The organism is Phytohabitans kaempferiae (genome assembly GCF_042433955.1).
In the GTDB taxonomy this organism is placed as follows: Bacteria; Actinomycetota; Actinomycetes; order Mycobacteriales; family Micromonosporaceae; genus Phytohabitans; species Phytohabitans kaempferiae.
This window is the reverse complement of sequence record NZ_JBHLUH010000079.1, coordinates 1-56,663: the sequence shown is the minus strand read 5'-3', so window position 1 is coordinate 56,663 and position 56,663 is coordinate 1. Positions and strand designations below refer to the sequence as shown.

Genomic DNA, 56,663 nt, shown 5'->3' with positions numbered 1-56,663 from the left:
CCGCGGGTCGCCGGTCGCCTCAGCGGTGGCTGCGGCCGCCTCGTGCAACGCGATCGCGAGGTCCCAGGGGCCGGCCATCCGAAGGTACGGCGCCAGCGCGGCGGCCAGCGCGGGCAGTACCCCGTCTTCCGGGCGGGAGGGGGAGGCGCTGGCGCAGGCGAAGAGGTTTGCCTGCTCGTCCTTCATCCAGCCCATCGCCTGCTGCCGGTTGTGGATCGGCGGAAGGTCGCCGCTCGCCTCGACCAGCGGGCACGGCGGCCGCCCGGTGGGGCGGGACAGGTGGCTGCCGGCCGCCTCGGCGGCGCGCCGGTAGTAGTCCAGTAGCCGGATCACCGCGCCCTCGCGCTTCCGGACGGCGTCGCTCTCCGCGCGCATGACTGCGTACTCGCGGATCAGGTCGTGCATCCGGTAGCGGCCCAGCGCCGGCTGGTCGAGCAGGTGCTGGTGATACAGCGCCTCCAGGCACCTGCCGGCCTGCTCGGGGCTGGAGCCGGCGAGCGCGGCCGCGGCGTACCGGTCGACGTCCGGGCCGGGGTGCAGCCCGAGCCGCCGGAAGAACCGCCGCTGCGCCGGGGTGAGTTGGCGGTATGACAGGCCGAACGCCGCCTCCACCGTCACGTCCTCGGCCTTCATCCGGGACAGGCGGTGCTTGGCCTGCCTGAGCTCACGCAGGAGCCCACTCAGCGGCCAGCGGGGCTCCAACCGCAGCCGGGTCGCCAGCAGGCAGATCGCCAGCGGCAGGTGGCCGCAGGCCCGCATCAGCTCCTCGATGGCGCCGATCTCGGCGGGGGCCAGCCGGCGGTCGGCCATGGTGGCGAACAGCGCGGTCGCCTCCTCAGACGGCAGCGTCTCCAGCGTCAGGTTGACCGGTGCCTGCTGTGCGACCAGCCCGGCCAGGCGGGACCGGCTGGTGATGACGACGAGGCTCCGGCCGGCGGGCAGCAAGGGCTCCACCTGTTTGCGGCTCGCCGCGTTGTCCAGGATCACCAGCGCCCGGCTGTGCGCCATCCGCTTGCGCCACAATGTCGCGCGGTCCTCCAGCGCGCCCGGGATCTCCGTGGGGCGGACGCCGTCGGCCGACAGCAATTGGAAAAGGGCGTCGGCGGGATCGACCGGACTCTGGCCCAGGCTGTGCGCATGCAAATTGACAAAAAACTGGCCATGCGGGAATTGGTCTTGCAACTTGTGTCCGGCGTGCACCGCGAATGCGGTCTTGCCGACGCCCGGCATTCCGTCGATCGCGTACACCGGAATGATCGTGCGGTTCTCCACGGAGCGGGCGACATTGTCGAGCAGAGCCCGTAGCTCGCGGGTCCGTCCGGTGAAGCCAGCGGTGTCCCGGGGCAGGATGTTGCAGGGTGTGGCAGGTGCCGGAGCCGGCTGGTGGTTGCAGAAGATCTGGTTGCCCGCTGATTGGTAGACGTGCTGGCTCTCGTGCGCGTGCAGTTGCCTGTCGCCATGCGGTGCCCCGCCGGTGGCACCGTCATCGGCCGTTGGTGTCCACCCCACAACAACCACCGGTCCTCACTAATCGTGTTGTATTGACTACGGTACGAGGTGACTGTCGGGTAAGTTCATATCTGCCGAAGATCTGACCGGACTGAGGTGGTGGGCTTCATTCATTCACTTCGCCGCATTGGCACATGGCGATGCCGACGCCCGGTTGGTGCTGATGTTCAAATTGGCTGGGCGAATATCACCAACGGCTACGCCTGTCTTACTCTGGGTTGTTGGGAGGGTGGAATGATCGATCCTGTCATGATCACGGTGGCGACCACACTGACCACAAAAGCGGCCGAAAGTCTGTCCGATGTCGGCCGGTCCGCGTTCGGCAAGCTGCTGGGCCGCGTGCGCGGGCAGCTCGACACCGATCCGGAGGGAGCTGCGGCGCTGGCGGCGGCGCAGCGCCATCCCGACGACCAGCGCGAGATCGAGCGGCTGGCCCGGGCGCTGGCCGCGGCGGCCCGCGACGACCCGGCCTTCGCGGCCGACCTGGCCCGGCTGTGGCCTGCGGTGCGCGCCGCCACAATCGCGGCCTCCGGCGGCGGTGTGGTCAATCAGGTGTCCGGGACGGTGAGCGGGGCCGTCGTACAGGCACGCGACGTGAGCGGCGGGATCACGTTCGGCGCACCTCTGACCAGCGACGCCCGCGACGGCCGGTGACCGCCGCCGGGCCGGCCGGCGAGAGCGCACCGACTGGCGGAGAGCCGGAGCCCGGCACCGCTAACGTGATCGGAGGATACGTCGCGGGACACGTCGTGCAGGCGGGCGCGATCCACGGCGGCGTGCACGTGCACCAGGCCGCCCAGCCCGGTGTCCCGGTGCCGCGCCAGCTACCGCCGCCCCCGGCGCGGGTCGTCGGTCGCGACAGGGAGCTCGCCGAGATAGACCGCCTCGTGCGGCGACCCCGCGATGGTCCGGCGATCGTCGTCGTCACGGGCACCGGAGGCGTGGGAAAGTCGACGCTCGCGCTGGCCTGGGCGCACCGCGCGGCCGAGCGCTACCCGGACGGGCAGTTGCACGCCAACCTCGGTGCCTTCGACCTCGGCGGGCCGGCAGCGCCCGGCTCGCTGCTCGCCCAGATGCTGCGCGCACTCGGCGTGGCGGCCGAGCGCGTACCGGCGGACATCGGGGAGCAGAGCGCGCTGTTCCGTTCGCTTGCCTTCGGTCGAGACCTGCTGATGGTGCTGGACAACGCAGTCTCCGCGGCCCAGGTGCGCCCGCTGCTGCCACCTTCTCCGTCCTGTGTGGTGCTGGTGACGGCACGGTGGCGGCTGGGCGGCCTGCACGGCGACGGCGCCGACTTCCTCGCCGTGGAGCCACTGCCCGAAGAACCTGCCACCGAGCTGCTGGTGGGCGTCATCGGGCGGGAGCGCGCGGCCCGCGATCCGGCCTCGATCGTCACACTCGTACGGCTCTGCGCGGGCCTCCCGATCGCCCTCGCCCTGGCCGCCGCCCGCCTCGCTACCCGCCCACGGTTGCCGGTGGGGCGGATGGCCAAGGATCTGGCGCGGGAACACCAGAGACTCAGCGGCCTCGGGCAGGAGGGCGATTCGGTGCGGGGGACGTTCGACCTGACCTACAGGGCGCTGGAGCCCGGCGCCGCGCGTTGCTACCGCGCGATCGGGCTCCATCCGGGGGCGGACTTCGGGGTACCGGTGGTCGCGGCAGCGCTCGACGTCGATGAGTACGACGCCGCGGAGCTGCTCGACGTGCTCGTGGAGGCGAGCGTCCTGGGCGAGGAAAGGGACGGGAGGTTCCGCCCGCATGACCTGATCCGCCTGCACGCCCGGGAAATCGCCGGCGCCGACCCGGAGACGCCCGACACCACACTCCGCATGCTCGAGTGGTACCTGGCCGGAGTGCTCGCGGCCGACCGCATCCTGACGCCGTACCGGCACCGCGATCCGGCCGACCCGTTCACCCTGCTGGGCGGTGACGCGGTCACGCACGACGGGCGGCCGGACGCCCTGCGGTGGTTGGAGGACGAGCGCGGCAACCTGGTCGCGGCGGTGCAGTACGCGGCAGGCGACCGGCCCCTGCTCGCCTGGCGGATCGCCGATTCGATGTGGCCACTGTTCCACCTGTGCCTGCACCGGAGCGACCGCATGCTGGTCGACCGGATCGCGGTGGAGTGTGCGGTACACCTGGGCGACCGGGACCGGGAGGCGCGGATGGTGCGGAGGTGGGCGTTCGCGCACTTCGACGTCGGCCGGCTGGACGAGGCACACGAGCTGTTCGAGCGGAGCCGAAGGCTGTGCGACGAACTCGGCGACCGGTACGGCGTGGCCTCCGCGGTCGAAGGGCTCGGCATGGTGGCGGCGGCAAACCACCGGTACGACGAGGCGGTCGTCCACTTCGGACACCAGGAGCGGCTCTGCCGTGAGCTGGGCGAGCGTCGCCGCACCGGGCTGGCCCTGCTCAACCTCGGTGCGGCGCACAACGCGCTGTCCCGGCCGGAGCATGCCGAGGCTCACCTGCGCCGGGCGGACGCGGTCTTCGCCGACGTCGGCGACATCGACCCGTACAACCAGGCGCGGGTGGGCATCGAGTTGGCCCGGGCGCTGGGCCGGCTGGGCGAGCGGGAGCAGGCCGAGGACCGGCTGCGCGCGGCGCTGCGGCAGATGCGCGAGGTGGGTTCGCCCCGCGGCGCTGCCACCGCGCTGCACCGGCTCGGAGAGTTGGATCTGGAGGCAGGCGACTTCCCGGCCGCGCGCGACCACCTCACCTCCGCACTGCGGACCTTCGAGGAGCTGGCGGATCTGGAGGCGGGCGAGGTGCGCCGGCTACTCGACCTTGTCCCACCAGCCGAGGCTGACCCGCACCGGATGCCGTAGCCGCAGCCGGGCGAGGTCGTCCGCGTCCAGCAGCACCGATGTCGGTTGGCGGTGCCCGATGCGCCAGCCCGCGTAGAGCACCGCGTCGCCCAGCGCCTCCACCGGATTGCCGGAGGCGAGCCAGCCGTGCAGGAACGCGGCGAAGAGCGAGTCGCCGGCGCTGGAGGTGTTCCGTACGCCCAGCGGTGCCTGGGCGGCCACCGTCACCAGCCGCCCGTCGCGCAGCCCCAGCACGCTGCCGCGCGGTCCGCAACCGACTGCGGCCATCGCGGCGCCCGGATGGCGGGTGAGGACCTGTGCGATCCACTGTGGAGCCAGGCAGGGGAGGCGTTCGTGGCTACAGAAGATGATGTCCGCGACGTCGAGCCAGGGCTGGTGGTACGCCTCGTTGATGTCGGCGATCACGTTGAGGTCCACGGCGATCGGGACGCCGCGCAGCACTGCGGCGGGCAGCAGCGCGCGGACGAAGTCGGTGTTCGTCAGCACCGCCAGGTCGGCCCCGGCCAGCGCCTCGGCGAACCGTTCCTCCGGATACCGGACCGCGTTGACCGCGCTCAGGTACGGGTACACCATCCGCTGGCCGTCCGCCGCCACCAGCACCACCGCCTGAGACGACTCCGGCCCGTCCACGACGCCAGGACCGTACAGGCCGGCGGAGCGCAGTTGACCGCGCACCACCTCGCCGGCGGAGTCGGTGCCGACGACCGTGCACAGCCGTACGTCGTCGCCGAGCGTGCGAAGGATCGACGCGATCTGCGCGCCGGCGCCACCGGGGCCGGTTCGCATCCAGGGCGGGGCCACGACGGGGGCGTACCTGATCGGAAACTCGTCCACCGCCAAGTGCACGGCGAGGCTGGCTACGCCCGCCACCACGATCCGGCTCATCGCCGTCCCCCTTCCTCTCCGACCAGAACGGCCGGTCCCACCGGTGCCACCGCGCATCCGGCCGCCGGTCCGGGCAGCCGCAAAAGGCGGTACATCTGCTCGCGCAGCAGTCGGCCCGCCTGGCCCGGCTGCGAGGTGACCCCGGCGGCCACCGTCGCGTACCGGCTCGGGTCGAAGCCACCGACCGCCTCGCGCAACTGCGCCGCGAGCGGCCGGTCCGGCCGTACCGCCGGCGCGATCGTGGCGAGCGCCTGCGCGGGCGAGCCCGGCGCGGTGTCCGGCGGGAGCGGCCCAGCGCGGAGCACCGGCACGCCCGCCGCGGCGGCGTAGATGGTCGCCGAGCCGTGATCGCCGATCACCACGTCCGCGGCGGCGACCAACCCGCGCCAACTCGCCGGGTCGACGAGCCGTAGCCCGGCCCGCCGCTGGCTGGCGAGCCAGGCGAGCATCTGCCGGCGGCCGTGGCCATGCCAAGCCGCCGGATGTATCGCCATTGCCACCGCGAAGCCATCCGCCGGCAGATCGGCGATCAGGTCGAAGAGGGCCGTCGGCGAACGGCCCAACAGCGACCGTGGACCCCAGGTCGAGCTGATCGCGACGAGCCGGCGTCCGTCGTCGACGCCCAGGGCTCGCCGGTACGCCGCCTGGTGTGGGCGGCTCTGCGACAGCCGGTCCAGGCACAGGTCACCGACGACCGCCGCGACCGGGAGCGCCTGGGGGCACTGGTGCGCCAGTACCGGCAGCACCTCCCGATGCGACACCGCGAGTACGGCCGGCAGCAGGCGGCCGTACCAGGTCAGCCAGGGCGAGCCGAGGCCGGTGACCAGCTCGGTGGCGGGACCGCCGAGCGCGGGCGGGGCGAGCTTGTTGTTCATCACCCCGTGGGCGATTGCCAGCCACGGCCCCCGCAGGCGGTGCACGCCAGCGCTGTCCGCGGCGACCACCAGGTCGAAGGCCGTGTGTACGGCCTGCTCCCAGGGGATCTCGACGGCACCGGCCGCCCGCAGGTGCTCGCGTACGCCGCCGCTGAACAGGTCCGGCGCGTGCGTGAAGACCACCTGGATGCGGCTGTCCTGTTCGAGTAGCTCCACCGCGTCGAGTACGTGCCCGGCGCTCGCCATCGTGTGGACCGCCGCCAGCACCGTCCGTTCGGTCGCGACCGTACGCCATGGCGCGGCGTCCCGGCCCACAGGAAATTCCAACCATCGCATGGCGGAGACGGTGCGCCCGGCCGCCGGACGGAAACCGTGCACCGGCCCGGACGCGTATCCGGACGTGATCACGAAATGCGCAGGTGGAAGCCGTGAAAAATTCTCGTGCCACACTTCGACAATGGACATCCGGCTCCTGGGCGACGTGGAGATCGAATCCGGCGGCGTGATCTTCCCGCTCGAACGCGCGGCCGAGCGGGCCGTCCTCGCGATATTGGCGTTCAACGCCGGGCGCGTGATGCCGGTAACCATGCTTGTGGATCACCTTTGGGGCGATGATCCGCCAGCGAAGGCGGAGGAGACGGTCGGCAGCTATGTGCGCGCGGTGCGCCGGGTGATCGAGCGCGCCGGAGGCGGCCGGGAATGGGTCGGCAACCGGCGGCTCGACGGCTACCGGCTCGACGTCAACCCGGGCATCGTCGACCACCGGCGGTTTGTCGATCTTTCGTCGAGCGCCCGCATGCTCTCCCGGCAATCCGATCATTCCCCGGCGATCGAGGCTTTCGAGCGCGCCCTTCGACTGTGGCGTGGCGAGGCGCTGGCCAATGTCACCGGTCAATGGGCGGAGAGTCGCCGGTACCGGCTGCGGCGCGAGCGGCTGGACGTCACGTACGAGCTGCTCGCCCTGTTGCTGCGGGCGGGTGCGTACGCCGAGGTGGCGAGCCGAGCTGCTGATCTCGTCGAGGAGGAGCCGACCGACCGGGGGATCGCACTCGCGGTGCGCGGGCTCGCCGGTAGTGGTCAACAGGCGCTCATCCCGTCATTCATGTCGCGGACGGTGGCGCTTATGTGGGAAACGAACCAGGTGCGCCCGAGTGCCGAACTCGTCGCCCTCGCGCGCAATTTGGCAAAGCCTTCGAGTGATGAGCGGAAGGTCGTCGAATCGCCGCAGAAAACGGATTCCAAGGGAACGACAATTATGACGGTGACGCATTCTCAGAATGTCCATCAGTCGGCTGGCGACCAGTACTTCATCGGCTAGATCATCTATTGGTCCAGGGTCGCCACCCGCGTGGTTGGCAAGGGCAGCGCGTCGGTGGATCGTCTGCTACGGTGAGCGCCGCCACGAGGTATGGTGGCGCGGCCAAGCCATCAGGTGGCCGCACTCGGCGTTGAATTGATTAGACAAGGTGAGTGCTCACAGTGGCCAAGGTGGTCGAGGTCGTAGCTACGTATCTGCACCCAGATGTCATTGTGGCTCTGATTCGCCACGCGATGGGAATTTGACGGCGCCGGCCCTTTCAGTGGAAAGGTTCCACGCCTTACAGTCCTCGTCCGGCGGTTTCGCTGGAGTGCGATACCTCCACCTCTCTGGCCTTGGATAGATACTCAGGCGTAAGTCAAGCCTTGCCCCATCGCGCCTCCGCGTGGTCCTGTAGTCACAGGTCGTTACCGCGCGGCTCTGGGGAGGCGATGGTGGACCTGGCTCAGCTCTTCGTCCCCGCTGCGGAGGAGCGGATCGGGATCGAGGTCGAGTGTGGCCTCGTCGACGAGACCACCGGGCTGAGCGCGCCCTACGAGGGGCCGCGCGGGTCGCGGCTCCTGTTCGAGCGCGCCGTGCGGGAGTTGGGCGCCGAGCCGGTCACCGAGGGCGGCGCGCTGGTCGGCGCCGGGCTGGCGCACGGGGCGCAGCTGTCGCTCGAGCTGGGCGGCGCGATCGAGTACTCCTCGCCGCCGTACCAGTCGCTGAGTGCACTGGTCGCGACCGCTCGTCGCGATCTGCGGGCGATCGCCGGTCTGGCCGCGCGCGGGGGTCTTGCCCTGCTGCCCGGCGGGCTGGTGCCGTTCACGCCGCCGGAGCGGATCCCGTGGGCGCCCAAGCCGCGGATCGACATCATGCGGCGATACTTCCGCGACCTCGGCCCGGCGGCCGCGCACGCCGAGAGCGTGATGGGGCTGACCCTCTCCACACAGACCACAGTGGACTATCTGTCGCCGGAGGACTTCCGGGAGAAGCTGGCGCTGCTGGTGAAGGTGGCCCCGATCGCGGCCGCGCTGTTCGTCAATTCGCCGATCGAGGAGGGGCGGCCGACCGGCGTGCTGTCCCGACGGATGCAGATGTGGGGATACGTCGATCCGAGCCGCTGCGGCGTGCTGGGCTTCGCGGCGGGGCCGGACGTGTCGGTCGCCGACGTGGTCGAGTGGGCCGGCGCGCTGCCGATGATCTACCGGAGCTCCAGCGCCGGCTACGTGCCGGCGCCGCGGCGGCCGTTCCGGGAGCTGGTGGCGCACGGCTTCGGCGACGGCACCGCGCCGGGGCCGGACGACTGGCGCGCGCACCTCTCCCAGGTGTGGCCGCAGGTGCGGGCGCGGCACACGCTCGAGATGCGGGCGTTCGACGGGCTGCCGTGGGAGGCGCTGGCGGCGGCGCCGGCGTTCTGCGTGGGGCTGGCCTACGACGGGCCGGCGCGGCGGGCGGCGCTGGCGCTGCTCGACGGCGTCTCGGCCGCCGATCTCGTGCAGGCGTCCGAGGACGTGGCGGTCAAGGGGCTCGACGCGATGGTGGGCGACCGGTCGGTCGGCGCGACCGCGGAGGCGCTGCTCGGGCTGGCTCGCCAAGGGCTGCGGGCGCGGGTCGGTGCCGGCCGGGAGCGGCCGGACGCGGTGCACCTGCTCGACCCGCTCGACGAGGTGGTGCGCACCGGCGTCACCTTCGCCGAGCGCACGCTCGCGCAGTGGACCGGGCCGATCCGGGAGCGGCCCGCCGCGCTGGTGGCCGCGAGCCGCGTACCCGTCGAGTAAGGGCTTTTACCAGCGCCGGGCCTTGAGCACCAGGAGGCCGGCGACGGCGAGCACCACCGCGGAGACCATCCCGGCGACCCAGCCGCCGATGAACGCGAGAGCCGGCACCGTGGCCCAGAGCAGGGCACTCGCCGCGAACAGCGCACGACCCCAGCGGGGCCGCACACGGTCGCCCATGCGGACGACGAAATCCGGATCCGTGGTACGCAGGTGCTGCGCCATCTCGTCGAGTCGGCGCCGTTCGTCGCTGCTGAGCATGACGGCGCACTTACCCTCGGAAGGCAAAGTTCACGCGCGTCCACCGTGACACTCTTAGCGGGTCCTTAATTCTGGTTGAGCCGGTCATCCGCGGCGGATCCATGAACGTGTCGTCCTCCGGATCGGTTTGCGCTGCTCCGCCCCGGGAATCCCGGAGCTGGGCCATCCCGAGCCGGTGCAGCGCGGGCTTAAGCGAGCCCTCTCTCGGGCCTGCTTCCCTTGAGCCGGCCCAGAACGTTAACTACCGTCCCGTATCACTGGACTTTTCTCAACCTGGACAGCACGGCGCCCCAATGCCCTCGCGCCGCGCACCACTACCGGAGGTCGAGAGAAGCCCGCCGGAGTTTGGGGAGAAACGGGACTGCCGCATGGTCGATCGGAGTGTGCCTCGCCACGCGCAGCACGCCGAGCCGGCGGTGCAGCAGAAGCCGCACTCGCACCACTACCGGCCGTACGTGCCGCCGCCACCGCGCCACCGCGCCTCGGAGCATCCGAAGCGGCAGCCGCCGGAGCCGGAGAAGAAGCCGGCACCGGTGGCGAAGGCGGCCAAGCCACCGCGGCGGCGTGCGCCGGGGGTGGCTCGGCGCAAGGCGATTCTCGGCATCAGCGGGCTGGCCGCGCTCACCGGCGGCACCGCGTTCGCCGCCACGCCGAGCGGTCAGGAGGTGGTCGACTGGGCGCTGGGCCGCTCCGACTACGACCCGGCCGCCGACGCCGCCACCGACGGCAATCCCAACCGCCCCGGCGGGCAGCAGCCGAGCACGGTGCGCACGTACACCGAGCAGAACGAGTCGTACATGGCCTCGGCGGCCGGCGACGCGCTGCGCGGCAACATCCCGGCCGGCGGCCGGCGCTTCTCCAGCCCCGCGATCGCGGCCCAGGCGACGAAGGTCAACCTGTCGACCGTGCTGGCCAAGGAGCCGGTGCGGCACCTCGTCAGCCGGCTCACGTTCGGCCCCACGCAGAAGGTGATGGCGGAGGTCACGCGGATCGGGGTCGACGACTGGATCGCGCAGCAGCTCGACCCGGAGCGGATCCCGCTCACGCCGGCCGAGGCGAAGCTCGGCGAGCTGACCACGCTGGGCATGAGCATCGCCGACCTGCGTGCCGCCCGGGAAGACCTGGAGGCCAAGGGGATCCGGGCCGACGAGGAGATGGTGCAGGCCACCATCGCCCGGCAGATCTGGTCCGACCGCCAGGTCTTCGAGGTGATGGTCGACTTCTGGAACGACTTCCTGCACGTACCCGCCTTCCACGAGGGCTCGACGGTGCTGCGGGCCTCGTTCGACCGCGACGTGATCCGGCGGTACGCGCTGGACAACTACCCCGACATGCTGGTGGCCGCCAACCGCCACCCCGCGCTGCTGACCTTCCTCGACCAGTCGGCGTCCACAAGGGACGACGTGACCGACAACCTCGCGCGGGAAAACCTGGAGCTGTACTCGGTCGGCGTCGACGGCGGCTACACCGAGCGCGATGTACGCCAGGCGGCGCTGCTCCAGACCGGCCGCGCGGTCAAGGACGACCAGTACGTGTACCGGGCCGACAAGCACTACGTGGGGCCGGTGAAAGTCATGGGGTTCAGCCACCCCAACACCACGGCGGCGGGGGGCGAGCAGGCCAGCGAGGAGTACTTCCGGTACCTCGCCAACCATCCCGCCACGGCCCGGCACATCGCCACGCGCCTGGCCGTCCGCTTCGTCTCGGACACGCCGCCGCCGGCCCTGGTCGAGCGGCTCGCCCGCAGCTACACGGTCAACCGGGGCGCGGTGCGGCCGCTGCTGCTGGAGCTGCTCAGCTCGTCGGAGTTCTGGGCGGCGGTGGGGCAGAAGGTGCGCCGGCCGTTGGAGTACGTGGTCGCCACCTACCGCACGCTCGGCGTCTCCCCGGAGACACCGGCGAGCTACCGGGCCGTCAGCGGCGGCCGCACACCGTTCGCCGAAGGGCTGCGCCAGCTCCAGGCGCGCCTTCAGGAGCTGGGCCACTTCCCGGCCGGGGCGCCCGGCCCGACCGGCTACCCGGACGTCTTCGTGGCGTGGGCGTCGGCCGGCGGGATGGTCGGCGGCTGGAACGAGGCGGCCGACGCGATCGGCGGCAGCCGCCCCATGTTCACGTACCAGCGGCCCGAGCAACTCGTCGGCGCCAACCCGCCGCGCACGGCCTTCGACTACGTCGCCGCCCTCGCGCAGCGCCTGGTGCACCAGCCGCTGTCCCGCCGCGAGCTTGACGCCATCACGGGCGTGACCGGGCTCGCGTCCGGCGCGGCGGTCGACGCGACGCTCAACGGCGCGGTGCTGGCCGTCGCCCGCACGATCCTCGCCTCCCCCCAACACCTGCTGAGGTAGGGCGCATGGCTCCCTGGCATCCCGAGATCAGCCGGCGCTCGTTCCTGGCCGGCACTGCCGCGACCGTCACCGCCATCGCCACCAGCCAGGCGCTGGGCGGCCGGTCGGCGTACGCGGCGTCGGCGAAGGGCACGCTCGTACACGTCTTCCTGCACGGCGGGCTCGACGGGCTGAGCGTGGTCGCGCCCACCGACGAGCCGCTGCTCGACGAGGTCCGCCCCAACCTGCTGATGACCGAGCGCACGGCGCTGGCGGTCGACCGCTCGTTCCGGCTCAACAGCGCGTTCGCGCCGCTCGCGCGATACCTCAAGGACGGCCAGCTCGGCTTCGTCCCCGGCGTCTCCGACCCGCGCCTGTCCCGCAGCCACTTCCAGGCGGTGGACATGTGTGACCTCGGCGGCCTGCCGCGCGAGGCGGGCGGGCGGGGCTGGCTGGACCGCCTGGTCGACGAACTCGGCCCCGGTACGGCCTTTCGCGGGATCGGTGTCGGCGCCACGCTCCCGCGTTCGCTGGTCGGCACCAACGGGGCGCTCGCACTGCACAGCGTGGACGGTCTGGCGCTCAACGGCGAGGCCCGCTTCAAGGACCCCACGCTCGCCGCGATCGGCGCGCTCTACAAGGACATCAACCATCCCGTGCAGGACTCGGTCGGCACCGCGCTCACCGCGCTCCGCACGGTGCAGGGCATGAGCGCACAGGGGTACCGGCCGGCGGGCGGCGCCGAGAACGACGGGATCGGGCTGGCCTTCCGCCAGGTCGCCCAGCTGGTCAAGGGCGGCACCGACGTGCGCGTCGCCGCGATCGCGATGGGCGGCTGGGACACGCACGAAGACCAGGGCACCGCCGACGGCGGCTACCTGCACGCGCGGCTGGGCGAGCTGGCCCGGGGGATGGCCGCGTTCTTCACCGACCTGGGCCCGGCCGCCGCCGACGTCACCGTGCTGGTGTCGAGCGAGTTCGGCCGCCGGGTCGCCGAGAGCGGCACCGGCAGCGAGCACGGCCACGGCGGCGTGGTGATGCTGCTCTCCGGCCGCCGCCTCAACGGCTCGCTGATCGGCCGGTGGGAAGGGCTGCGCACGCTCGACAGCGGCGACGTGCCGGAGTTCAACAACCTCTTCGACGTGTACGGCTCGGTGGCGCAGGCCCAGTTCGGGCTCACCGACGCGCAGGTGGGGAAGATCTTCCCGCAGCGCCGGTACGCCCCGATGAAGCTCTTCGGCGAGTGACGTCCCGGCCGCGGAGCAGACTCCGGCCGGGCGGCGGCCGCCGGTGGCGCGGCAGGCAGCGGCCCCGGGCCTAAGCCAAGTGGCGGATCTCTGCCGGCCGCCGTGCGTACGGAGGTGGCAAAAGATCCGCCATCGCGTCACCCGCCGGGGTCTCGACCCGCTCGGTGGGCGCGGTTACCTTGGCTGCTATGCCGCGCGGCGCAAGGTGGACGTTTGCCGGGGCAGCTGCGCCCCACGGGTCGCGGCCCCCACGGCGTCCACGAGCATGCCCTGCACGGCATACGAGTCGGGCAGGCGCCAGCGGGTCTCCTCCGGCGACACCGACCAGCGCACCACCCCCTCGGGCAGGCGGGTCGGCGGCGCCGGGATCCACGAGCCGCCACCGTGCCGCACCACGTCGAGGCTTTCGTCCAGCTCGGGGCGGAGCGGATCGCCCGGGCGCACCAGAAACATCCAGCGTCCGGTCGGGGTCACCGCCACCGGCCCGCGCACCTGGCCACGGCCAGGGCCGAGCACGCTGGCGTGCAGCCGCGCCGCGCCGAGCACGCGCAGGCCGAGGTGGGCGGGCACCTCCAGCACGTCGAAGGCGCGTCCGGTCGGCAGCAGCACCGCGTGTGGCGTACGACGCCACCACTTCGCGACCTGTGCGGTGTCGCAGGTGGCGGCCTGCTCCCAGTGCTCAAGCGCGGGGTGGCAGCCGACGGTGGGGCAGCCGGGGCGGGCGCAGTCGAACCTGCTCCCCGCGAGGCACGCACCGGGTGTAAGGTCCCAGCCGTGCTCCGCGTAGCGCAGTGCCGCGTGGCGTAGCCGGGAGCGTTCGAACACCCCAGATCGTATGAATGGTGGTCGAGGACTCCACCGCATGGTCAGAAAACCTCCCACGTCAGCGGCTGGCGTCATATCAGTCGCCAAGCGCCGTCACCAGCACGACACGCGGTCGTTGCGATTGACAGAGCCGCTTGCAACTTGCATCTGAAACTACGAGCGAGGGTCGACGCGCCAGCGCACAGCGTGTGCGATCAGGCCCGGATGAGTGACGAAACGACCGCACCGCCCAACCGGCCCGGTCGCCGGCGAGGCAAGGGGAGGTACGACGTGGATGAGCTGCCCATCGGGCGCCGCGTCGCGTACTGGCGCGGGCGCCGCAAGATGTCGCAGCAGGTCTTCGCCGACCGGCTGGGCAAGTCGAAGAGCTGGGTCGACAAGGTCGAGCGGGGCGTGCGCCGGCTCGACAAGTTCTCGGTGGTCTACGAGATCGCCGACGTACTACAGGTCGACGTCCAACTGCTCCTCGGCAAGGAGCCCGAGCGTCGCATCGACAGCGTTAACTGCATCGACCAGGTCGAGGTGGAGGAGATCCGTGCCGCCCTGGAGCGCTACGACCAGATCAGCGCGTTCTTCTTCGCCCCCACACAGGCACTGCCGCTGACGGAGATGCGCAAGGCGGTGAGCCATGCGTGGCTCACCTACCAGCACGCCAAGTACGGTGTGCTGGCCCGTGCGCTGCCCAAGCTGCTGCGCGACGGGCAGGCGGCGGACACCGCGTACTCCGAGGGTGACCAGGCCACCGAGGCCGCCCACCTGCTCGGGCAGATCTACCAGATCGCCTCGTCCACGCTGCGCAAGCTGGGCGAGCACGAGCTGTGCTGGCTCGCCGCCGACCGCTCGATCGCGGTCTCCCAGCGGGCCGGCGACCAGCTGCTCGCCGGCATCGCCAGCTACCGCGTCGGCAGCGCCCTGCTCGCCCTCGGCCGGGCCCGCCCCGCGCTCGAGGTCAACGTCAACATCGCCAACCGGCTCGCGCCCGGCGAGGGCAACGAGGCCACGCCCGAGCGGCTCTCGGTCTACGGCATGTTGCTGCTCAACGGTGCGATGGCGGCGGCGCGGATCGGCGACAGCGCGACCGTCCGCGACCTGTTCACCGCCGCCGAGGAAGCGGCCCACGAGCTGGGCGGCGACCAAAACCACTTCTGGACCTCGTTCGGCCCCACCAACGTGCTGCTGCACCGCGCCGCCGCCGCGGTCGAGTTGGGCGAGGGGCGGGTCGCGGTCGACACGCACGAGCAGATCGACGGTGACGCGTTCGCCGCGCTGCTGCCCGAGCGGCGGGCACACCACTTCATCGACATAGCCCGCGGATACACGCAGATCGGTGATGTCGAGCGGGCCAGTGAGATGCTTCTGGAGGGCGACCGCCTCGCCCCATCGGAGATCCGCTGCCGGCCGATCGCACACGAGGTGCTCTCCGACGTGCTCCGCCGCACCAAGGGGGCACCGCCGACCCCGGTCGCGGAGCTCGCCGAGCACATGGGGGTTGGAGTATGACGCGTGGGCGAGCGTAACGAGCGGCGGCCCCGAGCCCGCGAGGCGACCGCGTGAACCGCGGCGTCCTCTACATCATCGCGTGCGGCTCGCCGGTCGCGCGCGACGTGGGGCGACTGGTGACGCTGGCCCAGCGCGAGGGATGGGACGTGTGCGTGGTGGTCACGCCCGACGGGCGCAAGTTCGTCGACGTGCCCGCGCTCTCCGTGCAGACCGGCCATCCGGTGCGCACCCTCTACAAGAACCCCGGTGACCCGGACGTGCTGCCCGCCCCGGACGCGATCATCGTCGCGCCCGCCACGGTCAACACGGTCAACAAGTGGGCCTGCGGCATCGCCGACACGCTCGCCCTCGGCCTGGTGGTGGAGGCGCACGGCAAGGGCCTGCCGATCGTCGTGATGCCGTACACCAACTGGGCGATGGGCCTGCATCCCGCGTTCCGGGAAAGCCTGGACCGGCTGCGGGGGTGGGGGGTCACGGTGGTTTTCGGCGACGACGTCTTCCCGCTGCATCCGCCGGGCACGGGCGAGCGCCACCGCGACTCGTTCCCGTGGGGGATGGCGCTGGAGGCGCTGCACACGCGGGTCGAGGCCAAGCGGGGCTGACCCGCGCCAGGGACACGGCGCGCGGCGGTGTGAGAGGACCATGAGATGGCGGTCTCCGCGCTGGTAGCCTCGCCGCCGTGAGTGCACCCCACGAAACCGCCACGCCGCGCTCCGCGCAAGCCACGCGGAGTTCCGCGTGACGACCACGCCCACCGTCGCCGACGTGGTGGCGACCCTCGACCAGCGCTATCCGCCGTCGTGGGCCGAGTCGTGGGATCGGGTGGGGTTGGTGCTCGGCGAGCCGGAGGCGCCCGTGCGCCGGGTCCTGTGTGTCGTCGACTGCGTGCCGGAGACGGTCGCCGAGGCGCGCCAGGTGGGCGCCGACCTGATCGTGGCGCACCATCCGCTGCTGCTGCGTGGGGTGTCGTCGGTGGCGCCGACGACGTACAAAGGACGGATCGTCCACCAGCTCATCAAGGGCGACATCGCCCTCTTCGTCGCGCACACCAACGCCGACGTCGCCAACCCGGGTGTCTCCGACGCGCTCGCCGCCCGGCTTGGCCTGCGCGACCTGCGCCCGCTCCGGCCGTCCGGCGCGGGCGATCACACCGACGGCGACGGCCGCGGCACCGGCCGTATCGGGCGCCTTCCGGCGCCCATGACGCTCGCCGAGTTCACCCACCACGCGGCCCTCACCCTTCCGCTCACCGCTTGGGGGGTACGCGCGGCGGGGCGGCCCGATCGCGTGATCTCCACCGTGGCCGTCTGCGGCGGCGCGGGCGACTCGTTCCTCGCCGACGCCACCGCCGCGGGCGTCGACGCGTACCTGACCGCCGACCTTCGCCACCATCCGGTCAGCGAGCACATCGCCGGCGGCGGTCCGGCGCTGCTCGACGCCGCGCACTGGGCGACCGAGCGGCCGTGGCTCGACGACCTCGCGGCCCACCTGCGCGACGCCTCCGGTGTCGAGGTGGTCGTCTCCGACCTCGACACCGACCCCTGGACCGTGCACGACTCGTTGAAGGAGCCCCGCTCGTGAAGGCAGACCCGGAAGCCCAGCGTCGCCTGCTCGACCTACAGGCGATCGACACCGCGCTGGCCCAGCTTGCCCACCGGCGCCGGACGCTGCCGGAGCTGGCCGAGCTGGAGACCTTCGCCCGGCAGCTGTCCGCGCTGGAGGACGAGCGCGTACGGGCCCAGGTCGCCGTCGACGACCTCGACCGCGACATCGCGCGGATCGAGCGCGACGTGGAGCAGGTACGCGCCCGCAAGGACAAGGACCAGACGCGGCTCGACAGCGGGCGCGGCCCGGCGCGGGAGTTGGAGGCGCTCCAGCACGAGCTGGTGTCGCTGTCCCGCCGGCAGACCGAGCTGGAAGACAGCGAGCTGGAGCTGATGGAGCAGCGGGAGACCGCGCAGGCCACGCTCGACGAGCTGCTCGCCCGGCAGGCGAGTGGCCGGGAGGCGCGCGAGGCGACCGAGGCGCGGCGCGACCAGGCGCTCGCCGAGATCGCCAAGGAGGAGGAGTTCCGCACCTCCGCGCGGCAGCCGCTCGTCAGCGACCTGCCGCCCGACCTGATCGCGCTCTACGACAAGATCCGGGAGGCGTCCGGCGGCCTCGGCGCCGCACTGCTCAAGGGCGGCCGCTGTGGCGGCTGCCGGCTCGACCTGGCCGGCAGCGAGCGCGCCCGCATCAAGGCCGCGCCCTCCGACGAGGTGGTGCGCTGCGAGGAGTGCCGCCGCATCATGGTCCGCACCGCGGAGTCCGGCCTGTGAGGGAAGACGTCGCCTTTGGCGCCGCACGAGCGAGCGAACCTGGAGGCGCTGTGAGCGAGCGAGTTGGCGCGGCGGCGTCTGGACTGAGTGGTCCCGCCGACGAAGTCGGGGTTTCGGGACTGCGAGGGAAGACGTCGCCTTCGGCGCCGCACGAGCGAGCGAACCAGGAGACACAGTGAGCGAGCGAGTTGGCGCGGCGGCGTCTGGACTGAGTGGTCCCGCCGACGGAGTCGGGGTCCGGGGTCCCTGCGGAAACGTGGAGCGCAGCGGAGCGTTTTCGTGGGGTGGTCTTTCGGGGCTGCGAGGGAAGACGTCGTCTTTGGCGCCGCACGAGCGAGCGAACCTGGAGGCACTGTGACACCGCTGCGCGTGATCGTCGAAGCCGACGGCGGCGCCCGTGGTAACCCCGGCCCGGCCGGCTACGGCGCGGTGGTGCGCGAGGCCAACTCCGGCGAGGTGCTGGCCGAGCGTGCCGACGCGCTCGGCATCGCCACCAACAACGTCGCCGAGTACTCGGGACTGCTCGCCGGCCTGCGCGCCGCGGTGGAGTTGGGCGCGTCCGAGGCCGAGGTGCGGATGGACTCCAAGCTCGTGGTGGAGCAGATGTCCGGCCGGTGGCAGATCAAGAATCCGGGGCTGCGCCCGCTCGCCGCGCAGGCGGCCGCACTCGTGCGCCGCTTCGACCGGGTCACCTTCGTGTGGATACCGCGCGAGCGCAACAAGCACGCCGACGCGCTCGCCAACAAGGCGATGGACGAGGCGGCCGGCATCACCCGCGCCGTCGGTGCGCGCGCGGCCGCCGCGCGGGGCGGGGGAGTGGTCGCGGGAAAAGGCGAGCCCGCGGAGCCGGCCGCGGGTAGCGCCCGCCCTTCGTGGGAGCCGCCGGTCACGACGCCCACGCGCCTGCTGCTCGTACGCCACGGCGCCACCGCGCTCACCGCGCAGCGCCGCTACTCCGGCCGAGGCGACGTGCCGCTCTCCGAGGAGGGGCTGGCGCAGGCACGGGCGACCGCCGCCCGGGTCAAGTCGCTCGCGCCCGCCATCTCCGCCGTGGTCACCTCGCCCCTGGTCCGGTGTACGCGCACCGCGGAGGTCATCGCCACCGCGCTCGGCGGCACGCCGGTCGAGGTGGAGCCCGACCTCGTCGAGTGCGACTTCGGCGAGTGGGAGGGGAGGACCTTCACCGAGGTCCGCGCGCAGTGGCCGGAGGAGATGGACGCCTGGCTCGGGTCCACTGAGGAGGCACCGCCGGGCGGGGAGTCGTTCCGCGCCGTGGCGACCCGGGTCCGGCGCGTGGTGGCGACCATCCACAAGGGGTACCCGGAGAGCACCGTCGTCGTGGTCTCGCACGTGTCGCCGCTGAAGATCCTGCTGCGCGACGCGCTCGCCGCCGGTGACGCGTTCCTGCACCGGCTCTACCTCGACCCGGCCGGCCTGTCCATCGTGGACATGTGGACCGACGGCGGTGTGGCGGTCCGGATGGTGAACGAGACCGCGCACCTGGCTAGCTGAACGCACGTACGAGCAGCGACAGCCCCACCGCCGTGCCCGCCGTCACGATGGTCGCCTTGAGCACGGCACTGGGGAGGTGGCGGGCGAGGTGGGCGCCCGCGTACCCACCGAGCAGGGTGGCCGGCGCGATCACCGCGACGCCGGCCCAGTCGACCGGGCCGAGGGCGGCGTACGCGACGACGGTGACCACGCCCACGACGCCGGAGAGTACGTTCTTGAGCGCGTTGACCCGGGCCAGCCGCTCGTCGAGGAGGAGCGCCAGCCCGGCGACGAGCATCACACCGAGCGCCGCGCCGAAGTAGCCGCCGTACACGCCGCCGGCGGCCACGAGCGCGTACAGCCCGATCCTGTTACGCGCGGGGGACATGGTGCGCGGGTGGCCGACGAGGCGTCGCAGCCGGTCCTGGAAGGCGAGTACCGCCGCCGCGGCCAGGACGAGGAACGGCACCACGAGTTCGAACGCGCGCGCCGGCGTGGCGAGCAGCAGCAGGCATCCCGCGAAGCCGCCCAGCGCGGCGATCGGCACGAGCGCGCGTACGCGTTCCCGCGGAATGTCGGCGCGGCTGCCCACCACGCTGCCGATGTACCCGGGGCTGACCGCGACGGAGTTCGTCACGTTCGCCGGTATGGGCGCGAGCCCTGCCGCGATGAGGGCGGGGAAGGTGATGAGCGAGCCGCCGCCCGCGATCGCGTTGACCGCCCCCGCGGCTAACCCCGCCACGGCGAGCAGCACCGTTCCTGGGAGATCCATCCCCGCTGAGGCTAGTACGATTGAGGGCGCGACGGACGAGTCGGCCGGGCGGTCGCGTCAGCTTCTTTCGAGGAGCTGCCGAGGAACGTCCGGACTCCACAGGGCAGGGTGGTTGCTAACGGCAACCCGGGGTGACCCGCGGGACAGTGCCACAGAAAACAAACCGCCGCGCTTCGGCGCGGTAAGGGTGAAACGGTGGGGTAAGAGCCCACCAGCGTTCCGGGTGACCGGAGCGGCTTGGTAAACCCCACCCGGAGCAAGGCCAAGAAGAGCCGCCACCGCGAGGCGGCGGCTCGCGCAGGCGTTTGAGGGCGGCCCGTCCGATGCCTGCGGGTAGGCCGCTGGAGCCTGCCGGCAACGGTAGGCCGAGATGGATGGCCGCCACCGGCGACGCGTGTCGCCGGGACAGAATCCGGCGTACAGGCCGACTCGTCCGTCGCTTCCCTGTCCGCCCTCGTCGGCGGGCCGCTGACCTGGCGTTTCTCTTGGCATCAATGGTTGTCGTTGGTCAATGTTGGTCAGCATCAGACGGCCCGATGACGGCCCAGACGGCCCGGAGACGGCCCTGCATCGGGGCATGTGCCATCACGGCGTACTGCATGACGTCGGAAATGTGACACGGTGGCGTGCCCCATGATACTTGATCTGGGAGGCATGACGGTTATTCTCCACAATGTCTCGACACACGCTGGTCAGCTTCGATTGGTGATAAATTGTGGATCGCTGGATTCCATTACTTCAGGTTATCGCAGTGCCGCTGTTGGGCTTACTTGGACGAGCTGCAACAGTGCCGCGAACTGGACGCTTACGTCATAAGCTTGAAGCTTATCAGAACATAGGCTCCTCCCTTTCGGAAGAAGATAGGGCTCATCTACAACCACTTATAAGAGAGATACTAGATAGACTCGTTGAGGCTGAGCGGCGGCGACTTAACCGAAAGGTTGACGGATCTGCGGTGGCGACTATGGTGGTGGTGGCGCTTGTCGGTAGTGGCGCATTTGCAGGCGGATGGGCGCTGGGACGCTGGTGGACTATTGCGATAGGCGCTCTCATCGCTCTGTTTTCGGTTCTCTTGATGGCTGCCGGTGTTGGCTCGCTTTATAAATATCCGGAGTCTGAGGCGACGGAAACAGGCAAGTAGTATCCGCTTTCCGGTCAAAGGAATTGGTTAGCGATCCCGTCTGCCGTCGACCCGCACGTTTGGTGGAGCGGGCCGCCGCCCGGGGCGCCATGTCAAGCGATCCTTGACAGTCGGACGGCGGCTGGCGCCCCGGGCGGTGGTCTGCTCGGCTTGCCCGGGTCGACGGCAGACGGGATGGCTGAGCGCCCACCCACGGACCGCGACCCGCCCCCACGGTCCTCCGGCATCCCGGAGCCGGAGCGCCCCCGCCGGAGGCGCAGTAAGCCTGAGCGCCACGGCGCGCGACCCCCGCCGACGGTGCACGCGCGGCGCCTACGCCGCGCGCCAGCTCGCCGGCCGGCTGTCGGCCCACCACCAACTCACAATCCCCCGGCTCTGTCGTTCTTCGGCGGCCCCGAGGGTCTTTGCATTTCGCGCCAGCCGACGGGCGTTAGGCGTGTCCGCCGCAGAGCGCCAGCGGCAGCGGCGGGCGCGCGCCCAGGCGGCGGCGCGAGCGGCCCGTTTCGGGCCGCCTTGAAGACGTACAGAAAGTTCTCACAGCATCGCCGGCAGCCGGCCGCCTCTGAGGCCACTGGCGAGGGACCCCAGCAACCCGGGGTCCGTCTGATCTCCGGTGCGATCGCTACGCCTGAGACAATGGACCCGTGACTCAGACGACGTCAGACCCAACGACCGAGCGGTACGAGTTCCTCCTCGTCGCAACCGCGACTGAGACCCGGGAGGAGGCGGAATCATTGGCGAAGCTGGCCGTCGAAGGACGGTTCGCGGCAGGTGCTCAGATCGTTGGGCCTATCGTCTCCGCGTTTTGGCACCTGGACGAGTTCGGTACCGGTGAGGAGTGGCGGCTCACTCTTCAGACGCACGCGTCGCGGTTCTCCGAGCTGGAGCAGCTGCTCAGGGAGAATCACTCGTGGGACAAACCCGAGATTTCAGCGGTGCCGATCGTCGCTGGATCGGTCGACTATCTCGGCTGGATACGGAAGTCAGTCATGCCGGAAGCGGGCAACGGAGCGTCGTAGGCCCGTGCTTTCTCCAGCGCCTCCGTCGCTGCCGACACTCCCTTGTGTCCTTCGAGCTGTGCGATCACACTCGCGATCTGCTGGCGGGGACGTACAGAGGCAACTCCAGTCGCCAGGTCGAGCACGCGGATAGCCGTTGCGGCCGCCTCTTCGACTTCGCCCGCGGTTAGGTAGGCATCGGCGAGCCAGCACGAGTAGAGCGCCTTGTCCCGGGCGTGGGTATCGCTGAACTGCGCGAGTGCTGCGCTGAGGACAGGAACGGCCCGCAGCGGACGCTTCAGCTCGGTCCAACAACGCCCCGTCATGATCTGCAACTCGATCCGATCGACCCAAGCGGACCAGTCAGGAGTCGGCTGCTGGTCGCTGGTGGCCAATGCCGCTTCGGCCATCTCCAGTGCTCGTTCAGTCTCGCGGACGTTGCCAGCGGTGGCGTGTGCCCAGGCCCGACGCTCGTGGAGTAGCGCGCCTACCGTCCCAGCCGGTGCGCTGTGCGAGTTGCACGACGCCGTAGCCAGCTCGACAGCGGCCGAGGGATCTTTGCCGATGGACTCGTAGGCAAGGAACGCAAGAGCGTTTCCGGCGAGGTCGGCGTCACCAGCATCGACCGCAGCGGAGTGGCTCGCCTGGTAGAGCTGCCTCGCGCGCTCGTGCTGCCCAGCATCGAAAGCAGCCCACCCGGCTTGCTGCGCCTGCTCCGAGAGGACCGACAGCAGATCACGCCCAATCGATTCGCTATAGGTCGCTTGGCGAATTACGGCCTTCGTGCTTTCGTATTCGGCTTGGTAAAGGCTGAAGGTATCACCGCCACCGAGAACGTTGTCCAGCTCACGTAGACGAGCGGCACGTCGGCGAAGAATTGTGGGGAAATCGTCGCCCAGACGTCTCCCTTGCCTCGGTAGGTCCAGAGCAGGAAGGCCGAAAGCGGCTCCTAAGCCCAGTGCGGACGACTTGATGAATTGCCTACGAAGCACTTTACTGTCTCCGTTCCTGGACCTCTCCGCTGGTGGGGTAATACCAACATCCTCCCATGTGCGGGGTGCGAGGCCGAGCATGTAGCCCGGGATCCGCATCACGTCGGCGATACGGGCAATCTTCTCGAATGAGGTTATGCGGCCTTGTCCCCGGGCTAGCGTGCCGACCCGTTCCGGCTTGATATCGCATTCCTCGGCGATCTTCGAGAAGCTAATTCCTGCCCACTTTCTAGCGAGGGCGAAGAGCTGGCCGAAGTCGTGTCGGGTGATTGCCTCGCGCACGTCCGCCCGTTCCAAGACATCGGGCGGTAGCGCCACAGCCGACCGCTTTGAGATCATCGGTTTCCTCTGCTCGTCGTACGCCTCCCCTTGATTGTGCACGATCTATCCCCATCATGGGTAGTCCCTTTGTGGGCAGGTTAAGCCGCGCGCTGTCGTGTTTCCTGGAATCGGCGAGCAACTCGCACGCCGATAGCGAGCAGTCGTCCCACTGAGGACGCGCTCAACCCAAGGAGGGGTACATCGTGAAGTTGTACGTGGACGGCAAGGGCAAGCAGGTGACGGTGTCGATGGACCCGGCGCCGAAGAACGACCAGAACGGTAACCAGCGGTCGGAGAAGGGTACGGGCCGGCTCATGTGGTCGACTCAGGTCTTCGTGCTGGACGAGACCGGTGGCGAGGTCATCACCATCACTACGGCGGGTGAGAAGCCGAACGTGACGGTGGGACAGCTCGTCAACCCGATCCAGTGGGAGGCGATCCCGTGGGCGACCAACGGGCGTTCCGGCATCGCGTACCGCGCGACCGAGCTGAAGGCCGTGACTGGGGCTTCGGCCAAGTAAGTCCGTCGCACATCGTGCTGTGTTCGCCATCGCTGTCCGTGGCTACACCGCACCGTCCAGCGGCCTGAAGGTCTGCTGATCTCAGATCTGGAACCGGTTTGACTCCAACGGTTCTGGTCTGGCGATCACATCAGTGGTGATCGCGATCCGTGAAGTGGCGCGGGGTCGGTCCTGGCTCCTACACCGGCCGACCCCCGCCGTTCATCCATCCCGTACAGAGGGAGGACGTTTCGTGTCCAAGTCTAACCTTGGTCGCCTGTTCGGCGGCAGGGGCAAAGGCGCAACGGTCACGGTTATCGACAGCCGTGTTCACCGTTCGTCCGTCCGGAACGCCAAGCTGGCGTTCATCCTCACCCTCGCGATCGTGGCCGTTCTGGCTACGACGGTCGCTTCCTCCTACATGCACCCGATCCTGGGGCTGCTGCTGGGCCTGTTCCTGGGCGCTGTTATCGGCGCGCTTGTCGGAGCGGTCGTGCTGGTCTGGCCGGTGCTGCGGGTGCTGTGGTGGTGGGCCACTGAGGTCAGCCTCGTCACCGGGCTCGTCTACGGCTGGGTCGCTCTGGCCACGCACACCAACGTCTTCGTCCGCCTGGCCGTCGTCCTCATTCTCGTAGGCGTCCCGGCCGCTGTGAGTCCGATCCGCCGCCGCATCGTCGCGGTCGCCTGGTGCCTCATCGTGCGGCATCGGCTGCGGGTGTGCTTCAACCAGTTCATTGTCGCGAACCGTTCCGGTTCCCTCCCGCTGATCCTCTGGGCGCGTCCGACGCCCGTCGGGGAAAGGGTGTGGATCTACCTGCGTCCCGGGCTGTCCGCCAAGGACCTCGATGCCCGGCTCGACAAGATGGCCGTCACCTGCTGGGCGGCATCCGTCCTGGTCGAGCGTGCCTCGACCACCAACGCCGCCTACCTGCGGGTCGACATCAAACGCCGCGAGGTGCTGACCGACCTGGTCACCAATCCGTTGGTCGACGAGATCCCCGGCCTGGATGACCTCGGCATCCCCCGCACCAAGAAGCCGGCGGCTACCGCCACCGTTGGCGGTCTGGACCTGACCGACGTGCCAGCCGACGACACCGTCACCGTCCCGGCGCCTCGGCCGTCACCCCGGCCATCCCCGGCGCCTACGCCGGCCCCGGCCACTGCTACGGCCAACAGCGCCGACGGTGAGGACATCTCCGACTGGATCTAAAGGACAGGTCCATCTTCCTCATCTGTCCACCTTCGACCGGGCGCGGGAAACCTTTGTTCCGCTTGGGTTTCCCGTACCCCCGGCTCGCCTCCTACGAGGGAGCAACCACACCATGACCCTGACCGCGTCGGATGACGCACCGGTACCGGTAGGGCCATCGCTGTCCATGTTCGACCCCGTGTTCGTGGGCATCGACGAATTCGGCGAACCGGTCTACCTCGACATCGTCTACCACAACCTGCTCGCTGGCGGAGAGTCCGGCGGCGGCAAGTCCGGCCTACTCAACAACGTCGCCTGCACCGCGACCTTGGCCACCAACACGCGCATGGTGCTGTTCGACGGCAAGCTCGTCGAGCTCGGCGCCTACCGCGACCTCGCCGACGCGTTCGTCGGCTACGACATCGACCACGCCCTGTCCGTGGTCCGACGCCTGCTCACCGTCGCTACGAACCGCTACCGCTGGTTGCTCGGGCAACGACGCCGCAAGGTTCTACCCACCGATGACCTGACCGTCATCGTCACCATCATCGACGAACTCGCCGTCTACTGCACCCTGCTGGGTACCAAAGCCCAACAGGAGGAGTTCGCCACCCTGATCCGGGGTCTGGTCTTCCTCGGCCGCGCCTGCGCGATGCCCGTGGTCGCCGCGACACAGCGGCCCTCTTGGGACATGATCCCGGCCAGCCTGCGCGACCAGTTCGGCTACCGTGCCGCGTTCCGCTGCACCAGCCGCAACAGCTCCGACATCGTCCTCGGCCAGGACTGGGCCGACCGCGGCTACAACGCCGTCGACATCGCACCCACCAACCCCGGCGCCGTCCTGCTACTCGCCGAGGGCGGCATTCCCCGCCTGGTCAAGACGGCCTACCTGACTGACGAGCAGATCTACCACATCGTCGACTACGCCGAATGGATCCGCCGCCCCAACAACCCGGCCGGCCGCGATGGCCACCGCCGCGACTGGGACATGGCCGCCTAACGGCATTCCCACACGCATACGGCCGACAGCACCGGACTCAGCCCTGGAAAGCGACCCGGCGCTGTCGACCTCCTGACCACTTCCCGAAAGGACGTGGCTGTCTTGAAGCCTACCCACAAACCGTCCATCGCCGACGTCACCGATGTGACGCCGGCCGTCATCCTGCGTGGTGCTGCCCTCTACATCCAGTTGCACGGCTGGCACCAGGGCTGCCTGTACTCCGACGACAACCCGACCAACCCGACCCCGGCCGCCTGTGCTCAGGGCGGTATGGGTATGGCCGCGTTCGGCCAGCGCATCCCCGCCGACGCCCCGACCGGCCACCGCTCTGGGTGGCGGGACTTCAAACGCGCCAGCGATTTCTTCAACGACTTCCTCAACCTGACCGGCGCCAAGCCGGCCCCCACCGACGAGCAGGAGCAGTGGGAAGGCCCCTCGGTCGGCGACTGGAACGACGACCCTGACCGCACCGCCCACCAGGTCCACGCGGCGTTGCTGGCCGCCGCTGAGGAGTGGGACCGGCTCCACGTACCGCTGCCGGTTCTGGATGTGCCGGGTGGTGAGAACGCATGAACACCGTCAAGCCGGCCTTGACGGCCAAGGCGTCCCGGCCACGGCGCCGCATGGTGGTGGAGAACGACGAGTTCGCCGCGTTCGCCCGCCGTATCATCCGCGCCCACGGCAAGCGAGTCGCCTCCGGCGATGTGGAAGCGCTCACTGATCTGGTGGCCTTGTCCACCCTGATCGACACCGTCATCGCCGAGGCCGTGAAGGGCCTCCGCAAGCAGGGCTACTCCTGGCAGGAGATCGCCGCCCGCCTCGGTATCAGCCGGCAGGCCGCGCAACAGCGGTGGGGCGGTGACCGGCCATGACCGACCTCTACAAGTCCTACTACGAGCAGTGGTTCGAGCGGTCCTGCCGCTACGCCGAACTGCTCGGCGGCATCAAGGGATGGCTCGAAGCAACCGAACCCAACGGCCGCTACGGCCTTCCACCCGTGACCGCCGATAGGGCGCTGACCGAGATCCGCCGCCTGGTCGACCAGTTCGACAGCCAGCAAAAGACCGTGACCGGTGGTGATCGCCAATGACCAGCATGCCCACCACCACCGATGTGATGCTGCGGAACCAGGACCTGGACTTCCTGGTCGACCACCGTGGCTTCTTCCTGGAGTTCTACGACCCGGACGGCCAACGGTTCGGGTTCCCCACCTTCCCTTACCACTGCGCCCCGGACGGCCTGGTCACCCGCCGACAGTTGCGGGCCGCTGGTCTACGCCCGGCTGGTCAGCCGGTCATCGCGCAAATCCTGTGGCGGCACCGCAAGCACACCAGGACCGCTTACCTCTACCGCCGTGACCTGGCCAAGCCGAAGCGTCAGGCGACCGACGCGCAACTGATCGCGGTGTCCAAGGCGCTGCTGGCCCGGCGTACCTGTCCCACTTGCGGGCAGGTCAAGGACTACTACATCCCTCGCCGTAGCGGCGAATGCCTGGACTGCAACCCGGAGGTCAACCGATGACCCCCGACCAGTTGTGCGTGTTCTGCGCCATCATCGCCGGCACTGAACCGGCCACCATCATCAATCGCTGGCCCGACGCCATCGCGATCGTCCCACGCCACCCGGTCACTACGGGACACCTGCTGGTCATCCCGACCGTTCACGTGCGGGACGCGCTACAGGACCCGACGGTCACCGGCACCTGCATGAGCCGCGCCGCGCAACTGGCCCGGCACGCCTGCAACCTCATCACCTCGGTCGGTAGCCCGGCCACCCAAACCGTCTTCCACCTCCACATCCACATCGTGCCCCGCCACAGCGGCGACGGGCTCGCCCTGCCCTGGCATCGGCCACTGCTCAGCCCGCTCGGAGGTGCCTAATGCCCAACCCGGACGCACCCAACGACGTTCCTAACTGCCACTGGTGTTTTGAGGGCAACACCCCCAACGGCATCCACCCCATGTTGGGGCCGGTGTTCATCCCCTGCCCGAACTGCTTCGCCCGCTGTGACGGCTGCCGAGGCTACGGCCTGTTCCCGGCCGACTTCCAGTGCCTGGGCTGCCTGGTCGAAGACCTCATCCGTCAGGGCCTGGCCCCGGTCTTCTGCCCCACCTGCTGCGGCGTGGTCGACCTCATCCGCATGCATACCCCACCGGAGGTGAACTTCCATGTCCTCCACCACCACTAACCGCCCGACCCGCGCACAGCGGTTCGAGGGCATCGTCCTGGTCCTCATCGTCCTGGTCGTCGGCATCGCCGCTGGCGCGGCATCGTTCACCCACGTCCACGACTGGACCATGGACAACTCACCAGCCGGCACCCCCGGCTGGTTCGGCTGGGCCAACGCCGTCATCTCCGAACTGGTCCCGATCGCCGCCCTGCTGACCATCCGCCGCCGCAAAAGGACTGGCGGGTCGATCTTCTACCCGATGGCGCTGCTCGTCGCCGCCGCACTGCTGTCCCTGGCCGCGCAGCTCGGCGTCGCGGTCGGCCACGTCGGCCCGTCCGGCTGGCTCCTGTCGGCCGTCCCGGCCCTGGCCTTCATGGCCCTGGTCAAACTCGTCCTGGCCCCGGTCAAGACCTCCACCCCGGACACTCCAACGGTCGAACCGGCCGCGCCAGCCCTGGACACCCCGGCAGCCATGCCGTCCGTCGACCCGGAACCGGCATCCACGCCGGCCGCCTCCCCAACGCCGATGCAGGTATCGGTGTCGGAGGTTCCTACCCACCTGCTGCCCACCGCGCGTTACGCGGTCGTCAACCACCGCCAAACCCACAACCGCCCCATCAGCGCTAATGAACTCGCGGCCCGGCTCAGCATCGGCCCGGACACCGCCGCGCAACTGCTGGCCGAACTCGGCGAACCCACCACCCCGGCATTGCCGGCGCGGGTCAACGGCACCCCGATCAACGGGGGACGGCCGTGACCATCCACCTCGTCGACATCCACCACACCACCCACACCTGCCCGGCCAACCCCGACCCACACCCGGTCGACACCCGCCGCACCGTACTCGCGGTCATCGACGGCGGACCCTGCCAGACACCGATCACCATCCACTGCGGCAACACCACCGCTCAGGTCCCTTGCGGGCGTCACGAACCGCGCGAGCGGCAATGCGGCGCCTGCCGGACCATCGTCACCGAACACACCATCACCAGCACCCACCACCATGAGGTAGCTGCGTGACCGTATCGACGCTGGACGCCGTACCCCGACCCCACACGGGCCGGGGTACGGTCTCGAACGCCGAACCAGCACCCATCCACACCTACACCGCCACCGGCACCGCCCTCCAACGCGCCGCCAGCGGCGACTACCTCGCCTGGCTCGCCCACGTCCGCGCCGCTGCCGGCTGCACCCGTCCCATCCGCCTGGTCGGCACGATCGACACCCTCGACCCGGCCACTGGCCAACGCCTGGCCCGCCGCCACACCACCGACATGCCGGACGCGGCGATCTACAAGGCGTGCGGGAACCGGCGCGGCAGCGTCTGCCCAGCCTGCTCCGGCATCTACCAAGCCGACGCCTACCAACTCCTACGCGCTGGCTTGGTCGGCGGCAAGGGCGTACCCGAGACGGTCTCCAAACATCCGGCGGTGTTCCCGACGCTCACCGCACCGTCTTTCGGCACCGTGCACCGACGCGCGGTCAAGCGGCACACCTGTACGAACCGTCGACGCTGCGACTGTCGACCGGAGCCCTGCCACGCCCGCCGTGAGCAAGGCGTGTGCGAGCACGGCCGACCGGCTGTCTGCTGGGCACGGCACGAACCCGGCGACGCCATACTCGGTCAGCCACTGTGCCTGGACTGCTACGACCACGCGCACCAGGTCGTCTGGAACCTGTTCTCCGGCGAACTGTGGCGCCGCACCAAGCAGGCCGCCGAACGTTACCTCGCCCAGCTCGCCCGAATGCGCGGCATCCCCCGCGTCACAGTCGTGACCGAGTCGGGCAAGGTTCGCCGCGTCCCACCGGTCCGGCTCGCGCACGGCAAAGCCGCCGAGTTCCAAGCCCGGGGAGCGGTGCACTTCCACGTCCTGCTGCGCCTGGACGGCGTCAACGGTCTCGACCCGGCCGCCGTGGTCCCGCCCTCGCCGGGGTTCACCACGGTCGACCTGGAGGACGCCATCCGGCACGCCGCCGCACAGGTCGCCTTCCACACTCCCGACCACGCCGATATGCCGGGCGGCTGGTTGATCGCTTGGGGTGACCCGGACAAGGGCCTTGAGGTCCGGCACATCACTCTCACCGGGCGCGGTGAGGTCACCGACGGCATGGTCGCCGGCTACCTCGCCAAGTACGCCACCAAGAGCACCGAGGTCACTGGCCACAGCTCCACCCGCCTCGACGCGGACACGATCGACGAGCACGCCGACGCGGATGGCGACCACACCGCCCGCCTCATCGACGCCTGCTGGCAGCTCGGTCGACCGCAGACCACCCCGCGACCTCTCGCCGACCGGCCACGAGCCGACCGACCGGCACCCGGGTTCAGGCAGCGCCGGGAGTGCCCGGACTGCGGCACCCACACCAGGTACGCCGCCTGCCCGTCCTGCGTCGCCGAGCGTCAAGGCGTCCTTGACACTGAAACGCCGAACAGCGTGGGCCGTAGCATCTGGGTAGGCCTACGCCGATGGGCGCACATGCTCGGCTTCGGCGGCCACTTCCTCACCAAAGCGCGCCGCTACTCGGTCACCTTCCAACTCCTGCGCGACAGCCGCATCAGCTATCGGCGAGAGCACGACCGCGAGGACCAGGCCGACGGCGTCATCCGCACCGCCGACCACATGGACGAGGAGACGACCCTCGTCGTCGGCACCCTCACCTACGCCGGCTCAGGTTGGCACACCACCGGAGACGCGCTGCTCGCCAATACCTCCGCCGCGCTCGCCCGCGCTCGACACCAGGCCGGCCGCGAAGAACTCGCACACGAACTCGGCTCGACCATCGCCGGCGCCACGCCGGCCGCCGCCTGACAGCACGGAAAGGGACACCGGAGGACAGACCTCGGTTGAAGGCACACGGAGATAAGAAGGAAGGAGCCGCGGACCGACTGTGGTCTGTGGACGATGTCTCACGCTTCCTGTTGGTACCGGTCGAGACGCTGTACCGCTGGCGCAAGGTGGGGTACGGACCACCCGCCGCGCGAGTTGGGCGTCACCTTCGCTACGACCCGGGCGCCGTGCGCGCCTGGGTACAAGGTCAGGTGGCGTAGCGGTGGGGCATGTCGAAGACCGGTGGTACCGGACCATCAAGCACCCTAACGGCCGTAAGGAAAAAGTGAAGTCCGCTCGCTACGGCACAGGGCTGCGCTACCGGGTCCGCTATATCGCGCCCGACGGCCGCGAGCGAAGCGAGTCCTTCCCCGACCGATCCAAGCGCGAGGCTGAGGCATTCCTCGTCTCCGTCGAGTCGGACAAGCTGCGGGCATCCTACGTCGACCCCGCCGCCGGTCGCATGACCTTCCGCGAGTACGCGGAGACCTGGCTCCGTACCCGTGACTTCGACGAGTCCACGCGGGAGAGCACCGAGCTACGGGTACGCAAACACCTGTACCCATTCTTCGGCAGTCGCCAGCTGGCGGCCATCAAGCCCGGCCACATCCGGGAGTGGGACAGCGGCATGGTGGGCAAGCTCGCCCCGGCCACCCGCTCCGTGGTCTTCGCCCACCTACGGACCATCCTCGGCGCGGCCGTCGACGACGAACGCATCGCCAAGAACCCCTGCTCGGTCCGCTCGGTAAAACAGCCCCGCCCGCCGGAGCGGCGCGTCGTGCCGTGGACGCTCGACGTGGTGACCGGCATCCGGGAACTGCTGCCCGATCGGTACCGCGCGATGGTCGACCTCGGTGCCGGCTGCGGCATGCGCCAGGGTGAGATCTTCGGCCTCGCCGAGGAAGACCTCGACTTCGTCGACGGCTGGGTCAACGTGACGCGACAGGTGAAACGGGTCCGCTCCCGGCTCGTGTTCGGGTTACCCAAGAACGACCGGGACCGCCGGGTGCCGCTGCCGGGTTCAGTCGCCGACGTTCTGCGCCTGCATATGAAGCAGTACCCGCCGCTGTCGGTCACCCTGCCGTGGGAGAACCCGGCCGGCGTCGAGCGTCACACGTACCGCGTGATCTTTAGCACTACGCGGCGGGGAGCGCTGAACCGCAGTTGGTTCGACGAGAAGCTCTGGCAGCCCGCCGTCGCGGCGGCCGGCCTTGTGCCGAGCAGAGCGACCGGCATGCACGCGCTGCGGCACTTCTACGCCTCCGCGCTGCTCGACGCTGGCGAGAGCATCAAGGCGCTCGCCGCGTACCTCGGGCACGCAGACCCCGGCTTCACGCTCCGGGTCTACACGCACCTCATGCCAGCCAGCGAGGAGCGCACGCGCCGCGCGATAGACAGCCTCTTCCGGGAGCACGGCCCACAGACGGCCCAGGGGCACTCAGAGGCGGGGGAGTGAGCGTGCGGCCCAGTTCACGGCATGTCCCGGCGGCAGTATCCGGCGTACAGGCCGACTCGTCCGTCGCGCACCGCACGCACTGCCCGCACGCGGTGCCGCGCGCGCGTCCGCGGTCGCTCGGGCGCCGGTCGGCGGAGGGCCACAGTGGAGGGCGGCACCCCTTCGGGTACGCCACGCGGGTGTCTCGACGCCAGAAATTTTTCTGACACCTTCCACGGGTGAGTCGGTGTGTACCTCCTTGCGCTTACGCGGATAAATCCCTTATCGAATAAGGCTTTCTCACCGATTCGAGTCGCGTGGCGAGCCGCGTACCGTTGTCTGTCGGGCTGGTCTATTGTGGAGGCGCCGCCGATTTTTCTGCGGAAAAGGTGGCGCTTGTTCGTTTTGCGGTGCACAGTGATCTCATGACTAACAGCGGAAGTGGCGCACAGTACTACTGGTGCGTGCGTCATCACCGCGTCGAGGACAACTCCGACTCGTGCCCGGCCGAGTACAAGCTCGGACCGTACGCATCCGTCCAAGAGGCGGAGCGCGCGCTCGAGCAGGTGCGAGAGCGCAATGAAAAGTGGGACGAGGAAGACGCCCGGTGGTCCGGGAAGGACAAGTAATCGGCGCGATCCGCTGCGCGCGGCCGTCGGCTGAGCGCGGAAACACATTCGCAAGGAGGAGACAGAGATGGCCGTAGCGAAGAAGGCCACCAGCACCCCGGCCGCGAAACGCGCGGCTGCCAAGAAGAGCACGGCGACGCCCGCGGCGCAGCCGGCGGCGGAAGAGGTCAAGGCAGCGGTGCCGGCGGCCACGACCGCGCGCAAGACCGTCACGAGCAAGGCGACGGCGAAGAAGGCACCCGCCAAGAAGACGACCGCCGCGGCCAAGAAGGCATCGGCGACGAAGGCGACGACCACGCGCAAGACGGCTGCCGCCAAGAAGACCACCACTGCCAAGAAAACCGCCGCCAAGAAGACCGCACCGGCGACGAGAACCGCGGCTAAGAAGGCCCCCGCCAAGAAGGCCACCGCGACGAAGAGCACCACCGCGCGCAAGACGGCCGCCGCGAAGAAGACGACGGCCGCGAAGAAGACCACCCCCGCCAAGAAGACGGCGGCGGCGAAGTCGACGACCGCGCGCAAGACGGCCGCCGCGAAGACCACCGCGAAGGCCACCACCGCCCGCAAGACCGCCGCGAAGAAGACGACGACGGCGAAGGCGGCTCCGGCCAAGAAGGCGGCCGCCAAGAAGACCGCGGCGAAGAGCACCACGGCCAAGCGCACCACCACGGCGGCCAAGAAGGCGCCGGCGCGCAAGGCCACCGCCCGTAAGACCACGACCCGCACCACCCGCTAGTACGGCGGGGTGTGGAGCGTCGGTAAGAATGACCGCGTGGTTATCCGACGCGTAGTCGCACCCCGCATCGACTTCGGCGAGCTGCGCCGCGAGCTGGAACTGCCTGAGGCATTCCCGCCCGCGGCGCAGCGCGAAGCGGACGAGGCGGCGTCCCGCACATCCCTTCCCGCCATCGATCGCACCGACATCCCGTTCGTCACGATCGACCCGCCCACCTCGCGCGACCTCGATCAGGCCATGTGGATCGGCCGGCGGGACGGCGGCTACCGGGTGCACTACGCGATCGCCGATGTGGCGGCGTACGTACGCCCCGGCGGCGAACTCGAGGCGGAGACCTGGCGCCGCGGCCAGACCGTCTACCTCCCGGACAGCAAGGTGCCGCTGCACCCCGTCTCGCTGAGCGAAGACGCGGTGAGCCTCCTGCCCGACGTGGACCGGGCCGCGGTCGTGTGGACCATCGACCTCGACTCGGCCGGCGAGACCCGGAGCATCCATCTCGAACGCGCGCGCGTACGCAGCCGGGCCAAGCTCGACTACGCCGGCGTGCAGGCCGACGCCGACGCGGGGCGGCTGCCCGCACCGATCGCCGCGCTGCCCGAGCTCGGCGCGCTTCTCACCGAGCGCGGCTTCGCCCGCGGCGCGATCAACCTCCCTCTGCCCGAGCAGGACGTCGAGCCGGACGGCTCCGGCTGGCGATTGGTGCTCCGCGCGCCGTACCCGGTCGAGGAGTTCAACGCGCAGATCTCGCTGCTGACCGGCATGGCGGCCGCGCGTGTGATGCTCGACGGCGGCATCGGGCTGCTGCGCACCATGCCCGCACCGCGCGAGCAGGCGATCGGCAAGCTCCGCGCGGCGGCTGACGCACTCGGCGTCGAGTGGCCCGAGGGTGCGCCGGTGGGGCGCGTGGTGGCCGGCGTCGACCCGGCGCAGCCGCACGCCGCCGCGTTCCTCGACCACGCGGCCGAGCTGATGCGCGGTGCGGGTTACACCGCGTTCGACGGGAAGGTGCCGGACGATCCGGGGCACGGCGCGGTGGCGGCACCGTACGCCCATGTGACGGCGCCGCTGCGGCGTCTGGCCGACCGGTACGCCACCGAGGTGTGCCTGGCGCTCTTCGCCGATCAGCCGGTGCCTGAGTGGGCCGGTGCGGCGTTGCCGAAGCTCCCCGAGGTGATGACCGACACCGACCGCGTGGCGGGCACCGCCGAGCGCGCGGCGGTCGACCTCACCGAGGCGGTACTTCTGGCGGGTCGCGTGGGCGAGGAGTTCGACGCGGCGGTGCTCGACCTCGACGACCGCCCCAAGCGCGTGCCGGGCGGCCTCATCGCGCTGGACGAGCCGCCGGTGCGCGCCCGCTGCGAAGGCGACCTCCCGCTCGGCGAGCGCATCCGCGTCCGCCTCGTGACCGCCGACCCCGCCCAGCGCCGCATCCTCTTCACCCGCGCGGGGTGAACGACGACCTCGGCGCCGAGGTGCGTCTGACCCGCCCGCCCCGCCGCGTGGTGTCGCTCGTGCCGTCGCTGACCGAGGCGATCGCGGTGAGCGCACCGGGCCTGCTCGCCGGCGCGACCGACTACTGCACGCATCCGCCGGCACTCGACGTGCCGAGGGTGGGCGGCTCGAAGTACCCGTCGGTGGAGCGCGTGCTGTCGCTCGTACCCGATCTGGTCGTGGCGAACGCGGAGGAGAACCGCCGCGAGGACGTCGAGGCGTTGCGGGCCGCGGGCGTGGCGGTGTGGGTGACGTATCCGCGGACGCTGGACGAGGCGCTCACGTCGCTCGGCCGCCTGCTCACCGCCCTGGACGCGGCCGCACCGGCGTGGCTCGGCGAGGCCCGGGCCGCCTGGGCACTCCCAGCTCCGGCCACGCCACCGAGGCGGGCGGTGGTGCCCGTCTGGCGCCGCCCGTGGGTCGTGCTGGGCTCGGCCACCTTCGCCGGTGACATCCTGCGCCGGCTGGGCGTGCACAACCTCTACGACGACGCGGCCGAGCGCTATCCCCGCCCGCCACTCGCGGAGATCCTGGCCCGCGATCCCGAGCTTGTCGTCCTCCCCGACGAGCCGTACGCGTTCACGCCCGACGACGGACCCGAGGCGTTTCCCGGCGTGCCGTACGCCCTGGTATCCGGGCGTCACCTGACCTGGTACGGCCCGTCACTCGCCGAGGCGCGCGGCCTGCTGGCGGCCCAACTCGCCCTCGAACAGCGCGGCCGCCGCGGGTAAGGCGGCGGCCGCGAGGCGGATGTGGCGGTGCGGGTCAGTGGAAGGCGTGCTCCGGACCGGGGAACTCGCCGCCGCGGACCTCGTCGGCGAAGCGCCTGGTCGCGTCGGTCAGCGCGCCGGCCAGGTCGGCGTACCGCTTGACGAAGCGCGGGGCGTGGCCGGTGCGGAGGCCGGCCATGTCCTGCCAGACCAGCACCTGGGCGTCGGTGTCGGGGCCGGCGCCGATGCCGATGGTGGGGATGGTGAGGTCGTGCGTGATGCGCTTGGCGACCTCGCTGGTCACCATCTCGAGCACGACCGCGAACGCGCCCGCCTCGGCCACCGCGTGGGCGTCGGCCACCACCTCCTCCGCGGCGTCGCCGCGGCCCTGGACGCGGTAGCCGCCGATCGCGTGCTCACTCTGCGGGGTGAAGCCGATGTGCGCCATCACCGGGATGCCGGCGGCCGTGATCGCGGCGATCTGGTCGGCCACGCGGCGGCCACCTTCGAGCTTGATCGCGTGAGCGCCGCCCTCCTTCATGAAGCGGACAGCGGTGCGCAGCGCCTGCTTGGGGCCCTCTTCGTACGAGCCGAACGGCAGGTCGCCGACGACAAGCGCGCGCTTGGTGCCGCGTACGACGGCGCGCACGAGTGGGAGCAGGTCGTCGACGGTGACCGGGACGGTCGTCTCGTAACCGAACACGTTGTTGGCCGCCGAGTCGCCGACGAGGAGCACCGGGATGCCGGCTTCGTCGAAGATGCCGGCGGTGTACTGGTCGTACGAGGTGAGCATCGGCCACCGCTCGCCACGCTGCTTCGCCGCGAGCAGGTCGCGCGTGCGTACGCGCCGAGTGGCGGGGCCGCCGTACAGAGTGGGTTCGGACATCGTCGTCTCTGACATTCGTCGTCTCCTCTCGCCTCGAGGCCGCGCACGCGGTCCCCGGGTCCCTGGAGCAAGCGTCCCACCGCACCTACCGGGCACGTCAGGTGTTAGTGGAAGATTTCACACGGGTTACGCGAGGACGACCCGTGCCCGCCGGAGTGATCTGGATCTCACTGGTCGGCGGGCTCGCGCCAGCGGTTTGTGATCGGCAGGCGGCGGTCGCGGCCGAACGCCTTCATCGAGATCTTGGTGCCTGGCGCGGACTGGCGGCGCTTGTACTCGGCGGTGTCGACCATGCGCAGCACCTTGTCGATGACCGCGGGGTCGTGCCCCTCGGCGATCAGGTCGTCGCGCCCCCGGTCGCCGTCGACGTATCCGATCAGGATCGCGTCCAGCTCGCGGTAGTCGGGCAGCGAGTCGGTGTCGAGCTGGCCCGGCCGCAGCTCGGCGCTCGGCGGCTTGCTGATCGCGCTGTCGGGGATCGGCGGCTCGGTGCCGCGCCGCTCGGCCTCGGCGTTGCGCCACCTGGCGAGCGCCCACACCATCGTCTTGGGCACGTCCTTGAGGGGGTTGAAGCCACCGACCGAGTCACCGTACAAAGTGGAGTATCCGACGGCCAGCTCGCTCTTGTTGCCCGTCGTCAGCACCAGGTGGCCCTCCTGGTTGGACAGTGCCATGAGGATCACGCCGCGGACGCGCGCCTGGAGGTTTTCCACGGCCATGCCGGAGAGCGACATGTTGGCCAGGAAGGCGTCGACCATCGGCTGGATCGGCTCGATCCGGTAGTCGAGCCCGGTGCGCTTGGCGAGGTCGGCCGCGTCGTCGCGGGAGTGGCCGGACGAGTACTGGCTCGGCATCGAGACGCCCACCACGCGCTCGGGCCCCAGCGCGTCGACCGCGATCGCGGCCACCACCGACGAGTCGATGCCGCCGGAGAGGCCGAGCGCCACCGAGCGGAAGCCGTTTTTGCGTACGTAGTCGCGCAGCCCCAGCACGAGCGCCTGCCACACCTCGGCCTCGTCGGTGACCCGCTCGGCCACGCCGCCCTCGACGAGCGTGGTGGGCGCGGGCGGCAGCGGGTCGAGCGCGAGCCGGCGGACCCTCATCTCGCCCAGGTCGCCCTCGGGCGCGTCCGGCGCCGCCTCGGGCAGGTCGACGTCGTGGACGAGCAGGTGCTCGGCGAACTGCGGGGCGCGGCTGAGCAGCGTGCCGTCGGCGGCCACCACCATCGAGTCGCCGTCGAAGACCAGCTCGTCCTGGCCGCCGACCATGTTGACGTACGCCACCACGGCATCCGCCTCCCGCGCCCGGCGGGCGACCAGCGGCAGGCGCACGTCGTCCTTGTCGAGCTCGTACGGCGAGCCGTTGATGTTGACGACCAGCCCGACCCGGGCCGCCCGGGCGATCGCGAACGGCCCGCCCGCCTGCCAGATGTCTTCGCAGACGGTCAGCGCCACGTCGACCCCGGCGAGCCGCACGACGGTCAGGACATCACCGGGCACGAAGTAGCGATCCTCGTCGAAGACGCCGTAGTTGGGCAGGTGGTGCTTGTAGTAGCGGGCGGCGACCCGGCCGCCGTGCAGCAGCGCCAGCGCGTCGCGCGGGCCCCGGTCGGCCTCGGCCTCGGAGCTGATCCGGGCCGGCCCGTCGGCGTCCAGGTAGCCGACCACGACCGCCACCTCGCCCAGCCCGTCGGCGGCCAGGTCGGTGGCGAGCCGATCGAGCGCGGCCCGGGAGGCCGCCACGAACGACTCCCGGAAAACCAGATCCTCCACCGGGTATCCGGTCAGCATCATCTCCGGGAACGCGACCAGTTGGGCGCCCGAGCCCGCGGCGGCGCGACTCCACTCGCGCACGACCGCCGCGTTGCCGGACAGGTCGCCGACGGTCGGGTTTACCTGGGCGAGGGCGAGGCGCAGTGTCGGCATGGCTCCATCTTCCCAAGTCCGGGCCGATCATGCTCTGTGAGACCGCGCTCGTCCGCCCGTCGCTCCTTTCTCGGCCCGAGCCCACGACCAGGGGGTACGAGGGGAGCCGCCCGCCACAGCGCCCGGCTCAGCATCGCGGCCACCTCGGCTGGGTCGACCGTGCCGGCCGGGCACAGGTGGCGCAGCACCGAGAGCACCGAGCCGACCCGGCCGACCGCCAGGTACCCGTGCCGCGTACCCCGCTCGTCGCGACCGCCCAGCGGGCGGGCGGTGACCTGTACCGCGTAGGCCTCGTCGCCGACCCGGCGCAGTGCCATCTCGCGGAGCTGGACCCGGACGGCGGTCCCGTCCTCGAGGCGGGCGTCGAACTGCGGGCACGAGCCGGACGCCCGGCGGAGTTCGCCGAGGGCGCGAGCCGCGCCGCCGGGCTCGAAGAGCGCGAGGGCCTGGCGGAGCAGTGCGGCGCGCTGCTGCCCGGTGTAGTCGCCGACCGCCTGCTCCCGCGCGCCGGCCACGTCCCAGGGACGCTCGAAGAGCGCCTGACAGTTTTCCGTGCGGTCGCCGACGGTGGCCGGTGCCCGGTGCGAAGCCGGCGCGGACCGGTACCCCTCGGGCAGGTCCTGCTCCTCCAGCAGCGCCTCGGCCAGCTCGGGCTGCGTGGCGGTGAGCGGCATGGCCACCGCGGGCGGGCTCGGCGTCGCGGCGCGATCGGTCTCCTGTACGCGTACATGGATCACGCCGGCCAGTGCGAGCACGGCGGCCAGCGCACCGCCGAGCGCCACCCCGCCGGCGATCATGCGGAATCGTGGCATGGCGGTTGTCCCCTCCCGTACGTTTGGTATCAACGGCCACGAACCGGACAAGTTGCGCCAGGACCCGGTACGGCGGCCGGCGCCCTCTTCACGTAACGTCGGTGTAACGGCGCGGCGGGACACTGATCCGCCAGCTTTTGCGCAGCTTGAGCCACACCACAGAGCGTCACAAGGGGTAGAAGTGGACCGTCAGCAGGAGTTCGTGCTCCGCACTCTGGAGGAGCGCGACATCAGGTTCGTCCGGTTGTGGTTCACCGACGTGCTGGGCACGCTCAAGAGCGTCTCGGTCGCGCCCGCGGAGTTGGAGGCGGCCTTCGACGAGGGCATCGGCTTCGATGGCTCGGCGATCGAGGGATTTGCCCGCGTCTTCGAGTCCGACATGATCGCCATGCCCGACCCGACGACGTTCCAGGTCTTCCCGTTCGAGGGCGGCGTGAGCGGCGAGAGCGCCCGGATGTTCTGCGACATCCTGCTCCCCGACGGCAGCGGCTCCTGGGCCGACCCGCGCCACGTGTTGCGCCGCGCGCTCTCCAAGGCGGCCGAGAAGGGCTTCACCTTCTACACGCACCCCGAGATCGAGTTCTTCCTGCTGGAAAACGGCCCCTCCGACGGCTCGCTGCCCACGCCGGTCGACGCCGGCGGCTACTTCGACCACACGACCCACGCCATCGCCCGCGACTTCCGCCGCCAGGCGGTGCTCGCGCTGGAGCGGATCGGCATCTCGGTGGAGTTCAGCCACCACGAGGTCGCGCCCGGCCAGCAGGAGATCGACCTGCGTTACGCCGACGCGCTCACCACGGCCGACAACATCATGACGTTCCGCCACGTGGTAAAGGAGGTCGCCCTCTCCCACGGCGTGCGGGCCACCTTCATGCCCAAGCCCTTCACCGACCAGCCGGGCAGCGGCATGCACACGCACCTGTCGCTCTTCGAGGGCGAGCGCAACGCGTTCCACGACGCGAGCGACCCGATGAAGCTCTCCAAGGTGGCCAAGGCGTTCATCGCCGGGCTGCTGGTGCACGCCCGGGAGTACACGGCGGTCACCAACCAGTGGGTCAACTCCTACAAGCGGCTCTTCCCGCAGGCGCTGCCCGACCGCATCACCGAGTCCCCGGCGTATGTGTGCTGGGGCCACCTCAACCGCTCCGCGCTGGTGCGCGTCCCGGCGTACGGCAAGCCCAACTCGGCCCGCGTCGAGGTCCGCTCGCTCGACTCGGCGGCCAACCCCTACCTGGCGTTCGCGGTGCTGCTCGGCGCCGGCCTCAAGGGCATCGAGGAGGGCTACGAGCTTCCGCCCGGCGCGGAGGACGACGTGTGGTCGCTCTCCAACGCCGAGCGGAAGGCGATGGGCTACGAGGCGCTGCCGGAAAACCTCTCCGAGGCGATCGACGTGATGGCCGGCTCCGAGCTCGTCGCGGAGGTGCTCGGCGAGCACGTCTTCGACTTCTTCCTGCGCAACAAGCGCGCGGAGTGGGAGCAGTACCGGCGCGAGGTCACCCCGTACGAGCGCCAGCGCTACCTCGGCGCCCTGTAACTACTTCGTGGGCGTGGGCGCCGGGCTACCGCCCCGGGGCCCGTGCTCCCGGCCGCCGCCGTCCGGTCCGCCCTCGGGGCGCAGTTGCTCGCGCACCTTGCCGAGCGCCTCCGCCACCTTGTCCTCCGGGAGGCCCAGCTCCTTGGCGAGCGCGGCGGCAAACTCCGCCTCCCGCGCCGCCCGGTCCTTCCCGTCGCCGGACCGGCCCTCGCCGGGGCCGTGGCCGTACGAGCCGGCCGGCGGGCGGCCGTCCCGGTCGGCGGCGTACGCGGCGACCGGCGCGGCGACGCCCACCGACAGCACGCCGGCCACGGCCAGCCCGGTGACCGCCACTCGTTTCGAGATCCGCCTGCTCATGAAACCTCCAAATTCGGTCGGAAGGGGTTACCCGACCGAGGTTGGAGGCGTGAGCTGGGCTTTCCCCCAGCGTGACCTGTCCCGTGGCTGGCAATCCTCACCCGGTGCAGGTGGAATACGTGGTTTGTGCCTCGGTGCGGTCAGCGCACGCACAGGTCACGCCACCGCAGGTGCCACGGTCAGCACCCCGGCGTCCGCGTCGAGCGTGGCCGGTGTGCCCAGCGGCACGGTGAGCTGCCCCGTGCCGTGCCCGATCGGCAGGCCGCCGAGCACCGGCACGCCGAGGTCGCCCAGGCGCTCGGCGAGCACCTGGGCCACCGTCACGTCCCAGCCGTCGGCACAGTCGGTGAACTGCCCCACCGCGACGCCCGCCAGCCCGGCCAGCACGCCCGCGCGGCGCAGGTGGGTCAACATGCGGTCCACTTTGTACGGTGCTTCGCCCACATCCTCGACGAGCAGGATCGCGCCGCGCAGGTCGGGGAAGTCCGGAGTGCCCACGGACGACACGAGCAGGCTGAGATTGCCGCCGAGCAGCGGGCCGGTCGCGGTGCCGGCCACGACCACCGGCGCGGTCTCCTCGGTCGCCACGCGCTTCACCACGACCGGGCCGGTCTCCATCAGCGCGGCACGCAGCGACTCGGCGGAGACCGGCGGCGTCCGCACGTCGAGCCACGCCGCCCCCGGACCGTGCACTGTGGCCAGTCGCGCGCCCCGCCACAGCGCCAGTTGCAGCGCGGTGATGTCGGAGAAGCCGGCCACCACCTTCGGGTCGCGCCGCAGCGCCGCCAGGTCGAGCGCGTCGACGATCCGCTGCGTGCCGTAGCCGCCACGCGTGCACAGGACGCCCCGCACCGCCGGGTCGGCGAAGGCGGCGTCGAGGTCGGCGGCGCGCAGCGCGTCGGCACCGGCGAAGTAGCCCTGCTTGGCGTACGCGTGCGGGGCGAGCACCGGGCGCAGGCCCCAGCCGGTCAGCAGCTCGATGCCGCGGGCCACGCGCTCGGGCCTGGTGGGCCCGGACGGCGAGACGAGCATCACGGTGTCACCGGGGCGCAGGGCGGCGGGAAGGATGGCGCGCACGACACCGAGCCTACGGGCGGATAGCCTCGGTACGTGAGTACGGCGCTGGTGATCGAAAACGACCCGACCGACGACGCGCGGCGGCTGGGGGAGTGGCTGACCGAGGCGGGGCTGACGCTGTCGGTGCTCCGGCCGTACGCGGGCGACCCCCTCCCGGCCGACCTGGAGGGCTACGTCGCGCTGGTGGTGCTCGGCGGCGAGCAGGCGGCCTACCCGCCCCGCCCCGACTGGTTCGACGGGGTCGAGGCGCTGCTGCGCAAGGCGACCCGCCACGGCACGCCCACGCTCGCGATCTGCCTCGGCGCGCAGCTCATGGCGACCGCGCACGGCGGCACGGTCGAGCGCAGCCCGGCCGGGCCGGAGATCGGGCCGGCGCTGGTGGGGCGGCGTGACGCGGCCGAGGCCGACCCCCTCTTCCGGTACGTGCCGCTCGCGCCGGACGTGCTCCAGTGGCACCTCGACGAGATCACCGAGCTGCCGGCCGGCGCGGTGCTGCTGGCCGCCTCGACCCGCTACCCGCACCAGGCGTTCCGGATGGGGGAGCGGGCCTGGGCGCTGCAGTTCCACATCGAGTGCGACACAAACATGATCGCCGAGTGGGCGCGGAGCGCGCCGGAGGGCTGGGATCCCGAGGAGATCGTCGCCGCCTGCGACGCCGTGATGGTCGACATCGAGGAGGTGTGGCAGCCGTTCGCGGCCCGCTTCGCCGCCCTCGCGCTCGGCGAGCTGCGCGACTTCCGCCGCCCCCTGCCGCTGCTCGGACAGTAGATGTCCAGGCCGACGAGCGCGCAGGCGCGGCTGGCACGATACGGCTTCGGGTTCGCCGCCGACGTCGGGCGCGCGGCCGAGCTGCTCGGACCCGGCGGTCTGGAGCTGTGGGACCCGGCCCTCCAGGAGCCCACCGGCGAGGCCGCGGCGGAGCTGCTCAACGCGCTCTCCCGGGCCGCCGACCCCGACCTCGCGCTGCGGCAGCTGCACCGGCTCGTGGAGGCGGACCGCCGCCACGACGGCGCGCTGCTGGACACGATGGCGGCGGACGCCGGGCTGCGCCGCCGGCTGGTCGCGGTGCTCGGCGCCTCGTCCGCGCTCGGCGACCACCTCGTCGCCAACCCCGACCACTGGCACGCGCTGATCACCGGCAAGGACGGGATCGCGCCCAACGGCGACGGCGGGCTGCACCTCGAATCGCCGACCGTGCCGGCGCTCCGCACGGCGTACCGGCTGGCCCTGCTCCGGATCGCGGCGGCCGACCTGACCGGCGGGCGCGGCCTGGAGCAGACCATGGCGGCGCTCTCCGCCCTGGCCGACGCGACCCTCAACGCGGCGTACGGCATCGCGGTGGCCGAGCTGCCCGTCGGCACCGCGCCGCCCCGCCTGGCCGTGGTGGCGATGGGCAAGTGCGGCGGCAACGAGCTCAACTACGTGTCCGATGTAGACGTCATCTTCGTCGCGGCGACCGACGCCGACCTCTCCGCCGGCACCTCCGTCGCCGCCCGGCTGATCGCGATCTGTGGGCAGGTCGCCTGGCAGGTCGACGCGGCGCTGCGCCCCGAGGGGAGCCGCGGCCCGCTGGTGCGCACGCTCGCCAGCCACCTGTCGTACTACCGGCGGTGGGCCCGCACCTGGGAGTTCCAGGCGCTGCTCAAGGCCCGCCCGGCGGCCGGCGACGCGGAGCTGGCCCGGGAGTGGATCGACCAGCTCGCGCCGCTGGTCTGGCACGCCGCCGAGCGACCCGAGGCGGTCGAAGACGTGCGCGCGATGCGGCGGAAGATCATCGACAACGTGCCGGCCCGCGAGCTCGACCGGGAGATCAAGCGCGGGCCGGGCGGGCTGCGCGACATCGAGTTCGCGGTGCAGTTGCTCCAGCTCGTGCACGGGCGCGTGGACGAGTCGCTGCGCGTACCGGGCACGCTCACCGCGCTGCGCGCGCTCGTGGCCGGCGGCTACGTCGGGCGCGCCGACGGCGAGGCGCTGCTGCGCGGCTACCGGTTCCTGCGCGCGGTCGAGCACCGGCTCCAGCTCCAGGCGCTGCGCCGCACGCACACCGTTCCCGCCGACCCGGCCGCCGTCCGCCCGCTCGCGCACGCGCTGGGATACAGCGCCGCCGGGCGGGCCGCCTCCGATCCGGGGAGCGCGGTGACGAGGGTCGACGGCCCCGCCGCCGCCGAGAGCGCGCGTCCGGAGCGGGTACCGATGAGCGGCGCCGTGCCGGGGCGCGAGGCGGTCGAGGCGTTCCGCGCCGACTGGGTCGCGCACGCCGCCGAGGTACGCCGGCTGCACGCCAAGCTGCTCTACCGCCCGCTGCTGGAGGCGGTCGCCCGCGTGCCGGCCGAGTCGCTGCGGATGGTGCCCGAGTCGGCCGCCAAACGGCTGCGCGTACTCGGCTTCGACCCCGCCACCGCGCTGCGCCACATCGAGGCACTGACCGGGGGCGTGTCCCGTACGGCGGCGATCCAGCGCACGCTGCTGCCGGTGCTGCTCCAGGAGTTCGCCGACGCGCCCGAGCCCGACCGCGGGCTGCTCAGCTACCGCCAGGTCTCCGACAAGCTGGGCAGCACGCCGTGGTATCTGCGGCTGCTGCGCGACGAGGGCCCGGTGGCGCTGCGGCTGGCGCGCGTGCTGGGCCTGTCCCGGTACGCCGCCGACCTGCTCGCCCGCGACCCGGAGGCGCTGCGCCTGCTCGCCGACGACGCCGAGCTCGTACCGCGCCCGTCCGAGGTGCTGCGCGAGGGCTTCACCGCCGCCGCGGAGCGCCACGCCGCCGCCTCGCTCACCGGCGGGCGGCCGGACGACCGCGGCCCGGAGGTCACGGCGGCGATCGGCGCCGTACGCGCGCTGCGCCGCCGCGAGCTGTTCCGCATCGCCTGCGCCGACGTGCTCACCAGTGCCGGCACGCTCGCGCCGGCGCAGCCGCTCGACGTCACGTCCGTCGGGAGTGCACTGTCCCATGTGGCCGACGCGACCCTCTCCGCCGCGCTGACCGCCGCGCGGGCCGCGGCGCCGCCGATGCCGGGGCTGCGCTTCGCGGTCATCGGCATGGGGCGGCTCGGCGGATACGAGATGAGCTATCCCTCCGACGCCGACGTGCTCTTCGTGTACGACCCACCGCCCGGCGTGCCCGAAGACGCGGCGAGCGGTGCGGCGCACGCCATCGCCGAGGAGCTGCGCCGCCAGCTCGGCCGCCCCGCGCCCGACCCGCCCCTCGGCGTCGACGCCGACCTGCGCCCCGAGGGCCGGCAGGGACCGCTGGTGCGCAGCCTCGCCGCCTACGAGCAGTACTACGCCCGGTGGTCGAAGGTGTGGGAGGCACAGGCGCTGCTGCGGGCCCGGTGGGTCTGTGGCGACGAGGCGCTGGGGCGCGAGTTCGAGGCGCTGGCCGACAGGGTGCGCTATCCGCGGCAGGGCCTGACCCGCGAGCAGGTCACCGAGATCCGCCGGATCAAGGCCCGCGTGGAGACCGAGCGGCTGCCCCGCGGCGCCGACCCGGCCACGCACGCCAAGCTGGGGCGGGGCGGACTGGCCGATGTGGAGTGGTCGGTGCAGCTCGTGCAGTTGCGGCATTCGCACGCGGTGCCCGAGCTGCGCTGCACTCGTACCCTCGACGCGCTGCGCGCCGCCCGCGACGCCGGCCTGATCACCGTCGCCGACGCCGCGGCGATGGCCGCCGGCTGGACGCTCGCCGCCCAGGTGCGCAACGCGCTCACGCTGGTGCGCGGCCGTCCCACCGACCAGCTGCCCCGGCACGGCGTCGAGTTGGGCGGTGTGGTGCGCCTGCTCGACGGCGGCGATCCGGGCGAGTTCCTCGACCACTACCTGCGCACGACCCGGCGGTCCCGTGCCGCCTGCGAACGCGTCCTCGCCAGCTGACCGCCACGCGGGGCATCCGGGTCGGGACGCTGAGTGGTGGGTCGGGGGGAGCGGTGGCGAGGTCACCGAGGCGATGGCATGCTGACCGGGAGAGCCTCCGGAGGTGCGCGTGACCGGATCGCCACACCAGGACCGCCCCGGCGACGGCCCCACCGCCGTGCGGATCCTCGTGGGCGCGCAGCTGCGCAGGCTGCGTGAGGAGCGGGGCATCACGAGGGCGGAGGCGGGCGAGCCGATCCGCGCCTCGGAGTCGAAGATCAGCCGCATGGAGCTGGGCCGGGTCGGCTTCAAGGAGCGCGACATCTCCGACCTGCTGACGCTCTACGGCGTGCACGACCCGGAGGAGCGGGCGGCGCTGCTGGCCCGCGTCCGCGAGGCCAACGCGCCGGGCTGGTGGCATCCCTACAGCGACGTCACGCCCAACTGGTTCCAGCGATACCTGGGGCTGGAGGCGACCGCGAGCCTGATCCGCACCTACGAGGTCGCGTTCGTGCCGGGCCTGTTGCAGACCGAGGAGTACGCGCGGGCGGTGATGCGGCTCAGCCCTGGCAGCCCGCGCCCCGAGGAGGTCGAGCGGCGGGTGCGGCTGCGGCTGGAGCGGCAGCAGGTGCTCAGCTCGCCCGAGCCGCCGCGGCTCTGGGCGGTGGTCGACGAGGCCGCGCTACGCCGCCCGATCGGCGGCCGGCGCGTGATGCGCGACCAGATCGAGGCGCTGATCGCCGTCGTCACCAAGGCGCCGCGCGTGACACTCCAGATCGTGCCGCTCGCCTCCGGCGGATACGCCGCGGCCGGCAGTCCGTTCTCGATCCTGCGCTTCCCGCACGCCGGCCTGCCCGAGGTCGTCTACATAGAACAGTTGGCGGGCGCGCTCTACCTCGACAAGCGCGAAGACGTCGAGTACTACGTCGACGCGGTCAACCGCATCTGTGTGGAGGCCGCGCCGGCGCCCGATACCGTGCGGATTCTGGAGCGGATCATCGACGACCTCGGCGGCCCCGCTCACAGCGCCTCCTGATTCGCTCGCTCGTGCGGCGCTGAAGGCGACGTCTTCCCTCGCGTCCCCGAAACCCCGACTTCGTCGGCGGGGCCGCTCAGTCCAGACGCCGCCGCGCCAACTCGCTCGCTCACGACGTGATGGTGTAGCGGCCCGGGCCGGGGAGGCGGGCGACCGTCCAGGCGCCGTCCCGGGCGAGGGAGGCGCCGCCGTCGACCGTGAGCCACCGGCTGTGCCGTACGCGCACGCGCACCTCGCCGCCGGTCGGCGCGTCGAAGGTCAGCGTCGCGGCGTCGCTCGTCACCAGGGTCGCCGGGGCGGCGACGATCGGCGTGGGGTCGGGCACCGCGTACAGCCGCCAGTGCCCGCCCGACCAGACCTCGGGCAGCAGCCGAGGCACCAGCTCGGCCTCGGCCCGGCCGATCCAGGAGAGCTTCGCGTCCGGCACGGCAACGTACGTGACCGCGTTCTCCGCGAGCCACTGCCGGTACCGCTCCGGCGTGAGCGCCACTCCGGTGCCCGACGCGCCCGGAACGGTCTCGAAGAAGAGCGGGTTGCGGGCGATGTCGACCTGCCGCAGCCAGCCCCGGGCCAGGGGTACGCCGTCCACGTACGCGGCCTCCCAGTAGTCCCGGGTCGGCGGGATCTCGACCCGGCCGGCGGGACGGCGCTCGCGCAGCTCGGCGAGGAGCGGGGCGAAGTACGCCGGGTCGCTTGTCGGGCTGCCCCGGTCGCCCAGGTCGGCCCAGGAGACCGGCGGCTGCCACCAGAAGACCGCGCCGAGCGTGGCGACCAGCCCGGCGGCGGCCAGCCGCTGGCGGATGCGGCGGGGCAGGCGGACCCGGGCGTGGATCCGGGGGAAACCGATGATCCGGTGGGAACGGATGATCCGGGGGGAACGGACACCGCGGGGCATCCGGGGCACGCGGGCGCAGGCGGCCAGCACCGGGAGCGCGAACATCGTGGCCAGCCGGGTCGCGTTGAGCCCCACCGGCGTGTGTACGAGCGCGGCGGCCAGGACTCCACCGGCGGAGAGCAGCGCGCCGGCCCGGACCGCTCCGCCGACCAGCACCGCCACGACCAGGCTGGTCACGATGGCGTGCACGGCGTCGGTGCGGCTGATGTTCATCCAGCCGCCCTCGCCGAAGAGCGCGGCGGTGACGGCGAGCGGGACGGCGGCGGCCACCGCCAGCACCGCGCCGTCGGGCCGGCGGCGGCCGAGCAACAGCGCCACGCCGGCGAGCCCCACGAAGAGCCCGGCGACCGGGCTCGTCGCGGAGGCCACCAGCGCGAGCAGCGCGGCCAGCGGCAGCCGGTGGCGGACCCGGGAGGCGAGCGCGAGCAGCGCGGCCAGCCCGAACGCCACGCCCAGCGCGTACGTGACCCGGCCGGAGACCAGGTTGCCGGCGATGCACACCGCCCCCACCAGGCCGCCGAGCAGCGGGCGGGGCGCGCCGGCGCGGACGAGCAGGGCGGCGAACGCCACGGCCGCCGCGACAAGGGCGAGCGCGCCGGTGACCCGTACCCCGAGCAGCGCCATGACCGGCTGCGACACGAGGCTGTACCCGAACTGGTTCGTCCCCCCGTACCAGCGAAAATCGATCGGGGTGAGGCCGTGGTCGGCGAAGAAGGCGGCGCGGGCGACCTGCGCGGAGAGGTCGGGTCCCATCTTCGGCAGCGCGAGAAACGCGGCGGCCAGCACGGTCGCCAGGGCCGCGGTGGCGCCCACCGTGCGACCCTCGCCCTCCACGCGCAGAGAGTACTGGCAGCATGGAACAGGTGCACAGGAGGATCGCCGTCATCGTCGCCGTCGTGCTGGCGACGGCCGCCTTCCTGAGCGTCGCCAGCATCCAGCACCACTTCTTCGACCTCAAGGTCTACTACGGCGCGATCAACTACTGGGTCCACGACGGCGGCCAGATCTACGACTGGCTCAAGCCCGACAGCAAGTACGGCTACACCTATCCGCCCTTCGCCGCGCTCGCGATGCTGCCGATGGCGTACGTCTCGTGGCCGGTCGCGGCCGTGATCAGCGCCGCCGCCGCGGTGGTCACCGGTGGGCTGGTCGTGTGGTGGCTGGTCGACCCGATCGCCCGGCGCGAGGGATGGACCCGGTGGTTCGCGTTCGCGATCGCGTTCTGCCTGGCGGCCGCGTTCGAGCCGATGCGCGAGACGTTCACCTTCGGCCAGGTCAACACGCTGCTTCTCTTCCTGGTCGCGGCCGACCTGCTCTGGCTGACCGGCCGGGGACACAAGGCGGCCGGCGTCGGCATCGGCCTGGCCACCGCGATCAAGCTGACCCCCGGGATCTTCATCGTGTACCTGCTGGTGACCCGCCGCTGGTGGGCGGCGTTCACGGCGAGTGCGACGGCGGCGGTCGCGACGCTGCTGGCCGCGGCGCTGGCGCCGGACGCGTCCCGGCAGTTCTGGACCGAGGCGCTCTGGAACACCGACCGGGTCGGCTCGCTCTCGTTCGTCTCCAACCAGTCCCTCCAGGGCATGGTGGCGCGGCTCGACCCGCTGCATCCGAGCACCGTGCTGTGGCTGGTGCTGGTCGTGCTGACGCTCGTCGTGTGGGCGTGGCGGGTCCGCGACGCCGACGTGCGCACCGGGCTCGCTCTGACCGGCGTGATCGGTTGCCTGGTCAGCCCGGTGACCTGGGTGCATCACCTGGTGTGGCTGCTGCCCGCGCTGATCCTGCTCTTCGACCGGGCACTGGAGGCGCGCAACCGCCGGCTCGTCGCCTTCGCGATCTTCGCGTACGCCATGCTGATCAGCCGGTTCGTCTGGATCTGGGAGCGTGGCTCGCCCGGCGTGAGCGGCTTCGTCGGCAGCAACATGTACGTCTGGCTGAGCATCGCCCTGCTCGTCCTTCTGCCGATCCCCGAGCGGACCGGCGGGCCACGGCTTTCCGATTGGTCCTCCGCTTCCGGCGATGGTCAGCGCATTGTGAGGGCATGACCGATCCACTGTTGGATGTCGACGGCGAAGGCGCGCTCCGCCAGGTGTCCGACGCCGCCGGGCCGTACCTCGCCTCGCTCGCCGACCGCCCGGTCCACGACCCGGCCGCCGCGCCACTCCTCGCCGACCTCGCCGGCGACCTGCCCGACAAGGGGGAGGGCGCGGCCGCCGCCGTGCGCCGGCTCCTCTCCGTGGGTACGGCCACCGCGACGCACTCCGCCGGCCCCCGCTTCTTCCACTTCGTGATCGGCGGCGTGACCCCGGCCGCGCTCGCCGGCGACTGGACCGCCTCCCTGCTCGACCAGAACGCCGCCTTCCGCGCCTCCTCCACGTTCGCCACGGAGGTGGAGACCGTCGCGCTGCGGTGGCTGCGCGACCTCTTCGGCCTCCCCGAGGGGTACGGCGGCGCGCTCGTGGCCAGCGCGACGTTCGCCAACTTCACCGGCCTCGGCGCCGCCACGCACTGGTGGGGCGAGCGGCACGGCGCCGACGTGGCGGCGGACGGCCTGGTCGGGCTGCCCCGGATGCCGGTGCTCTCCGGCGGGTACGTGCACGCCAGCTCGCGCAAGGCGCTCCAGATGCTGGGGCACGGGCGGGAGTCGGTCGAGGTGTACGCCCGGGACGCGATCGGCCGGGTCGACCTGGCCGCCATCGAACGGCGGCTGGCCGAGCTGGACGCGCCCGCGGTCCTCATCGCGAACGCCGGCGAGGTGAACGCGGGCGACTTCGATCCGGTGGCCGACCTCGCCGACCTGGCCGCCCGCTACGGCGCCTGGCTGCACGTCGACGGCGCGTTCGGGCTCTTCGCCGCCCTCTCGCCGCGCACCGCGCCGCTGGTCAGCGGGATCGAACGGGCCGACTCGATCGCCTGCGACGCGCACAAGTGGCTTAACGTGCCGTACGAGAGCGGCTTCGCCTTCCTCCGCGAGCCGGCCCGCCTGGCGGCCGCCTTCGGCATGCCGGGCGCCGCCTACCTGCCCGCGCCGGACGACCCGCGCGGCGGGTACGCGCTGCTCGGCCCCGAGTCGTCCCGCCGGGCCCGGGCGCTGCCGATCTGGGCCACGCTCGCCGCGTACGGGCGCTCCGGGTACCAGGCGATGGTCGAGCGCCACCTGGACCTCGCCCAGCACCTGGCCGCCCTGGTCGACGCGGCCCCCGACCTGGAGCGCCTCGCCGACGTGCCGCTCTGCATAGTCTGCTTCCGGGTACGCCCGCCGGGTACGCCCGAGGCGGAGCTGGACGACCTCAACCGCCGCGTCGGTGCCGCCCTGCTCGCCGACGGTCGGGTCTTCGCCGGCACGACGGTGTACGGCGGGCGGGTCGCCCTGCGGCCGGCGATTGTCAACTGGCGTACCACCGAATCCGACATCGAGGAGTTCGTGGAGATCGTCCGCTCCCTGATCGCTTGATCAGGGCGGCGTTGCCTGCGCGTCGCCCGGCGTTGACCGGCCGGACAGCCGCGCTCAGTACGCAAGGCGAATGAAGCGCAGACACATAGGACCGCTCGCCGCCGGCGTGCTGGTCGCATCGATGCTGCCCAGCGTGCCGGCAACGGCTGGACGCAGGACAAGGTCGAGGGGCTCACCATCGGGGGTGACGGTCGCACGTACGCGGTGACCGACAACGACGGGGTCGACGAGTCCACCGGCGAGACCGTGTTCATGCGGCTCGGCCACCTGCTCTGACGAGTGGCGTGCCGGCCGCTGGCGGGCCCCGTATTCGTCGTCACGCACTCGGTGCCGACCGGCTGGAAGTACGCGGGCACGGCGCCGTTCACGTTCGTGACCGGCGGGGTCGCGGCCGCGATCGCCCAGGCCCGTGAGTTCGTCGGACCCGACCGTCAGGTCGACGTCGCCGCCGGCCAGACCGGAGGGGTCGTGAACCGCGGAGGGCGAGGCTGCGGGAGCAGCGGCCCGGACCGCGACGGGCGTCGCGGCAGCTCAGATCGTTCCGGGGCTCGTGGGGCCTCCACGTAGACGTGAGGGCCGGCGCACCGAGGTGCGCCGGCCTTCACGACCCGGACTTGCGATCAGACGTTGTAGTAGAGTTCGAACTCGTGCGGCGTCGGGCGGAGGCGGATCGGGTCGACCTCGTTTTCCCGCTTCCACGAGATCCAGGTCTCGATCAGGTCGGGCGTGAAGACGCCGCCCTCGAGCAGGAAGTCGTGGTCGGCCTCGAGCGAGTTGAGCACCTCGGGCAGCGAGCCGGGCACCTGCTTGACGTTGCCCCACTCCTCCGGCGGCAGGTCGTACAGGTCCTTGTCGATCGGCTCCGGCGGCTCGATCTTGCTCTTGATGCCGTCGAGGCCGGCCATCAGCATCGCCGAGAACGCCAGGTAGACGTTGGCCGAGGGGTCGGGCACGCGGAACTCGACCCGCTTGGCCTTGGCGTTGCTGCCGGTGACCGGGATGCGGGTGCAGGCCGAGCGGTTGCGCTGCGAGTAGACCAGGTTGACCGGCGCCTCGAAACCGGGCACCAGGCGCCGGTAGGAGTTGACGGTCGGGTTGGTGAACGCCAGCAGCGACGGCGCGTGGTGCAGCAGACCGCCGATGTACCACCGGGCGGTGTCGGAGAGGCCCGCGTAGCCGGTCTCGTCGTAGAACAGCGGCTCACCGTTGAGCCAGAGGCTCTGGTGCGTGTGCATGCCGGAGCCGTTGTCGCCGAAGAGCGGCTTGGGCATGAACGTCGCGGTCTTGCCCGCGGCCCAGGCGGTGTTCTTGACGATGTACTTGAAGAGCTGGAGCTGGTCGGCGGCGTGCAGCAGGGTCGAGAACTTGTAGTTGATCTCGGCCTGGCCGGCGGTGCCCACCTCGTGGTGCGACCGCTCGACGGTGAAGCCGGAGCCGATCAGGTTGGCCACGATCTGGTCGCGCAGGTCGGCGTAGTGGTCGACCGGCGGCACCGGGAAGTAGCCGCCCTTGTAGGCGGTCTTGTAGCCCTTGTTGCCGCCCTCTTCCACCGCGCCGCTGTTCCAGGCGCCCTCGATCGAGTCGATGTAGTAGTACGCCTGGTGGGCCGCGGTCTCGTGGCGGATCGAGTCGAAGACGTAGAACTCCGCCTCGGGGCCGAAGTAGGCCGTGTCGGCGATGCCGCTGGCGGCGAGGTAGGCCTCCGCCTTCTTGGCGACGTTACGCGGGTCACGCGTGTATGCCTCGCGCGTGAACGGGTCGTGGATGAAGAAGTTGAGCGCGAGCGTCTTCTGCACCCGGAACGGGTCGATGAAGGCGGAAGCAACATCCGGCAGCAGCAGCATGTCCGACTCGTGGATCTGCTGGAAGCCGCGGATCGACGAACCGTCAAAGGCAAGGCCGTCGGTGAAAAGACTGTCGTCGATCGACTCGACCGGGGCGTTGAAGTGCTGCATCACGCCCGGAAGGTCACAGAACCGCACGTCGACGAACTTGACGCCCTCGTCTTTGAGGTACCGAAGGAGTTCCTCGGAATTGGCGAACAACACGTCCTCCTGGCACGTCGCTGAGCTATTACGTCGCTGAGCTGCTTTAGGGCGGGCACGGCCGCTTGGCTGGCTGGCTGGTCGCGACGGTATGGCTGTGCCATTGCCCGGGCGTGTCTCTAATGTTTCCGCCGTGTTACGTCAGCGCTCGGGCGCGTGTCGTGTGACAAACTCCACCACTCGGCCGTCACCAGGTCACCGAACGGACCATACACCTGATGGCCACCTCCGCGGGAGGTAAGCGGACAGGTGTCCCGTAGGCTGGCCGACCATGACCACCGAGCCGGCCGACGAGCTGCCGAGCCTCGCCAAGCGGTTCGGGGCGCTCATTATCGACTGGGTGCTCTGCCTGCTCGTCTCCAACTTCTTCGGCGACCCGCTGCGCGACGGCTGGCCGCCCGTGCTCGTGCTGGTCCTCGTCTATGCCTTCTTCGTCGGCCTCTTCGCCCAGACGCCCGGCATGGCGTTGGTCCGGCTCAGGTGCGTCGCGTACGACGACGGCGGCCGGATCGGCATCCCGCGGGCGCTGCTGCGCGGCCTGCTGCTCGCGCTGGTCGTCCCCGCTCTGATCATGGACGGGCACCGCCGCGGCCTGCACGACCGGGCGGCGGGCTCGATCGTGGTAAATACCTGACGCTGGCACCGGCGGCCCGCACCGGCGGGCAGGATGAAGGTGTGGACCTCAGGGGACTGCTGGAGCAATACCGGCTGATGGCGATCGTCCGGGGCGGGGACGCCGACGCGGCCATCCGGAGCGTCGTCGCGCTCTTCGAGGCGGGCGTGCCACTCGTCGAGGTGTCGTTGACCACCACCGGCGCGGAGAGCGTGATCGAACGAGTCCGCGCCGCGCTCGGACCGGCCGCCCCGCTCGGCGCCGGCACCGTCTGCACCGCCGTCGACGCCATGCGCGCGGCCGAGGCGGGCGCGTCGTTCGTGGTGACGCCGGGATACGGGCCCGGCGTCGAGGAGGCGGCCCGGCTCGGCCTGCCCGCCCTGGTCGGCGCGCTCAGCCCGACCGAGGTGATCGCCGCCACCGGCGGAGGCGCGACCGCGGTGAAGCTCTTCCCGGCCTCGGTCGGCGGGCCGGCATACCTGAAGGCCCTGCGAGATCCCTTCCCGGATGTGCCGTTCGTCCCGGTCGGCGGGGTCGACGCGGAGCTGGCGAGGGGCTATCTGGCGGCCGGCGCGGTCGCCGTGGGAGTCGGCTCGCCGCTGCTCGGCGACGCGCCGCACGGCGGTGACCTGGGCGCGCTGAGCGACCGGGCCAGGCGCTTCCTCGACGCGGTCCGCCTGGCCTGACTGTCAGATGGAGGGTTCGACCAGGGCGGCCACGATCCTGATGGTGTCCGGGTTCGGCCAGGTGACCTTCACCTCGCCGCGGGCGATCGCGTACACGCCGGTGCCGCCCAGCACCGCGCCCACCGCCGCGCGCGGGTAGGCGCCGAACCGGTTGATCATCCGCTGGTAGTGCAGCTCGCCGTCGGCCAGCCTGAGCACCACCTGGCTCAGGATCACCGGTCCCTCCAGCGTGACGTCCACGATGGAGGTGGACGCGGCGGCCTCGCCGGCGGCGGCCCCGGCCGGGTCGGTCAGGTCGAACGTCGCGATGTACGTCAGCCCCGGCACGGGCAGGTCGGGCAGCGTCATCTTCCTCCGCCGGGCGACCAGCTCCACAGTGGATCGCGCGTGGGCGGGCGCCGGCGCGGCCAGCGCCCCCGCGACGAGGCCGAGCCCGAGACCCGCGAGATGGTTGCGCCTCTTCATCGCCATTCTCCCTAACTCGGATGCGGAGCTATGCCCGGCTGACGTGCCCCCGCGACCGGCTATGACGGCGAACCACCCGTTCGAATTACCTGCGGTTCCGAGCCCTGTACGGGCTCAAATACGCGCTGATAGCTTCCAACCCATCGGCCGTGCGCCGTCTTTTTCTTCCCTTTACGCAATTTTGCGATTGGTGGTGTGTGCGCAGTGACCGTGACCGAATCCGTCGAGGGCGCTCGACCGAACCAGAGCCTCAGTACGGCGGCGGCGCGAAACCTCGCGACGACGACCAAGTCCGCGCCGCAGATGCAGGGCATCTCCTCGCGCTGGTTGCTCCGCGTCCTGCCCTGGGTACAGGCGGCCGGCGGCGTGTACCGGGTGAACCGCCGGATGTCGTACGCGATCGGCGACGGGCGGGTCAGCTTCACCAACACCGGAGCGCAGGTGCGCGTGGTGCCGCAGGAGCTGCGCGAGCTGCCCGCGCTGCGCGGGGTCGAGGACGACGAGCTGCTGGTCGCGCTCGCCGAGCGGTTCGACCAGCACGAGTACGCGCCCGGCGACGTGATCGTCGAGTTCGGACACCAGGCGGACCAGGTGTACCTGATCGCCCATGGCAAGGTCAGCAAGGTGGGCACCGGCCAGTACGGCGACCAGACGGTGCTCGGCACGCTCGCCGATGGCGACTACTTCGGCGAACAGTCCATCGTGGACGCGGCCGGCATCTGGGAGTACACGGTCAAGGCGGTCACGCCCTGCACCGTGCTCACCCTGCCCCGTTCGGATGTGGATCGGCTGGCCGACCAGTCCGAGCAGCTCCGGGCGCACATCGACGGGCTGCGCGCCAGCTCCGGCCAGCCGCAGAACAACCACGGCGAGGCGGCCATCGAGGTCTCCTCCGGACACAGCGGTGAGCCGATCCTGCCGGGCACGTTCGTGGACTACGAGCTGTCGCCTCGGGAGTACGAGTTGTCGGTGGCGCAGACGG

At 71.3% G+C, this 56,663-nt stretch carries 54 protein-coding genes, 1 other RNA gene and 2 pseudogenes (1 of these 57 running past the window's edge); 42 read left to right on the top strand and 15 right to left on the bottom strand.

The features are described from left to right. Positions 1-1,518: the 5' portion of an ATP-binding protein gene (locus ACFFIA_RS36695; protein WP_377260416.1), read on the bottom strand. It extends 1,125 nt beyond the left edge of the window; the window shows 1,518 of its 2,643 coding nt (coding positions 1-1,518); it begins with the start codon at positions 1,516-1,518; its stop codon lies beyond the left edge, outside the window. 225 nt (positions 1,519-1,743) lie between these two features. Between ACFFIA_RS36695 and ACFFIA_RS36690 the strand changes: the two genes are divergently transcribed. Together ACFFIA_RS36690 and ACFFIA_RS36685 are read left to right on the top strand one after the other, a co-directional pair. Then, a complete protein-coding gene (locus ACFFIA_RS36690; RefSeq protein WP_377260414.1) occupies positions 1,744-2,163 on the top strand; it encodes a hypothetical protein in 420 nt (139 codons plus the stop codon). A gap of 65 nt (positions 2,164-2,228) precedes the next feature. Further along, on the top strand, positions 2,229-4,337 hold the full coding sequence (locus ACFFIA_RS36685) for a tetratricopeptide repeat protein (RefSeq protein WP_377260412.1): 2,109 nt from the start codon (positions 2,229-2,231) through the stop codon (positions 4,335-4,337). Here the strand turns inward: ACFFIA_RS36685 and ACFFIA_RS36680 are convergent. Further along, complete coding sequence (locus ACFFIA_RS36680) at positions 4,287-5,222, bottom strand: carbohydrate kinase family protein (RefSeq protein WP_377260410.1); 936 nt, start codon at positions 5,220-5,222, stop codon at positions 4,287-4,289. The genes ACFFIA_RS36685 and ACFFIA_RS36680 overlap by 51 nt on opposite strands. Further along, positions 5,219-6,433 carry a hypothetical protein gene (locus tag ACFFIA_RS36675; RefSeq protein ID WP_377260408.1) on the bottom strand — a complete coding sequence of 405 codons (1,215 nt, stop codon included), beginning with the start codon at positions 6,431-6,433 and terminating at the stop codon, positions 5,219-5,221. The genes ACFFIA_RS36680 and ACFFIA_RS36675 overlap by 4 nt, the downstream gene beginning before the upstream one ends. A gap of 121 nt (positions 6,434-6,554) precedes the next feature. Between ACFFIA_RS36675 and ACFFIA_RS36670 the strand changes: the two genes are divergently transcribed. Together ACFFIA_RS36670 and ACFFIA_RS36665 are read left to right on the top strand one after the other, a co-directional pair. Then, positions 6,555-7,415 carry an AfsR/SARP family transcriptional regulator gene (locus ACFFIA_RS36670; protein WP_377260406.1) on the top strand — a complete coding sequence of 287 codons (861 nt, stop codon included), beginning with the start codon at positions 6,555-6,557 and terminating at the stop codon, positions 7,413-7,415. Between the two features lie 431 nt (positions 7,416-7,846). Further along, entirely contained in the window at positions 7,847-9,175 is a 1,329-nt protein-coding gene (locus ACFFIA_RS36665; protein WP_377260404.1) for a glutamate-cysteine ligase family protein, read from the top strand. 6 nt (positions 9,176-9,181) lie between these two features. On the opposite strand, the gene ACFFIA_RS36660 is transcribed toward ACFFIA_RS36665, so the two are convergent. Then, a complete protein-coding gene (locus ACFFIA_RS36660) occupies positions 9,182-9,433 on the bottom strand; it encodes a DUF3040 domain-containing protein (RefSeq protein WP_377260402.1) in 252 nt (83 codons plus the stop codon). 368 nt (positions 9,434-9,801) lie between these two features. Here ACFFIA_RS36660 and ACFFIA_RS36655 point away from each other — a divergent pair, with 368 nt between their 5' ends. Together ACFFIA_RS36655 and ACFFIA_RS36650 are read left to right on the top strand one after the other, a co-directional pair. Beyond that, a complete protein-coding gene (locus ACFFIA_RS36655; RefSeq protein ID WP_377260400.1) occupies positions 9,802-11,778 on the top strand; it encodes a DUF1800 domain-containing protein in 1,977 nt (658 codons plus the stop codon). Between the two features lie 5 nt (positions 11,779-11,783). Continuing rightward, positions 11,784-13,004, top strand: coding sequence for a DUF1501 domain-containing protein (locus ACFFIA_RS36650; RefSeq protein ID WP_377260398.1), 1,221 nt, complete (start codon positions 11,784-11,786; stop codon positions 13,002-13,004). A gap of 186 nt (positions 13,005-13,190) precedes the next feature. Here the strand turns inward: ACFFIA_RS36650 and ACFFIA_RS36645 are convergent, their stop codons facing one another. Then, positions 13,191-13,868: a bifunctional DNA primase/polymerase gene (locus ACFFIA_RS36645; protein ID WP_377260396.1), complete on the bottom strand. Its 678-nt coding sequence runs from the start codon at positions 13,866-13,868 to the stop codon at positions 13,191-13,193. Between the two features lie 231 nt (positions 13,869-14,099). Here ACFFIA_RS36645 and ACFFIA_RS36640 point away from each other — a divergent pair, with 231 nt between their 5' ends. The 5 genes from ACFFIA_RS36640 to ACFFIA_RS36620 all read left to right on the top strand — a co-directional run bounded on the left by ACFFIA_RS36640 (position 14,100) and on the right by ACFFIA_RS36620 (position 19,159). Continuing rightward, positions 14,100-15,329 carry a helix-turn-helix domain-containing protein gene (locus ACFFIA_RS36640; RefSeq protein ID WP_377260394.1) on the top strand — a complete coding sequence of 410 codons (1,230 nt, stop codon included), beginning with the start codon at positions 14,100-14,102 and terminating at the stop codon, positions 15,327-15,329. Between the two features lie 50 nt (positions 15,330-15,379). Next, positions 15,380-15,931: a flavoprotein gene (locus tag ACFFIA_RS36635; RefSeq protein ID WP_377260392.1), complete on the top strand. Its 552-nt coding sequence runs from the start codon at positions 15,380-15,382 to the stop codon at positions 15,929-15,931. Between the two features lie 163 nt (positions 15,932-16,094). After that, complete coding sequence (locus ACFFIA_RS36630) at positions 16,095-16,910, top strand: Nif3-like dinuclear metal center hexameric protein (protein ID WP_377260636.1); 816 nt, start codon at positions 16,095-16,097, stop codon at positions 16,908-16,910. Continuing rightward, positions 16,907-17,647: a zinc ribbon domain-containing protein gene (locus tag ACFFIA_RS36625; protein ID WP_377260390.1), complete on the top strand. Its 741-nt coding sequence runs from the start codon at positions 16,907-16,909 to the stop codon at positions 17,645-17,647. The genes ACFFIA_RS36630 and ACFFIA_RS36625 overlap by 4 nt, the downstream gene beginning before the upstream one ends. 354 nt (positions 17,648-18,001) lie before the next feature. Continuing rightward, positions 18,002-19,159 carry a bifunctional RNase H/acid phosphatase gene (locus ACFFIA_RS36620; protein WP_377260389.1) on the top strand — a complete coding sequence of 386 codons (1,158 nt, stop codon included), beginning with the start codon at positions 18,002-18,004 and terminating at the stop codon, positions 19,157-19,159. Here ACFFIA_RS36620 and ACFFIA_RS36615 read toward each other — a convergent pair. Next, the gene (locus ACFFIA_RS36615) at positions 19,152-19,910 is read right to left on the bottom strand and encodes a sulfite exporter TauE/SafE family protein (protein ID WP_377260387.1); all 759 of its coding nucleotides are present in this window, start codon (positions 19,908-19,910) and stop codon (positions 19,152-19,154) included. The genes ACFFIA_RS36620 and ACFFIA_RS36615 overlap by 8 nt on opposite strands. 36 nt (positions 19,911-19,946) lie before the next feature. On the opposite strand from ACFFIA_RS36615, the gene rnpB reads away from it, so the two are divergent. From rnpB to cutA, 3 genes are all read left to right on the top strand, one after another. Continuing rightward, positions 19,947-20,346: RNase P RNA component class A (gene rnpB / locus ACFFIA_RS36610), an RNA gene on the top strand. Positions 20,347-20,865: 519 nt separating this feature from the next. Then, entirely contained in the window at positions 20,866-21,051 is a 186-nt protein-coding gene (locus tag ACFFIA_RS36605) for a hypothetical protein (protein ID WP_377260385.1), read from the top strand. A 644-nt stretch (positions 21,052-21,695) separates the two neighbouring features. Beyond that, the gene (gene cutA, locus ACFFIA_RS36600; protein ID WP_377260383.1) at positions 21,696-22,070 is read left to right on the top strand and encodes a divalent-cation tolerance protein CutA; all 375 of its coding nucleotides are present in this window, start codon (positions 21,696-21,698) and stop codon (positions 22,068-22,070) included. On the opposite strand, the gene ACFFIA_RS36595 is transcribed toward cutA, so the two are convergent. Beyond that, entirely contained in the window at positions 22,013-23,422 is a 1,410-nt protein-coding gene (locus tag ACFFIA_RS36595; protein ID WP_377260381.1) for an NsdA family TPR-like regulatory protein, read from the bottom strand. The genes cutA and ACFFIA_RS36595 overlap by 58 nt on opposite strands. A gap of 143 nt (positions 23,423-23,565) precedes the next feature. On the opposite strand from ACFFIA_RS36595, the gene ACFFIA_RS36590 reads away from it, so the two are divergent. The 18 genes from ACFFIA_RS36590 to ACFFIA_RS36505 all read left to right on the top strand — a co-directional run bounded on the left by ACFFIA_RS36590 (position 23,566) and on the right by ACFFIA_RS36505 (position 36,071). Beyond that, positions 23,566-23,883: a hypothetical protein gene (locus ACFFIA_RS36590; RefSeq protein ID WP_377260379.1), complete on the top strand. Its 318-nt coding sequence runs from the start codon at positions 23,566-23,568 to the stop codon at positions 23,881-23,883. Positions 23,884-24,115: 232 nt separating this feature from the next. Continuing rightward, entirely contained in the window at positions 24,116-25,072 is a 957-nt protein-coding gene (locus ACFFIA_RS36585) for a hypothetical protein (protein WP_377260633.1), read from the top strand. Positions 25,073-25,184: 112 nt separating this feature from the next. Beyond that, complete coding sequence (locus tag ACFFIA_RS36580) at positions 25,185-26,051, top strand: FtsK/SpoIIIE domain-containing protein (protein WP_377260377.1); 867 nt, start codon at positions 25,185-25,187, stop codon at positions 26,049-26,051. A gap of 102 nt (positions 26,052-26,153) precedes the next feature. Beyond that, positions 26,154-26,624 (top strand): DUF6197 family protein, encoded by a 471-nt coding sequence (locus tag ACFFIA_RS36575; RefSeq protein WP_377260375.1) that lies wholly within the window; start codon positions 26,154-26,156, stop codon positions 26,622-26,624. After that, positions 26,621-26,923 carry a helix-turn-helix domain-containing protein gene (locus tag ACFFIA_RS36570; RefSeq protein ID WP_377260373.1) on the top strand — a complete coding sequence of 101 codons (303 nt, stop codon included), beginning with the start codon at positions 26,621-26,623 and terminating at the stop codon, positions 26,921-26,923. Before ACFFIA_RS36575 ends, ACFFIA_RS36570 begins: the two co-directional genes overlap by 4 nt. Continuing rightward, positions 26,920-27,141, top strand: coding sequence for a hypothetical protein (locus ACFFIA_RS36565; RefSeq protein WP_377260371.1), 222 nt, complete (start codon positions 26,920-26,922; stop codon positions 27,139-27,141). Before ACFFIA_RS36570 ends, ACFFIA_RS36565 begins: the two co-directional genes overlap by 4 nt. Positions 27,142-27,167: 26 nt before the next feature. After that, positions 27,168-27,572, top strand: coding sequence for an RRQRL motif-containing zinc-binding protein (locus ACFFIA_RS36560; protein WP_377260630.1), 405 nt, complete (start codon positions 27,168-27,170; stop codon positions 27,570-27,572). After that, on the top strand, positions 27,569-27,931 hold the full coding sequence (locus ACFFIA_RS36555) for an HIT family protein (protein WP_377260369.1): 363 nt from the start codon (positions 27,569-27,571) through the stop codon (positions 27,929-27,931). Before ACFFIA_RS36560 ends, ACFFIA_RS36555 begins: the two co-directional genes overlap by 4 nt. Positions 27,932-28,011: 80 nt before the next feature. Continuing rightward, entirely contained in the window at positions 28,012-28,239 is a 228-nt protein-coding gene (locus ACFFIA_RS36550) for a hypothetical protein (RefSeq protein WP_377260367.1), read from the top strand. Further along, complete coding sequence (locus tag ACFFIA_RS36545) at positions 28,220-28,978, top strand: hypothetical protein (protein WP_377260365.1); 759 nt, start codon at positions 28,220-28,222, stop codon at positions 28,976-28,978. The genes ACFFIA_RS36550 and ACFFIA_RS36545 overlap by 20 nt, the downstream gene beginning before the upstream one ends. After that, the gene (locus ACFFIA_RS36540) at positions 28,975-29,241 is read left to right on the top strand and encodes a hypothetical protein (protein WP_377260363.1); all 267 of its coding nucleotides are present in this window, start codon (positions 28,975-28,977) and stop codon (positions 29,239-29,241) included. Before ACFFIA_RS36545 ends, ACFFIA_RS36540 begins: the two co-directional genes overlap by 4 nt. After that, on the top strand, positions 29,238-31,031 hold the full coding sequence (locus ACFFIA_RS36535) for a replication initiator (RefSeq protein WP_377260361.1): 1,794 nt from the start codon (positions 29,238-29,240) through the stop codon (positions 31,029-31,031). The genes ACFFIA_RS36540 and ACFFIA_RS36535 overlap by 4 nt, the downstream gene beginning before the upstream one ends. 86 nt (positions 31,032-31,117) lie before the next feature. Then, positions 31,118-31,270 (top strand): helix-turn-helix transcriptional regulator, encoded by a 153-nt coding sequence (locus ACFFIA_RS36530; protein ID WP_377260359.1) that lies wholly within the window; start codon positions 31,118-31,120, stop codon positions 31,268-31,270. A gap of 2 nt (positions 31,271-31,272) precedes the next feature. Further along, positions 31,273-32,505, top strand: a complete 1,233-nt coding sequence (locus ACFFIA_RS36525) for a tyrosine-type recombinase/integrase (protein WP_512700735.1) — start codon at positions 31,273-31,275, stop codon at positions 32,503-32,505. A 404-nt stretch (positions 32,506-32,909) separates the two neighbouring features. Continuing rightward, positions 32,910-33,113 (top strand): hypothetical protein, encoded by a 204-nt coding sequence (locus tag ACFFIA_RS36520; RefSeq protein ID WP_377260355.1) that lies wholly within the window; start codon positions 32,910-32,912, stop codon positions 33,111-33,113. Between the two features lie 67 nt (positions 33,114-33,180). Then, positions 33,181-33,849 carry a histone H1 gene (locus ACFFIA_RS36515; RefSeq protein WP_377260353.1) on the top strand — a complete coding sequence of 223 codons (669 nt, stop codon included), beginning with the start codon at positions 33,181-33,183 and terminating at the stop codon, positions 33,847-33,849. Positions 33,850-33,885: 36 nt separating this feature from the next. Continuing rightward, positions 33,886-35,301 (top strand): RNB domain-containing ribonuclease, encoded by a 1,416-nt coding sequence (locus ACFFIA_RS36510; protein ID WP_377260351.1) that lies wholly within the window; start codon positions 33,886-33,888, stop codon positions 35,299-35,301. After that, positions 35,298-36,071 carry a helical backbone metal receptor gene (locus ACFFIA_RS36505; RefSeq protein ID WP_377260349.1) on the top strand — a complete coding sequence of 258 codons (774 nt, stop codon included), beginning with the start codon at positions 35,298-35,300 and terminating at the stop codon, positions 36,069-36,071. The genes ACFFIA_RS36510 and ACFFIA_RS36505 overlap by 4 nt, the downstream gene beginning before the upstream one ends. 34 nt (positions 36,072-36,105) lie before the next feature. Here ACFFIA_RS36505 and panB read toward each other — a convergent pair whose 3' ends face one another. The 3 genes from panB to ACFFIA_RS36490 form a co-directional block, all read right to left on the bottom strand. After that, positions 36,106-36,951, bottom strand: coding sequence for a 3-methyl-2-oxobutanoate hydroxymethyltransferase (panB, locus tag ACFFIA_RS36500; RefSeq protein ID WP_377260347.1), 846 nt, complete (start codon positions 36,949-36,951; stop codon positions 36,106-36,108). A gap of 152 nt (positions 36,952-37,103) precedes the next feature. Further along, positions 37,104-38,861: an NAD+ synthase gene (locus ACFFIA_RS36495; RefSeq protein WP_377260345.1), complete on the bottom strand. Its 1,758-nt coding sequence runs from the start codon at positions 38,859-38,861 to the stop codon at positions 37,104-37,106. After that, the gene (locus ACFFIA_RS36490; protein ID WP_377260343.1) at positions 38,828-39,673 is read right to left on the bottom strand and encodes a hypothetical protein; all 846 of its coding nucleotides are present in this window, start codon (positions 39,671-39,673) and stop codon (positions 38,828-38,830) included. The genes ACFFIA_RS36495 and ACFFIA_RS36490 overlap by 34 nt, the downstream gene beginning before the upstream one ends. Before the next feature lie 181 nt (positions 39,674-39,854). Here ACFFIA_RS36490 and glnA (ACFFIA_RS36485) point away from each other — a divergent pair, with 181 nt between their 5' ends. Then, positions 39,855-41,207, top strand: a complete 1,353-nt coding sequence (gene glnA / locus ACFFIA_RS36485) for a type I glutamate--ammonia ligase (protein WP_377260341.1) — start codon at positions 39,855-39,857, stop codon at positions 41,205-41,207. Here the strand turns inward: glnA (ACFFIA_RS36485) and ACFFIA_RS36480 are convergent, their stop codons facing one another. Beyond that, positions 41,208-41,564, bottom strand: coding sequence for a hypothetical protein (locus tag ACFFIA_RS36480; RefSeq protein ID WP_377260339.1), 357 nt, complete (start codon positions 41,562-41,564; stop codon positions 41,208-41,210). A gap of 156 nt (positions 41,565-41,720) precedes the next feature. Next, a complete protein-coding gene (locus ACFFIA_RS36475) occupies positions 41,721-42,596 on the bottom strand; it encodes a S66 peptidase family protein (RefSeq protein ID WP_377260627.1) in 876 nt (291 codons plus the stop codon). A gap of 78 nt (positions 42,597-42,674) precedes the next feature. Here ACFFIA_RS36475 and ACFFIA_RS36470 point away from each other — a divergent pair, with 78 nt between their 5' ends. From ACFFIA_RS36470 to ACFFIA_RS36455, 4 genes and pseudogenes are all read left to right on the top strand, one after another. Continuing rightward, entirely contained in the window at positions 42,675-43,409 is a 735-nt protein-coding gene (locus ACFFIA_RS36470; protein WP_377260337.1) for a type 1 glutamine amidotransferase, read from the top strand. Next, positions 43,410-43,643 (top strand): annotated as a pseudogene (locus tag ACFFIA_RS36465) (hypothetical protein); the annotation flags it as partial. A 33-nt stretch (positions 43,644-43,676) separates the two neighbouring features. After that, positions 43,677-46,508, top strand: a pseudogene (locus ACFFIA_RS36460) (bifunctional [glutamine synthetase] adenylyltransferase/[glutamine synthetase]-adenylyl-L-tyrosine phosphorylase); the annotation flags it as partial. A 109-nt stretch (positions 46,509-46,617) separates the two neighbouring features. Then, complete coding sequence (locus ACFFIA_RS36455; protein ID WP_377260335.1) at positions 46,618-47,523, top strand: Sco1979 family transcriptional regulator; 906 nt, start codon at positions 46,618-46,620, stop codon at positions 47,521-47,523. A 109-nt stretch (positions 47,524-47,632) separates the two neighbouring features. Here the strand turns inward: ACFFIA_RS36455 and ACFFIA_RS36450 are convergent, their stop codons facing one another. Then, complete coding sequence (locus tag ACFFIA_RS36450) at positions 47,633-49,171, bottom strand: hypothetical protein (RefSeq protein WP_377260624.1); 1,539 nt, start codon at positions 49,169-49,171, stop codon at positions 47,633-47,635. Between the two features lie 101 nt (positions 49,172-49,272). On the opposite strand from ACFFIA_RS36450, the gene ACFFIA_RS36445 reads away from it, so the two are divergent. Together ACFFIA_RS36445 and ACFFIA_RS36440 are read left to right on the top strand one after the other, a co-directional pair. Then, positions 49,273-50,463, top strand: coding sequence for a glycosyltransferase 87 family protein (locus tag ACFFIA_RS36445; RefSeq protein WP_377260333.1), 1,191 nt, complete (start codon positions 49,273-49,275; stop codon positions 50,461-50,463). Then, positions 50,460-51,872: a pyridoxal phosphate-dependent decarboxylase family protein gene (locus ACFFIA_RS36440; protein WP_377260331.1), complete on the top strand. Its 1,413-nt coding sequence runs from the start codon at positions 50,460-50,462 to the stop codon at positions 51,870-51,872. The genes ACFFIA_RS36445 and ACFFIA_RS36440 overlap by 4 nt, the downstream gene beginning before the upstream one ends. Before the next feature lie 620 nt (positions 51,873-52,492). On the opposite strand, the gene glnA (ACFFIA_RS36435) is transcribed toward ACFFIA_RS36440, so the two are convergent. Further along, positions 52,493-53,917 (bottom strand): type I glutamate--ammonia ligase, encoded by a 1,425-nt coding sequence (gene glnA / locus ACFFIA_RS36435; RefSeq protein WP_377260329.1) that lies wholly within the window; start codon positions 53,915-53,917, stop codon positions 52,493-52,495. 271 nt (positions 53,918-54,188) lie between these two features. Here glnA (ACFFIA_RS36435) and ACFFIA_RS36430 point away from each other — a divergent pair, with 271 nt between their 5' ends. After that, positions 54,189-54,551: an RDD family protein gene (locus ACFFIA_RS36430; RefSeq protein ID WP_377260327.1), complete on the top strand. Its 363-nt coding sequence runs from the start codon at positions 54,189-54,191 to the stop codon at positions 54,549-54,551. Positions 54,552-54,592: 41 nt separating this feature from the next. Continuing rightward, the gene (locus ACFFIA_RS36425) at positions 54,593-55,216 is read left to right on the top strand and encodes a bifunctional 4-hydroxy-2-oxoglutarate aldolase/2-dehydro-3-deoxy-phosphogluconate aldolase (protein ID WP_377260325.1); all 624 of its coding nucleotides are present in this window, start codon (positions 54,593-54,595) and stop codon (positions 55,214-55,216) included. 3 nt (positions 55,217-55,219) lie between these two features. Here ACFFIA_RS36425 and ACFFIA_RS36420 read toward each other — a convergent pair whose 3' ends face one another. Beyond that, a complete protein-coding gene (locus ACFFIA_RS36420) occupies positions 55,220-55,681 on the bottom strand; it encodes a hypothetical protein (RefSeq protein WP_377260323.1) in 462 nt (153 codons plus the stop codon). Positions 55,682-55,885: 204 nt separating this feature from the next. On the opposite strand from ACFFIA_RS36420, the gene ACFFIA_RS36415 reads away from it, so the two are divergent. Continuing rightward, positions 55,886-56,663: cyclic nucleotide-binding domain-containing protein (locus tag ACFFIA_RS36415; RefSeq protein ID WP_377260321.1), on the top strand; the 778-nt coding region annotated here is incomplete at its 3' end.

Bases quoted from the DNA above. Each gene is read 5' to 3' on its own strand.
- ACFFIA_RS36690 (WP_377260414.1), top strand. From the start codon at position 1,744: ATGATCGATCCTGTCATGATCACGGTGGCGACCACACTGACCACAAAA.
- ACFFIA_RS36680 (WP_377260410.1), bottom strand. From the start codon at position 5,222: ATGAGCCGGATCGTGGTGGCGGGCGTAGCCAGCCTCGCCGTGCACTTG.
- ACFFIA_RS36675 (WP_377260408.1), bottom strand. From the start codon at position 6,433: ATGCGATGGTTGGAATTTCCTGTGGGCCGGGACGCCGCGCCATGGCGT.
- ACFFIA_RS36670 (WP_377260406.1), top strand. From the start codon at position 6,555: ATGGACATCCGGCTCCTGGGCGACGTGGAGATCGAATCCGGCGGCGTG.
- ACFFIA_RS36665 (WP_377260404.1), top strand. From the start codon at position 7,847: ATGGTGGACCTGGCTCAGCTCTTCGTCCCCGCTGCGGAGGAGCGGATC.
- ACFFIA_RS36660 (WP_377260402.1), bottom strand. From the start codon at position 9,433: ATGCTCAGCAGCGACGAACGGCGCCGACTCGACGAGATGGCGCAGCAC.
- ACFFIA_RS36655 (WP_377260400.1), top strand. From the start codon at position 9,802: ATGGTCGATCGGAGTGTGCCTCGCCACGCGCAGCACGCCGAGCCGGCG.
- ACFFIA_RS36650 (WP_377260398.1), top strand. From the start codon at position 11,784: ATGGCTCCCTGGCATCCCGAGATCAGCCGGCGCTCGTTCCTGGCCGGC.
- ACFFIA_RS36645 (WP_377260396.1), bottom strand. From the start codon at position 13,868: ATGCGGTGGAGTCCTCGACCACCATTCATACGATCTGGGGTGTTCGAA.
- ACFFIA_RS36615 (WP_377260387.1), bottom strand. From the start codon at position 19,910: ATGGATCTCCCAGGAACGGTGCTGCTCGCCGTGGCGGGGTTAGCCGCG.
- ACFFIA_RS36580 (WP_377260377.1), top strand. From the start codon at position 25,185: ATGACCCTGACCGCGTCGGATGACGCACCGGTACCGGTAGGGCCATCG.
- ACFFIA_RS36570 (WP_377260373.1), top strand. From the start codon at position 26,621: ATGAACACCGTCAAGCCGGCCTTGACGGCCAAGGCGTCCCGGCCACGG.
- ACFFIA_RS36565 (WP_377260371.1), top strand. From the start codon at position 26,920: ATGACCGACCTCTACAAGTCCTACTACGAGCAGTGGTTCGAGCGGTCC.
- ACFFIA_RS36560 (WP_377260630.1), top strand. From the start codon at position 27,168: ATGCTGCGGAACCAGGACCTGGACTTCCTGGTCGACCACCGTGGCTTC.
- ACFFIA_RS36555 (WP_377260369.1), top strand. From the start codon at position 27,569: ATGACCCCCGACCAGTTGTGCGTGTTCTGCGCCATCATCGCCGGCACT.
- ACFFIA_RS36550 (WP_377260367.1), top strand. From the start codon at position 28,012: ATGTTGGGGCCGGTGTTCATCCCCTGCCCGAACTGCTTCGCCCGCTGT.
- ACFFIA_RS36545 (WP_377260365.1), top strand. From the start codon at position 28,220: ATGTCCTCCACCACCACTAACCGCCCGACCCGCGCACAGCGGTTCGAG.
- ACFFIA_RS36520 (WP_377260355.1), top strand. From the start codon at position 32,910: ATGACTAACAGCGGAAGTGGCGCACAGTACTACTGGTGCGTGCGTCAT.
- ACFFIA_RS36515 (WP_377260353.1), top strand. From the start codon at position 33,181: ATGGCCGTAGCGAAGAAGGCCACCAGCACCCCGGCCGCGAAACGCGCG.
- panB (WP_377260347.1), bottom strand. From the start codon at position 36,951: ATGTCAGAGACGACGATGTCCGAACCCACTCTGTACGGCGGCCCCGCC.
- ACFFIA_RS36495 (WP_377260345.1), bottom strand. From the start codon at position 38,861: ATGCCGACACTGCGCCTCGCCCTCGCCCAGGTAAACCCGACCGTCGGC.
- ACFFIA_RS36490 (WP_377260343.1), bottom strand. From the start codon at position 39,673: ATGCCACGATTCCGCATGATCGCCGGCGGGGTGGCGCTCGGCGGTGCG.
- ACFFIA_RS36480 (WP_377260339.1), bottom strand. From the start codon at position 41,564: ATGAGCAGGCGGATCTCGAAACGAGTGGCGGTCACCGGGCTGGCCGTG.
- ACFFIA_RS36475 (WP_377260627.1), bottom strand. From the start codon at position 42,596: ATGCTCGTCTCGCCGTCCGGGCCCACCAGGCCCGAGCGCGTGGCCCGC.
- ACFFIA_RS36450 (WP_377260624.1), bottom strand. From the start codon at position 49,171: ATGGGACCCGACCTCTCCGCGCAGGTCGCCCGCGCCGCCTTCTTCGCC.
- ACFFIA_RS36445 (WP_377260333.1), top strand. From the start codon at position 49,273: ATGGAACAGGTGCACAGGAGGATCGCCGTCATCGTCGCCGTCGTGCTG.
- ACFFIA_RS36440 (WP_377260331.1), top strand. From the start codon at position 50,460: ATGACCGATCCACTGTTGGATGTCGACGGCGAAGGCGCGCTCCGCCAG.
- ACFFIA_RS36430 (WP_377260327.1), top strand. From the start codon at position 54,189: ATGACCACCGAGCCGGCCGACGAGCTGCCGAGCCTCGCCAAGCGGTTC.
- ACFFIA_RS36420 (WP_377260323.1), bottom strand. From the start codon at position 55,681: ATGAAGAGGCGCAACCATCTCGCGGGTCTCGGGCTCGGCCTCGTCGCG.